Origin of the sequence: Pseudomonas sp. MF7453 (genome assembly GCF_016405455.1) — a bacterium.
Taxonomy (GTDB): domain Bacteria; phylum Pseudomonadota; class Gammaproteobacteria; order Pseudomonadales; family Pseudomonadaceae; genus Aquipseudomonas; species Aquipseudomonas paralactis.
This window is the reverse complement of the sequence record NZ_JAEKCN010000004.1, coordinates 288358-346028: the sequence shown is the minus strand read 5'-3', so window position 1 is coordinate 346028 and position 57671 is coordinate 288358. Positions and strand designations below refer to the sequence as shown.

Here is a 57671-nt window from a genome sequence, read left to right as displayed (position 1 = left end):
CGCTCGTCCGGCACGCCGATCACCGCGCAATTGGCTACGGCCGGGTGGGCCATCACCACATCTTCGATTTCGTTGGGATAGACGTTGAAGCCGGAGACGATAATCAGGTCTTTCTTGCGATCAACAATGCTGACATAGCCGTCGGTGTCGATCACCGCAATGTCACCGGTCTTCAACCAGCCTTCAGCGTCCAGGGTCTCGGCGGTGGCGACCGGTTGCTGCCAATAGCCCTTCATCACCTGCGGGCCCTGGATGCATAACTCACCGCGCTCACCCAACGGCAGTTCGAGCCCTTGATCATCAACCACTTTCATGGCCGTGCCCGGCACCGGGATGCCCACGGTGCCCAGGCGTGACAGCTCGCCGTACGGGTTGGTGCTGGCCACCGGCGAGGTTTCGGTGAGGCCGTAGCCTTCGCCGATAGAGCAACCGGTCAGCGCCTTCCAGCGTTCTGCCGTGGCCTTGACCAGAGCGGTGCCGCCGGAGTTGGTGATTTTCAGATGGGAGAAATCCAGGCTCTTGAAATCCGGGTGATCCAGCAGCGCCACGAACAGCGTATTGAGCCCCAGCAATCCGGTGAAGCGCCACTGTTTGAGCTCTTTGATAAACCCGGCGATGTCCCGTGGATTGGTGATCAATACGTTGTGGTTGCCGGACACCATCATGCACATGCAGTTGGCCGTGAATGCATAGATATGGTACAGCGGCAGCGGCGCGATCATGACCTCCTGCCCTTCCTTGATCAGCGGGTGGCCGTCTTCACCCAGTTGCGACATGCACGCCCGCACCTGCTGCATGTTCGCCACCAGGTTGCCGTGGGTGAGCATCGCGCCCTTGGCCAGGCCGGTGGTGCCGCCGGTGTATTGCAGCACGGCGATATCGTCCAGGGTTACCGGATGGCGCGTCACCCCAAGGCCCGCGCCCATGCGCAACGCACGCTTGAACGACACGGCTCGTGGCAGGTGGTAGGCCGGAACCATCTTCTTCACTTTGTCGACCACCGTGTTGACCAGCCAGCCCTTGGCGGCGGGCATGAAGTCGCCCATCCTGGCTTCGATCAAGTAGTCGATCTCGGTGTCGGTACAAACCTCCTGCACCCGCGAACCGAACAGGTTGAGGTACACCAGCGCACGCACGCCCGCGTCCTTGAACTGGTGGCGCATCTCGCGCGGGGTGTACAGCGGGTTGGTATTGACCACGATCAGTCCGGCACGCAGTGCACCGAATACCGCGACGGGATAATGCAGCACGTTGGGCATCTGCACCGCGATGCGCTCGCCGGGCTTGAGGTCGGTGTGCTGTTGCAGGTAACCGGCGAACGCGGCACTTTGGCGTTCAAGCTCGGCGTAGGTCAGGGTAATGCCCATGTTGCTGAACGCCGGACGGTCGGCAAAGGTCTTGCAGGAGCGTTCGAAAACCTCGATCACCGACTTGTAGGTGGTGAGGTCGATGTCATTGGGAACGCCCGCCGCGCGTTTGTCATTCCAGAAATCAGGTTGCATTATTCTTGTCCTCTTACCTGAGTGTGTCCGGCCGCTTTAAGCGTTTATAAAAAGCGGAGCTTTGGCGACGTTAGCAGCTATAAGCAAACACGCAAATACGCTAAATCGTGTCATTGATTGTATGAATCTTGCGCCTAACGTGTAGGTAGATGCCTCGCCAATACGCAGATGAGCGATACACTGCAACGATCTGAGCAAAGGAAGCCGCCATGAACCACAGCACCTTCTGGCTGACCACGAATGACCACAGCCGCCTGTACGTCAACCAATGGCTGCCAGACAGCGCGCCCAGGGCGGTAGTGATGCTCTCCCACGGCATGGCCGAGCACAGTGGTCGTTATGCTCGCCTGGCCGACGCGTTGTGCGGCGCCGGCTACGGCGTGTATGCGTTGGACCAGCGCGGCCATGGGCGTACGGCCGATGAGGGCACCCTGGGGCTGTACGCTGAAAAGGATGGCTGGAACAAAGTAGTCGGCGACCTGGCCAGCCTCAACCAGCATATTGGCCAGCAGCAACCGGACCTGCCGATTATTTTGCTCGGCCATAGCATGGGCAGCTACATCGCCCAGGGCTATTTGCTGCACCACAGCGCCAGCCTGCATGGCGCGATTCTCAGCGGTTCGAATTTCCAGCCGGTGGTGTTATATAGCGCGGCCCGGCTGATCGCACGTATCGAACGCCTGCGCCAAGGGTTGCGCGGCCGTAGTGCGTTGATCGAGTTCCTCTCATTTGGCTCGTTCAACAAAGCGTTCAAGCCCAACCGCACCGCCTTCGACTGGCTGAGCCGCGACCCGGACGAAGTCGACAAGTACATCAACGACCCGCTCTGCGGTTTTCGTTGCACCAACCAGTTGTGGATCGACCTGCTGGGCGGCTTGCAGCAAATCAGCAAAGCGTCCAATCTCGCGCAGATCGACCCGGGCTTGCCGATCCTGGTGATGGGCGGCGAATGTGATCCGGTGAGCGAAGGCAAGCGTCTCAAGGACCTGGCCCACGCACTGCGTGAGGCCGGCTGCCAGAACGTGCAATTGAACCTCTACCCGCAGGCGCGGCATGAAGTGTTCAACGAAACCAACCGTGATGAAGTCACCGCCGACCTGCTGAGCTGGCTGGAACAGGCGCTGGCGTTGCGCAGGCCAACCCGCTGCGAATAGTTTTTGCTTTAAAATCAGCCGATTAATTATCGATAAGCCACAGGATGCACCTTTAGATGACCCAGGTAACCAACACCCCGTACGAAGCGCTCGAAGTAGGCCAGACCGCCAGCTTCAGCAAAACCGTCGAAGAGCGTGATATCCAGTTGTTCGCCGCCATGTCCGGCGACCACAACCCGGTGCACCTGGATGCCGAATACGCCAAGGCGACCATGTTCAAGGAGCGCATCGCCCACGGCATGTTCAGCGGTGCGCTGATCAGCGCGGCCGTGGCCTGCGAGCTGCCTGGGCCGGGCACTATCTACATCGGCCAGCAGATGACCTTCCAAAAGCCGGTCAAGATTGGCGACACCCTTACGGTGCGCCTGGAAATTCTCGAGAAGCTGCCGAAGTTTCGCGTACGCATCGCGACACGCGTATTCAACCAGCGTGATGAGTTGGTAGTGGACGGCGAGGCAGAGATTCTGGCGCCGCGTAAGCAGCAGGTGGTGACCTTGACCGAGTTGCCGCCGATCAGCATTGGCTGAGGCTGACTGCAATCTCTGCATTTACACAATACAAATGTGGGAAGGGGCTTGCCCCCGATCGCGGTGAGTCAGTCACTCAATAGTGTCAACTGACTTACCGCTATCGGGAGCAAGCCCGCTCCCACAATTGTTACTGTGCAGGTCTTACGACTGAGCGCGAGCCTGGTTACGCAGGGCTTTTACCTGGTCGTGGTTGCGCTGTACGCCGTGGTACTGACGCTCCACCAGATCACGAATGCCCAGCAGGTTGTGCTTGTTGATCTTCTCGATCGCTTCCTTGTAAGCCTTTAACGCGTGGTCTTCACCGCGCTCGGCTTCGTTCAATACTGCTTCTTCATCCTTGCCGGTGACCATCGACTTAACGTCGACCCAGCCACGATGCAGCGCGCCGGCCATACTGCCGGAATCTTCAGGGTCGCCACCCAAAGCACGTACAGCGGTTTTCAGCTCTTCGGCAGCCGTACCGCAATCAACAGCACGCTTGGCAAACAGTGCCTTGAGCTCAGGATGCTTGATATCTTCAGCGCACTCCTTGAAACCCTTTTGGCCGTCGATGCTGGTCTCGATCAGGTCGTTCAGTACGGAGATCGATTCTTTATTGATGTCAGTCATTTTTCAATTCCTTGTACGGGTTAGAAGGTTGACTTGGTTATTGCAGCGCCCGTGCCAGGTTTTAAAAAATTAATTTACATTTTAAATTCAATAAGTTACGAAATATTGAACCATCTGTATGTGCGTTATTTGCATGATCTGTCATTTGGCCTTCATGCAGAATGCCTGTATTTTCGAAGACCTCGCCTCAATCCCACGAAGCTCATGAATCCTGAAAAGCTCGAACTGCTGATCACCCGCCAAATGCCCTTCGGCAAATACAAGGGTCGGATCATCGCCGACCTGCCCGGCCCCTACCTGAACTGGTTCGCTCGTGAAGGTTTCCCTCACGGTGAGCTGGGCGGTTTACTGGCCTTGATGCAGGAAATTGACCACAACGGCCTGTCCGAACTGCTCGAACCGCTGCGCGTTAAACACGGTAAACCTGCCCCTCATCATTGAGAGAATTGCCATGCCAAGGAATGCCGATAACGAATCCCACTGGCACGCCATCGCTCAGCGCTATGACCTGCAACCCGGGCCGATCAACCTGGAAAACGGCTACTTCGGGCGCATGAGCCGTGCGGTGCAGGCGCAGTACCTTGAGCACATCAGCTTTATCAACCGCAGCAACTCGGTGCATGTGCGCCAGCGTTTTGAACAAGGTGAAAACATCGAGATTCGCCGTGGCCTGGCTGCGCTGATTGACGTTGACCCCGAGTCGATCGCCTTCACTCGCAACGCTACCGAAGCCTTGCAGTCACTGATCCGCAACTACAACCGCCTGCAACCGGGCGACCAGGTGCTGATCAGCGATTTGGAATACGACACGGTCAAGGGCGCCATGCGTTGGCTAGCCGATGTTCGCGGCGTGGAGGTGATCGAGGTGTCGCACAGCCACCCGGCCAGTTTCGACAGCCTGGTGCAGACGTATACCGAGACGTTCGCGCAGTATCCGCGCCTTAAAATGATGGCCCTGACCCACGTCACTCACCGCACCGGCCTGGTGATGCCCGTTGCCGCCATCGCCCTGGCTGCGCGGGAACAGGGAATCGACGTGATCCTCGACGGCGCTCACGCCCTCGGACAAATTGAGTTCAACCTCGCCGAACTGGGCATTCAATTTGCGGGGTTCAACCTGCACAAATGGATTGGCGCGCCGCTGACGCTGGGCTTTATGTATATCGCCCCGGAGCGCCTGGCCGCTATCGACCCGGACATGGGCGAGTTTCACTACTCCGCCACTGACGTGCGTGCTCGTACGTCCTACAGCACACCCAACTTCCCAGCGCTGATGACCTTGCCGCTGGTCTTTGAAGAGCATCGAGACCTGGGTGGCGCGGCAGCCAAGGGCGCACGGGTCAATTACCTGCGCGATCTGTGGGTAAGCCAGGTCAGGCCATTGGCGGGGATTGAAGTGCTGACGTCGGATGATCCGCGCTTGTATTGCGGCATTACTGCATTCAAGTTCATCGGGCGCGATCAGCAGTCAATGGTAGACAGGCTGCTCAAGGAGCACGACCTGTTCACCACCACGCGCACGGGGGCGGCATTTGGCACCTGCATTCGGGTGACGCCGGGGCTGGTGACCTCAGCGGCGGACATCAATGCGCTGGTCCACGCGATTACCCAACTAAACACCGTGTAAAACTGTGGGAGCTGGCTTGCCTGCGATAACCATAGGTATCTACACAAACCACGATGCGAAGCGAGCCGCTCTTGATCTGCTTTTGATCTTGATCTTAGGCGCCCCCCCCCAAATCCATGGCGGATTACGGGCACACCGAGCCTAAGCGAGGTGCCGAGTGGTGGGGCAAGAGCCCTTTGGTTACTTTGGGCTGGGCCGGCATTCCGGCTCTTTTCCAAAGTGACCCGCTGTCAGAGCGGAACCCTAAGTGGCCGTTACCGCAGGAATGGATATGTACACGGTCCAACTGTGTTGACTGTCAGGCCGTCTTCGCAGGCAAGCCAGCTCCCACATTGGATCGCGGGGCATCAGTTATATCTGTGTCGGCTGCCAGGCCGTCACGGGAGCAAGCTCCCTCGCCACAGATTTAGCGTCGCGCCGAAGTTGTGTAGATACCTATGCTGCGATAACGGTGTATCAGCCAAAGATGGGCTAACTGATAAATAGCTATCGCAGGCAATCCAGCTCCCACCTTCAAAGCGGCGATGTGCTTGAGGTTTTTTTTACAGGCAAAAAAAAAGCGGCACACCGACCAAGTGCGCCGCAAAAATGCCGTTAAGCACAGCAACAACGATTCGATAAATCAGCTCAGTCCAGCAGCGCCAGCGCCTGCGCGGTGACTTCCTGGATGCGTGCCCAGTCGCCGTTCTTGACCCACTCGGGATCAAGCATCCAGCTGCCGCCCACGCACATCACGTTTTTCAACGCCATGTAACTTTTGATATTGGCCGGGCCAACGCCGCCGGTCGGGCAGAATTTCACTTCGCCAAACGGGCCGCCCAGCGCCTTGATGGCCGCGACGCCGCCGCTCACTTCGGCCGGGAACAACTTGAAGCGGCGATAACCCAGGCCATAGCCTTCCATGATGCCGGAGGCGTTGCTGATGCCCGGCAGCAGCGGGATCGGGCTGTGCACCGAAGCTTCCAGCAGGTCGCGGGTGATGCCAGGGGTGACGATAAATTGCGAGCCCGCCACTTCGGCCGCTTCAAGCATGTGACGATCAAGCACGGTACCGGCACCGGTGCACAGCTCAGGACGCTGCTCGCGCAAAACCTGAATGGCCTTGAGGCCGAACTCGGAACGCAGGGTCACTTCCAACGCGGTCAAACCGCCGGCTGCCAGGGCATCGGCCAGCGGCAGGATGTCCTGCTCGCGAGCGATGGTGATCACCGGCAGGATTCGCGCCTTGGCGCATAGGCTGTCGATCAAGGCAACTTTATCCGCCATGGACACGGTCGGTTGAGGGCTTTTCATAGCGGCTGATCCTTGGCTCATGGGCACCAGTAAATCTCAAGAGTAGGTTGCAAAAACGCGCGAATCGGCATGGCAGCAACATCGTCGCTGGCCAGCGCGGCGCTCAAGGTGGTCAATTTCGAACTGCCGGAAATCGACAGCACGGTGTAGTTGGCCGTGGCCAGCAGCGCACGACTCATGGTCAGGCGCTGGTGCGGTACGGTCGGCGCCAGCATCGGCCAGCAACGGCGGGTACCGTCGGTCTTCAGGGCTTCAGCCAGGTTGGGGCTGTTGGGGAACAGCGAGGCGGTGTGACCGTCATCGCCCATGCCCAGCACCAGCACATCAATGCGAGGCAGTTCGGCCAGCAGGCGATCGGCCTGCTCGGCAGCGTCTTCAAGGTTGGCAGCGGGGCTGTACAGGCTCAAGAACTTCGCCTTGGCCGCCGGGCCTTGCAGCAAGTGTTGCTTCAACAGGCCAGCATTGCTGTCGGCATGTTCGACCGGCACCCAGCGTTCATCGGCCAGGGAGATGGTGACTCTGGACCAGTCCAGGCCCTGCTTGGCCAGGTTCTGGAAGAACGCCACGGGGCTGCGGCCACCGGAGACCACCAGGGTCGCCTCGCCACGGGCGCTGATGGCAGCGCGCAGTTGCTCGGCCACGTCATGGGCCAGGCCATCGGCCAGCAGCGTGGACGTACGGTACTCATGAGCAGTGACGCCCTGAGGCAGTTTCAATTCAGATATCGCCATACCACGACCTCCCATCCCGCGTAATCAGTGCAATCGAGCTCATCGGCCCCCAGGACCCCGCCGCATACGGCTTGGGCGCATCACCGGACTTTTTCCAGCCGGCGATCAACTGGTCGCACCACTTCCACGCGGCTTCGATTTCATCTTTGCGAACAAACAGGTTCTGATTGCCGCGCATCACTTCCAACAACAACCGCTCGTAGGCATCCGGGATGCGTGCGCTGCGATAGGTGTCGGAAAAATTCAGTTGCAGTGGGCCGCTGCGCAGTTGCATGCCCTTGTCCAGGCCCTGCTCCTTGGTCATCACGCGCAAGGAAATACCTTCGTCCGGTTGCAGGCGGATGATCAGTTTGTTGCTGATCTGCAAGCGCTGCTCGGGGGCGAAAATGTAGTGGGACGGTTCCTTGAAGTGGATGACGATCTGCGACAGCTTTTGCGGCATACGTTTGCCGGTACGCAGGTAGAACGGCACCCCGGCCCAACGCCAGTTGCGGATATCGGCACGCAGGGCGACGAAGGTTTCGGTGTCGCTCTGGGTGTTGGAATTGTCTTCCTCCAGATAACCCGGCACCGCTTTGCCAGCGCTGTAGCCGGCGATGTATTGGCCACGTACCACCTGGGTGGTCAGGCCCTCGGGGCTGATCGGCGCCAGGGCCTTGAGCACCTTGACCTTCTCGTCACGGATGCTGTCGGCGGACAGGTCGGCCGGCGGGTCCATGGCGATCAGGCACAGCAGCTGCAGCAGGTGGTTCTGGATCATGTCGCGCAGCTGGCCGGCCTTGTCGAAGTAACCCCAACGGCCTTCGATGCCGACCTGCTCGGCCACGGTGATTTCCACGTGTGAGATGTAGTTCTGGTTCCACTGGGTTTCGAACAAACTGTTGGCGAAACGCAGGGCGATCAGGTTCTGGACGGTCTCTTTGCCCAGGTAGTGGTCGATGCGGTAGGTGCGGTTTTCCGGGAAAAACTGCGCCACGGCATCGTTGACCTTGCGCGAGGATTCCAGGTCCGAACCGATGGGCTTTTCCAGGACCACGCGGGTATTGTCCGCCAGGCCGACCTTGGACAGGTTCTCGCAGATCGCCCCGTACACCGCCGCGGGGGTGGCGAAGTAGGCGATCAAGCGTTGATCACTGCCGACCTTTTCGGCAAGGGCGACGTAGTCGTCAGCCTTCATGAAGTCGACATGCACGTAGGCCAGGCGCGCCAGGAAGCGCACGGCCACGGCTTCGTCGAGTTCCTTGCCGACGTATTTACGCAATTCTTTTTCGATATGGGCCAGGTGTTGCGGCTCGCTGCCGGCTTCACGGGCCAGGGCCAGGATGCGCGTGTCGTCGTGCAGCAGCCCGGCGCCATCGAGCTGATAGAGGGCAGGAAATAACTTGCGCAGCGCCAGATCACCCAAGGCGCCAAACAGGGCAAAGGTGCAGGGTTCTACGGTTATCGAAGGCATGATGTTTGTTCTTTTATCAAGTTAAGCTACAAATACCTTTTTTCAAGGCATCACTCAAGGAAAAATGTAGTAATAACCACAACATTTTCCGGAAATACGCATTGCGAGTGGTGGTGTTCAGCTACCCTCAGTAGGATAGGCCACCGCGAAAAGCCACTCATCGATTGGTTACCGCCTTTTTATTTGCATCGTCGCCCGAAGGAAAGACTGAATGGACCGCGTGCGAAATCTTCTGGAACAGATCCGGAACCGCCTCGAAGAATTGAACAAGGCCGAGCGCAAAGTCGCTGAAGTCATCCTGCTTAACCCGCAGCAGGCCACACGCTTCTCGATCGCCGCCCTCGCCCAGGCCGCCTCGGTCAGCGAACCGACGGTCAACCGCTTCTGCCGTTCGTTCGGTGTCAGCGGCTACCCTGAACTTAAATTGCAACTGGCGCAAAGCCTGGCCAGTGGCGCCGCGTATGTCAGCCGTGCCGTAGAGGCCGATGATAACCCCGAGGCCTACACCCAGAAGATCTTTGGCAGCGCCATTGCGTCCCTGGACAGCGCCTGCCAGGCCCTGGACCCGGCGTTGATCAGCAAGGCCGTGGACTTGTTGATCCAGGCACGGCAGATCCACTTCTTCGGCCTGGGCGCCTCAGCGCCAGTGGCGATGGATGCGCTGCACAAGTTTTTCCGCTTCAACCTGGCGGTGACCGCTCACGCCGACGTGCTGATGCAACGCATGATCGCTTCGGTGGCGCATACCGGCGAACTGTTCGTGATCATTTCCTATACCGGGCGTACCCGCGAGCTGGTGGAAGTGGCGCGTATCGCCCGGGAAAACGGTGCGTCGGTACTGGGTGTGACCGCCGAGAACTCGCCGCTGGCCAAGGCCAGTACGGTGAGCCTGAATATTCCGCTGCCGGAAGATACCGACATTTACATGCCGATGACTTCGCGGATCATCCAGCTAACGGTGCTGGATGTGCTGGCAACCGGTATGACCCTGCGTCGCGGGGTGGATTTCCAGCCGCATTTGCGCAAGATCAAAGAGAGCCTGAATGACAGCCGGTATCCGGTGGGGGATGAGTTCAACTAGCAGGCAGCCCTGCCAGCAGTACCGGCCTTATCGCAGGCAAGCCAGCTCCCACATTTGGAATGCATTCCCCTGTGGGAGCTGGCTTGCCTGCGATAGCGCCATCAGCCACACCGCTAAGCCCCAGCCCGCGCCTGCAAACTCAGATGCGCCCTCTCCCCCGGCGCCAGGCTCGCCGCCGCCATCGCCGCCTCTACGCACACAAACCCCGACGCTTCGTTAAAGCTCACACCCAATAATGGCCGGCTCCCCGGGTGCCACACCACGGTGTCGGCGCTGTCACCGGTGTCGATGCACAGTTCGCGCTGCCAGGCGTGATCCTTGAGCTGCAGTTCGCCTTCGTGCTGGAACACTCGCTGGCAACCGCCATCAACTCGAAGTTCGCCTTCCTGCTGGCAAACCTGACGATTGAGTTGGTCGTAACCCTGCGCGCCGTCGAGCCCAGACAGCGCTACCTCATCAACGTGACCAATACGCCAGTAAGCGTGCAAAGCATGGCTCAGCTGGCACGGCAGCTCGTCCTGGTGCTCGGTGCTCAGGCGCAGTTCCAGGGTTTCGCCCAGGTGTGCGTGCAAGTCCACCTGCCAGTCGCACAACTGCAATTGCCAGTGCAGGCGAACGCCCTCGTCATCGGTGCTGCTGTCGAGCAACTTCCAGTCGATCAAGCGCGCCCAGCCATGGGACGGCCAGGCGTTTTCGCTGGGGTGACGGCCATACCATGGCCAGCACACCGGTATGCCACCACGGATCGCCCCGACTTGCGGCCATTTGGCGGCACACCACAGCCACGGCTTTTGGCCGGTGGGCTGAAAGTGCAGCAATTGCGCGCCCTGGCGACTGAACACCGCCTGGCACAGCGGATGGTCGATCACCAACACGTCGCGCATCTGAAAACGCTCCCAGGCGAACACCGGCCGCTCGCGCAGGGATTTGAAAAAGCGTTGCAGCGGTTGCTCATGCATGTGCACAGGTCCTGAATATCACAGTGCAAGCCAAAAAAAAGCGGATAGCCATGGCTACCCGCAAATGCGCACAGAGAGAGGAGCTTATCGCAACAGCGTTAGAACGTAGACTGAATTTTCAGGCCGGCGACCAAGGCGTTGTCGACTTCATCCACACCACCTGGGTGGGTGATGTATTGCAGGTTAGGGCGTACGGTCAGCCAATTGGTAACATGGAAACCGTAGTTGATTTCGTAGTTGTACTCAGTGCCTTGCAGCGGCATGTAACCCGCCTGGCTGTAGTCAGTGAAACCAGCGGCCGCGTTACGCAGCTCTGCGGTTTTCTTCACGTCATCGTTGACATGGATACGGGCAAAACCGATGCCGATGTCGTCTTTCGGACGGGCATCAAACGGGCCCTTGTACACAAACATCAGCGACTGGTAGTTGTCGATGAAGTTGGTGTCCTTGTCGTGGAAGGTGACGTTAGCTGCAACGTTCAGACCACGGGAGGCATCACCGTTGTGGGTGGTGAGTTGCTGTTGCACCACGCCCCAGTAGCCGCTTTTGCTGTTGCGAACGCGCAGGGCATCGCCGGTGGCGCCAGCGTCGCCGCCGTTGACGTCTTCACGCACATCATTGGCGTCAGCCGTGCTCTTGTAGTAACCCACACGGTATTCGCCCGGCAGGCCATTGACCTTCGGCGACCACACCAATTCAACTGGCAACACGGTGCCTTTGGTGCCGCTGCCGCTGAGTTTGAAGCCGTTGCCCATTTCGGTTTGCGACGGGTTCTGGTTGTATGCGCCAATTTGCGCATACAGCTCAGGCGTGATGTGGTATTTCACACGCAGAGCCGCCTGGCTGACTGGCCAGTTGTACCAGATGTTGGTAGCCCAGTTACCCACTTGGGAACCGCAGAACGCCAGGTTCTGGAACTCGCACGGGAAGGTGTTGAAGTCTTCGCCTTCGCCGAAGTAACCGGCTTTTACGTCCAGCTTGCCGTCGAGGAACTGGTGCTGGATCCACAATTGGGTCAGACGCACCATGTGGCCACGGCCATACACTTCCTGCGACGAGCTCAAGGTGCCGGCACGCGGGTCACCAATACGATCATTGGAGATGTTCTCGCCATTACGATTGGTCAACTGGATCTTGGCCTGGGTGTTATCCCAGCCCCAGAGTTTTTGCAGGTCCAGTGCCACACCAAGACCAAACTGGTCAGAGTAGCGACCGGTCTTGTCGTCGTTGTAGCCACCGTGAGCGTTGTAGCCCATCTCCCCAACGTAGTCGGCCTTGATGTCGATACCTTGCTCGATCAGCTTGGTACGCTCACCGCCCCAATCGCCGGTCATCCATTTGGAATCGGCACTGAAGGCTTCATCCGCCATCGCATTGGCGGACAAAACCAGGGCTGCTACTGCTGACAGTTGGCAGATCAGCCGGGTGTTGTTGTGTTGCTTTTTCATCCCTACATCCTCGTCTTTATTGTTATTAAACTGTTTTTATCTAACGCGGGTTACATTTTTTAATTAAAACAACCAGTTATCTTCTTTTTCCTGTGGGAGCCGGGCTTGCCCGCGATGCAGCCGCCTCGGTCCTGCAGTTACAACGCGGTGACGCCATCGCGGGCAAGCCCGGCTCCCACAGATGCCCCCAGTGAGCCAGCAGTCCCCAATCGCTCACCGGTCTTGGCGTCAAACAGCAGCACCTTGGCCGGGTCGAATTGCAGCGTCAGCGTCTCGCCCACCTGCGGCGCGACGTCCGGCGCCAAACGGCAGCAGACCTTGGTGTCGTTGAGCTGCACAAACACCAGGGTGTCCGGGCCGGTGGGCTCGGTCACCTGCACTTCGGCGCGAATGGTCGACGAGCCATTGCCCTCGCCCGCCGCCAGCACGATCTGCTCCGGGCGCAGGCCGAGGATCACATCGCGGTCTTCCAACCCGGCGTCATTCATGCTCAGCGGCAATTCGCAACGCGCCTGGCCGCTGTCGAGCAGCGCGACCAAACCGCCGTTCTGGCGTTTTAGGCGCATGGGAACGAAGTTCATCGGTGGTGAACCGATAAAGCTTGCCACAAACAGGTTGGCCGGGTCGTTATAGATTTCCTTCGGCGTGCCGAATTGTTGGATGATGCCGTCCTTCATCACCGCCACTTTATCGCCCAGGGTCATCGCTTCGATCTGGTCGTGGGTGACGTAGACGGTGGTGGTTTTCAGACGCTGGTGCATCAGCTTCATTTCGGTACGCATCTCGACACGCAACTTGGCGTCGAGGTTGGACAGCGGTTCGTCGAACAGGTAGATCTTCGGCCGACGCGCCAGCGCTCGGCCCATGGCCACACGCTGTTGCTGGCCGCCGGACAACTGGCCCGGCTTGCGGTTTAGCAGGTGTTCGATCTGCAGCAGCTTGGCCACGCGGGCGACTTCGGCGTCGATGTCGGCTTGCGGCATTTTGCGAATCTTCAGGCCGAACTCGATATTCTCACGCACGCTCATGGTCGGGTACAGCGCGTAGGACTGGAACACCATGGCGATGTCGCGATCCTTGGGGCTCATGCCGCTGACGTCCTGGTCGCCGATCATGATCGCGCCGCCGGTGATGGTCTCAAGGCCGGCGATGCAGTTCATCAGCGTGGACTTGCCGCACCCCGAAGGGCCGACCAGGATCAGGAATTCGCCTTCCTTGATCGACAGTTCAATGTTCTTCAAGGTGTCGGGCAGGCCGGCGCCGTAGGTTTTGTTTACATTGCGAAGTTCAAGCGTAGCCATGATTACCCCTTGACCGCGCCAGCCGTAAGGCCGCGCACGAAATACTTGCCTGCGATCACATAGACCAGCAGGGTCGGCAGCCCGGCGATCATCGCCGCCGCCATATCCACGTTATATTCCTTGGCCCCTGTGCTGGTGTTGACCAGGTTGTTCAGCGCCACCGTGATGGGCTGGGAGTCGCCGCTGGAAAACACCACGCCGAACAGGAAGTCGTTCCAGATCTGCGTGAACTGCCAAATCAGGCAGACCATGATGATCGGCGTCGACATCGGCAGAATGATCTGACGGAAGATGGTGAAGAAACCCGCACCGTCCAGGCGTGCCGCCTTGATCAGCGCATCCGGAATGCTCACGTAGTAGTTACGGAAGAACAGCGTGGTGAACGCCAGGCCGTAGACCACGTGGATAAACACCAGGCCGGTAGTGGTGCTCGCCAGGCCCATCTTGCCGAGGGTGAACGACGCGGGCAGTAGCACGGTCTGGAACGGCAGGAAGCAGCCGAACAGCAACAACCCGAAGAACAGTTGCGAACCACGGAAGCGCCAGAACGACAGCACATAGCCGTTCAAGGCCCCGATGGCAGTAGAAATCAGCACGGCTGGAACAGTGATCTTGATCGAGTTCCAGAAGTAACCGTCCACAGTGGCCCAGGCCTTGACCCAGCCGATACCGGATACCACGGTCGGCCAGCTCAGCAGGTTGCCGCTGCTGATGTCTTCGGGGGTCTTGAAGCTGGTGAGCAGCATCACCACCAGCGGCACCAGGTACAGCAGCACGGCGAGGATCAGCACCGCATAGATCGCGATACGACTCAGGCTGATGGCAGGTTTGGAGGCGAGACTAGTCATTACGTTTGGTCCTCAGCTCGGAGTAGAGGTACGGCACGATGATCGCGAGGATCGCACCGAGCATCAGGATTGCACTGGCCGAGCCCATGCCCATCTGGCCACGGCTGAAGGTGAACGAGTACATGAACATCGCCGGCAGGTCGGACGAGTAGCCCGGGCCGCCTGCGGTCATCGCCGCTACCAGGTCGAAGCTCTTGATCGCGATGTGCGCCAGGATCATCACCGCACTGAAGAACACCGGACGCAGACTGGGCAACACCACGCTCCAGTAAATGCGCGGCAGGCTGGCACCGTCGATCTGCGCAGCGCGAATGATCGACTGATCAACCCCACGCAGGCCGGCCAGGAACATCGCCATGATAAAGCCCGAGGCTTGCCACACAGCGGCGATCACCAGGCAGTAAACCACGCGGTCGGGGTCGATCAGCCAGTCGAGACGGAAGCCTTCCCAGCCCCAGTCCCGCAAAAGTTTGTCCAGGCCCATGCCCGGGTTGAGCAGCCATTTCCAGGCGGTACCGGTGACAATCATCGAGAGCGCCATCGGGTACAGGTAAATGGTGCGGATAAAGCCTTCGCGACGGATTTTCTGGTCGAGGAAAATCGCCAGCGTCACGCCGATCACCAGGGTGATACCGATGAACATCCCGCCAAACAGCGCCAGGTTCTTGCTCGCCACCCACCAACGGTCGTTGTCGAACAAACGCTCATACTGAGCCAGGCCCGCCCACTTGTAGCTGGGCAGAAACGTGGAGGTGGTGAACGACAGCACGAACGTCCAAAGGATGTAGCCGTAAAAGCCCACCAGCACGATGAACATGCTCGGCGCCAGCACCAGTTTGGGCAGCCAGCGTTGCAGCACATCGAACGGCGAGGCCTTGCTGAACACAGCAACAGAACTCATGGGAAAATCCAGTACAGGGAAAAAGGACTAGCATCTGAACCGAACCCTGTAGGAGCGAGCTTGCTCGCGAAGGACTTCAACGATAACGCGTGCATACAGGATGAACGCGGTGACCTTGAGTTTTTCGCGAGCAAGCTCGCTCCTACAGATGGCTGTGTTACTTGGCCGACTTGATCGCCGCGCCAAGCTTCTTGGCGGTATCGGCCGGGTCAGCTTTCGGGTCGTTGATGTAGTTGGTCACCACGTCGAAGAACGCACCTTGCACCGCCAGGGTGGTGGCCATGTTGTGCGCCATGCTTGGCTGCAGGCCGCCGGTCTTGGCGTCGGTCAGGAAGTCCTTGGCGGCGGTCTGGGCACAGGAGTCGAAGCCATAGGACTCCATCTTGGTCAGCATGTCGTTACGCACAGGGATCGAGCCCTTGTTGATGCTGAACACTTTCTGGAAGTTTTCACCCAGCACGACTTTGGCGATGTCCTGCTGACCTGCGGCAGTGCCTTTGTCTTTCTGCTTGAACACCGCCAGGGAGTCGATGTTGTAGGTGAAGGCTTTGTCGGTGCCCGGGAACGCTACGCACTCGTAGTCCTTGCCGGCGACTTTCTTGGCGGCAGTCCATTCGGACTTGGCCCAGTCACCCATGATCTGCATACCGGCCTTGCCGTTGATGACCTTGCCGGCTTCCAGGTTCCAGTCCTGGCCTTTGCCGTCCACGTCCATATAGGTCGCAACTTTCTTCAGCTCAGTGAGGGACTTGACCATTTGCGGACCGGTCAGGGCGTCGTTATCCAGGTCAACCAGGGCTTTCTTGTAGCCGTCAGCCCCCATGACCGAGAGCACTACCGCTTCGAAAACGGTGCTGTCCTGCCAAGGCTGGCCGCCGTGGGCGAGCGCAATGAAGCCGGCAGCCTTGAGCTTGTCGCCGGCTGCGTAGAATTCTTCGAGGGTGGTCGGGTTCTTGGTGATACCGGCTTTCTTGAAGACTTCCGGGTTGATCCACAGCCAGTTCACGCGGTGGATATTCACCGGTACGGCTACGTAGTCACCGTCGTACTTCACGGTGTCGGAGACTTTCTTGTCGAGCAGGGAATCCCACTTTTCTTCTTTGGCGACGTCTTTGAGCACGTCGGTATCAAGCAGGCCAGTGGACGCCCATTCCTGGATGTCGGGGCCTTTGATCTGGGCAACCCCAGGTGGGTTGCCGGCAACCGCGCGGCTTTTCAGCACGGTCATGGCAGTGGCGCCACCGCCACCTGCAACAGCGCCGTCTTTCCAGGTGAAGCCGTCTTTCTCAACTTGGGCCTTCAGCACATCCACAGCTGCTTTTTCACCGCCGGAAGTCCACCAATGCACCACTTCCACCGTACCTTTGGAGTCGGCGGCAAATGCACTGAGGGGAAACATCGAGGCAATGGAAACAGCAACGGCGAGGCGATTAATCGCGTTCATCTGAGTACCTTTTTTGTTGTTATGCATGCAAGTCTAGAGCTTGCGCTGCACGGAGTTTAAACAGGGATTTTCCTGGCGCAGGTAACAAAGGGACGCACAAATGTCACCACTTGGTGACATAGCGCCCGCTGCCCAATGCACTGGCCAGGCTGGGTGCCAAGGGTAACGCAGGCAGCACGACCGCTTGCCAGGCATGGTACAGATCAGGTTTGCCGCCCCAGATTGTGCTGCTGGGTTGGTTGTGCGGGCTGAGTTCGTGGTGCCAGCTGCCATGGAGTCGGTCGATGAAATGGGTTTCGCAAAACTCCCAGATACGTCGATACCAGATCTCGTAATGCAGTTCACCCGTACGTTTGAGCAGTGCCTGAGCTGCGGCGCTGGCTTCTGCGTGGGTCCAGTGCAAGCGCTCGCGTACAACCGGGCGCCGGTTCCAATCCAAAGTGTAGACAATGCCCGGCGCACCATCCACGGCCCAGGCATATTCGCAGGCGCTGGCGAACAGCCCTTTGGCATCGTTAACCAACCAATCCGGCGTCTGCAACCCGGCCTGCAGGCGCGCAGCTTCCAGATGCAGGACCAGCCGCGCCCATTCGAAACCATGGCCGGGGGTGATGCCGTAGGGGCGAAAACCATCGGCGGGGTTATCTTCGTTGTAGCCCAGTAGAGGTTTCCACTGCGCGTCAAAATGCTCGATCACCATGAACTGGTTGCTGGCGGCATGGGTGTGGATCACCCGCTCGACGATGCGCAGCGCACGGTCCAGCCAACGGCTGTCAGCGGTGACATCGGCCAGGGCCAGGAAGGCTTCGGTGGCGTGCATGTTGCTGTTGGCACCGCGATAGGTTTCGACACCACTCCAGTCCTGGGCGAAGGATTCCAGCATGGCGCCCTCCTCCTCGCTCCAGAAGAACTGGTTGATGATATGGATGGCGTCGTTCAACAAGGTTTGCGCGCCCGGCGCGCCCGCCACCACGGCAGAGCTGGCGGCCAAAGCCACGAATGCATGCAGGTACGCTGCCTTGCCGGTGTTGCCATCCTGGGCCTGGGGCGCGGCGAACCAGCCACCGTGCTCACTGTCACGCAACGGCCCGCTGAGGGCCATCACGCCATGCGCCACCAGCTCCGCATAACCGGGCAGCCCCATGGCGTGGGCCATGGCGAAGCTGTGGGTCATACGGGCGGTGTTCATGGTTTCGGCGCGGGCATCGACGGGCAACTGGCCTTTATCGTCCAGGTTGCCGAACCCGTCCGGCAGGCGCGATGCCTTGGCGAACGCCAACAGGCGCTGGCCTTCAGCGGCGAGCCAGGCGTGGTGGGCAGGTGCGTTCAGCCAACTGCTGGCAGGCAGTGGTTGCATGGTCATGGGTGGCCCTTTTTGTTTTTTGTGGGATGACCGGAGTCTAAACAAGGGCGCAGGAGGGGCAAGTAACGAAGGGGAGAAGAAATGTCACCAAGCGGTGACAATCAACACCCTAATGTAGGAGCGAGCTTGCTCGCGAAAAGCTAACAAGCGCCGCCTTTATTCAGGAAACCTGCCTGGTCATTAACGTTTTTCGCGAGCAAGCTCGCTCCTACACAGGGTGATTTGCGTTCATTGACCCAGCGGTGTGGCCGCAGCAGGCGCATTAAGGCGCTGGTTCAGGTTCTGCACCTGGCTCTGCAAGGTGGTGATGTTGCGCGTGGTCTGGATGCGGAACACGTCGAACTCCTTGTTGGTCGGTGCATCGACGTTGGCAGGCTGGTTTTCCTGCGCACTCTTGAGCACCAGCAAATCCTGCTCGATACGGGCGATGGCCGCGCCTGGATTGCCCTGCTTCTTCAAGGCAGCCACGTCGTTGGACAAGTCCTTGATCTCGCCCTGAGCCGCCTTGAGGCTGGCGACCGCATCGGTCAGGGCTTGCACCTGGCCTTGCAGCCTGGCATTGGCGGCCGTGAGTTCGGTGGTGCCGGCGCTCATCTGGGCCAGGCGGCTGTCCAGCTCGGTGGCTTGGCCGGCGACACCCAACTGTTGCTTGCCCTGTTCCTGCAACTGGGCTTCCAACTGCTTGATCTGCAGTTTCAACGCCTCGCTGCCGTTGTTCACGCTGGCTTCACTGGCCACGACCTTGCCGGAAATATCCTGCAGGCGCCCCGCCGCTTCCTCGCTGATACGGGCAAAGCTTTCCTGGGTGGCGACCAACTGCTGGCCCATCAGGGAAATCTGCTGGAAGCTCCACCAGGCAAGGCCAGCGAAGGCAATCAGCAGTGCGCCGACCAACGCCCACAACGGGCCGGTGCTGGCACTCTTGACCTTGACCACCGGCGTGGTTCGCGAGCGCACCGAGGTGGCGGCAGTCGGCACGAAATCATCGTCGTCCCCGAGGTCTGCGCGCAGGCTGGGCACGTTGTCGAAGTCGTCTTTTGCATCGTTACGCATGAATCTACCTTGAATCAATGAGGTGGCTGCCCAGAGGCCGAGCGGCGCAAGTATAAACCGTGCTCCAGACGCATAGGTCGACACGGTGCGGCGAATTCGGTTCCCGATGTGTTGCTGGTTATGAGCTTACTTGAGGCCCGGATCCTGGGCTTTCCACCAACTGCAGAACTCATCGAGTGCGGCCCACAAGCTGACCTTGGGCTCGTAGTCCAGATAATGCCTGGCACGGCTGATGTCTAGGGTGAAATCCTTGTTCATTACCTGCATGCCCAAGCGCGATAGCGAAGGCTCCGGCCGCCCCGGCCACATCGCGCAGAACGCCTCATTCAAGGCCGCCACGCTGTAGGACAAACCGTAGGAGCGATAACGGGTCACTTGGGGCAGCTCCATTTGCCGCATCACATAATTGACCACATCCCATATAGGCACCGGTGCGCCGTTACTGATGTTGTAGGCCTTGCCCAATGCCGAGCCGGGGGCGAGCAGGCTGCTGAGCAGCGCTTCATTGAGGTTGTGCACGCTGGTGAAGTCGACCTTGTTCAGGCCATCGCCGACAATGGCCAGGCGGTTCTTGCGCTGCATCTTCAACAGCCGCGGGAAGATGCTCATGTCGCCGGCACCGGTGACAAAACGCGGGCGCAGCGCCAGTACTTCAAGACCGAACTCCTGGGCCCCGAAGACCTTCTGCTCGGCCAGGTATTTGGTGGCGGCATAGGGATGCTTGAAACGCTTGGGCACCTGCTCTTCGGTGAGCCCTGTGTGGTCGCGGCCATCGAAGTAGATCGACGGCGACGACAGATGCACCAGGCGTGTGACGCGCTGCTTGAGGCAGGCTTCGACCACGTTTTCGGTGACCAGCACATTGCCCTGGTGAAAGTCCTGGTACTTGCCCCACAGCCCGACGGCACCTGCGCAATGCACCACCGCTTCAACGTCGCGGCACAGGTCACGCACCAGGTCGGCATCATTCAAGTCACCCTGGATAAACTCGGCACCGCGCCGGACCAGGTGCTCGACACCCTCGGCGCGTCGCCCGTTGACCCGCACATCCAGGCCCTGCTCAAGGGCAAAACGCGCAAAGCGCCCGCCGATGAAGCCGCTTGCGCCGGTGACCAGAATTTTCATGTAGTACTCCGTGTTCTTTCGTTTTTCATCGCTGTGGCCTTGACGCCCGCCGTCACTTCAACGGCACCAACCAGTGGCCACAAACCTGGGCCAGATGGTCGGTCAACAAGCCCAACAGTTGCCCGCCACTGCGCCAATGATGCCAGTACAGCGGCACATCGATGGGCTTATCTGGCAATAACTCGACCAATACGCCGGTGTCCATCTGGTCGCGCACCTGCAATTCGGGCACCAGGCCCCACCCAAGGCCGGCTTCCGTCAGGCGAATAAAACCTTCGGACGACGGGCATAGATGGTGTTCGAAACCTCCGTTCACCCCGAGGGAGGCCAGATAACGGTGTTGCAGGAAATCATCCGGACCGAACACCAGCGCCGGCGTGCGCGCCAATTGATCGGCCTGCACGCCCTGCGGGAAATGCCGAGCAATAAACGCCGGGCTGGCCAACGCCCGATAACGCATGGCCCCCAACAACAGGCTACGAGCGCCAGCCACCGGGCGCTCGCTGGCGCAAATGCAAGCCGCGACCTCACCGGCGCGCATACGCTTAAGGCCCACGGTCTGGTCTTCGACCACCAGGTCCAGCAGCAAGTGCTGTTCGGCGCAGAAGTCGCTGATGGCTTCGGCCCACCATGTGGCCAGGCTGTCGGCATTCAGCGCGATGCGCAGGCGCTCGGGCATCCCCTCCTCATCCAGCGCCGGCACCTGGCTTTGCAGGTCACGCTCCAGTAAGCGCACCTGTTGCACATGGTTGAGCAGGCGCCGGCCGATGTCGGTCGGGGTCGGGGGCGAAGCCCGTACCAGCACCGGTTGCCCGATACGCGCCTCCAGTAATTTGATGCGCTGGGAGATCGCCGACTGCGACAGCCCCAGCACCTGAGCACCGCGCTCGAAGCCAGCTTGTTCCACCACCGCCGCCAGGGCGGAAAGCAATTTATAGTCGAACATCAGTTTTCCTAATGAGCGATCAGCAATATTGGTTTTTCTTATACAGGCCCGACCCGCACCATAGCCAGCATCGTTTAAGCATCAACAAGGATTCCTCTCTATGTGGCAGAGCTATATGAACGGCTTGCTGGTGGCCCTCGGGCTGATCATGGCAATCGGCACACAGAACGCGTTCGTCCTCGCACAAAGCCTGCGCCGCGAGCATCACTTGCCCGTCGCGGCCTTGTGCGTGATCTGCGATGCGCTGCTGGTGGCCGCCGGGGTGTTCGGCCTGGCCACCGTGCTGGCCCAGAGCCCGATCCTGCTTGCGGTGGCACGCTGGGGCGGCGCGGCGTTCCTGTTGTGGTATGGCGCGTGTGCGCTGCGCAGGGCCTGTTCAAAACAAAGCCTGGATCAGGGTGCCAGCCTCAAGACCCGCTCATTGCGTGCCGTGCTGTTGAGCGCACTGGCGGTGACCCTGCTAAACCCACACGTGTACCTGGACACCGTGCTGTTGATCGGCTCCCTGGGCGCGCAACAAACCGAACCGGGGGCCTACGTGGCCGGTGCGGCCAGCGCTTCGTTCCTGTGGTTCACCACCCTGGCGCTCGGCGCGGCATGGCTGGCACCCTGGCTGGCACGCCCGGCCACCTGGCGCCTGCTGGACTTGCTGGTGGCGGTGATGATGTTCTCGGTGGCCTACCAATTGATCAGCGCCTGAGCAATAGTTGAAAACCCGCTGGAACCTCTATCCCACACAGTTGTTGCGTGGTTATGCCGCACCCCCGGTGCTATGATCAGGCCCCTGCGCCGCAAAGAGTACAAACTCCCCGGCGCATGTTTGGCCGCCCGTGATCGGCCTTGCGCTCACCGCAACTGACCTGATTAGGAGAATCATCATGGCTTTCGAATTGCCGCCGCTGCCCTACGCACACGATGCCCTGCAGCCGCACATCTCCAAGGAAACCTTGGAGTACCACCACGACAAGCACCACAACACCTATGTCGTGAACCTGAACAACCTGGTGCCTGGCACCGAGTTCGAAGGCAAGACCCTGGAAGAAATCGTCAAGTCTTCCTCGGGCGGCATCTTCAACAACGCCGCTCAAGTCTGGAACCACACCTTTTACTGGAACTGCCTGGCGCCAAACGCCGGCGGCCAACCAACCGGCGCGCTGGCTGAAGCCATCAACGCTGCGTTCGGTTCGTTCGACAAGTTCAAGGAAGAGTTCACCAAGACTTCGGTTGGCACCTTCGGTTCCGGTTGGGGCTGGCTGGTGAAAAAGGCTGACGGTTCCCTGGCTCTGGCCAGCACCATCGGTGCAGGCAACCCCCTGACCAGCGGCGACACCCCGCTGCTGACCTGCGACGTGTGGGAACACGCCTACTACATCGACTACCGCAACGTGCGTCCAAAGTATGTGGAAGCGTTCTGGAACCTGGTCAACTGGAAGTTCGTGGCTGAGCAGTTCGAAGGCAAGACCTTCACTGCCTAAGCAGCACCTTCAGTAAAAAGAGCCCGGCGATTGCCGGGCTTTTTTGTGCACGCAAGGCAAACCACCCAGAAACAGCGGAACTCAACAGTAACAATTCACCACACAAACGCCAGGAGGAATAAACCTCCTAATTCAATGTGGAGAATGACGATGGATCCTATTTCGATGGCAACTGGGGTTGCAGGTGCAATCCCAATGGTTGCGGGTATTGTTGATAAAGGGCTGGATCTGGCAAACGGTGCCATGAAGGCAGGAAACAAAGTCCTGGACATGGCAAGCAAAGTCCTGGACATGGCCAGTGAAGGCGCCAAGATCGCTGGGGAAGCGCCAAAGCCCCAGGGTAAAATCGATTTCTCTTAAATCGTCGCCCACTCGAAGGCGGACTTCCTCCGCCTTCTCCGCTACCGGGCTTCGAGCCCGCTGACCTTCCTGCGTTTATCCCGCCCAAACCTCAATTAAGCTGCGACCCCAATGTCCCTTTGACTGCCATCCTCAGATTGCCAATACTCATGGCATATTGACGGCCACCCGCATGAGACAAGGAATGCCCCTTTGAAGCTGGAACTCAAAAACAGCTTGTCGGTGAAGTTGCTACGGGTTGTGCTGCTGTCGGCCTTGATCGTGGGCGTGGCGCTGAGCGTGGCGCAGATCGTTTTTGACGCCTACAAGACCCGTCAGGCTGTGGCTGACGATGCGCAACGCATCCTCGACATGTTTCGCGACCCCTCAACCCAGGCCGTCTACAGCCTGGACCGCGAGATGGGTATGCAGGTGATCGAAGGGTTATTCCAGGACGACGCCGTGCGCATGGCCTCCATCGGTCATCCCAACGAGACCATGCTGGCGGAAAAAAGCCGTGCGTTGCAGCACTCCCCCAGCCGCTGGTTGACCGACCTGATTCTTGGCCAGGAACGCTCCTTTACCACCGCACTGGTCGGCAAAGGCCCCTATAGCGAATACTACGGCGACCTCAGCATCACCCTGGATACCGCCACCTATGGCAGAGGTTTCCTGGTCAGCTCGGTCATCATCTTTATCTCCGGCGTATTGCGCGCGCTGGCCATGGGGCTGGTGCTTTACCTGGTGTATCACTGGATGCTGACCAAACCACTGTCACGGATTATTCAGCACCTGACCTCGATCAATCCGGACCGCCCCAGCGAACACAAGATCCCTCAACTCAAGGGCCACGAACGCAACGAACTGGGGCAGTGGATAAACACCGCCAACCAGTTACTCGAATCCATCGAGCGCAATACCCACCTGCGCCACGAGGCCGAATCCAGCCTGCTGCGCATGGCCCAATATGACTTCCTGACCGGCCTGCCCAACCGCCAGAAGTTGCAGGAACAGTTGGACAAGATCCTCACCGACGCCGGCCGCAGGCAACGACGCGTAGCGGTGTTGTGCGTCGGGCTGGATGACTTCAAGAGCGTTAACGAACAGTTCACCTACCAGGCCGGCGACAAACTGCTGCTGGCCCTGGCCGATCGCATGCGCGCCCACAGTGGGCGCCTCGGCACGCTTGCCCGCCTGGGCGGCGACCAGTTCGCCCTGGTGCAGGCCGATATCGACCAGCCGTACGAAGCCGCCGAACTGGCGCAAAGCATTTTGGATGATCTGGAGGCGGAGTTCGCGTTTGAGCATGACCTGATCAGGCTGCGTGCCACCATCGGTATCACGCTGTTCCCTGAAGATGGCGACAGCACCGAGAAGTTGCTGCAAAAAGCCGAGCAGACCATGACGCTGGCCAAGAGCCGCTCGCGCAACCGCTATCAGTTTTATATCGCCAGCGTGGACAGTGAGATGCGCCGGCGCCGCGAATTGGAAAAGGACCTGCGCGATGCGCTGAGCCGCGACCAGTTCCACCTGGTGTACCAGCCGCAAATCAGCTACCGCGACCATCGCGTGGTCGGCGTGGAGGCCCTGTTGCGCTGGCAACATCCGGAGCACGGCCTGGTCCCGCCGGATTTGTTTATTCCGCTGGCAGAACAGAACGGCACCATTATCCCGATTGGCGAATGGGTGCTGGACCAGGCGTGTCGGCAACTGCGCGAATGGCACGACCTGGGCTTCACCGCACTGCGCATCGCCGTCAACCTGTCTACGGTGCAACTGCACCACACCGAGTTGCCGCGGGTGGTCAACAACCTGATGCAGATCTATCGCCTGCCGCCCCGCAGCCTGGAACTGGAAGTGACCGAGACCGGCCTGATGGAAGACATCAGCACCGCTGCCCAGCACCTGCTGAGCCTGCGTCGCTCCGGGGCGCTGATCGCCATTGATGACTTCGGCACCGGTTATTCATCCCTGAGTTACCTCAAAAGCCTGCCGCTGGACAAGATCAAGATCGACAAGAGCTTCGTCCAGGACCTGCAGGATGACGACGATGACGCGACGATCGTGCGCGCCATCATCCAACTGGGCAAAAGCCTGGGTATGCAGGTGATTGCCGAAGGCGTGGAGACCGCCGAACAAGAGGCGTACATCATCTCCGAAGGCTGTCATGAGGGTCAGGGCTATCACTACAGCAAACCGTTGCAGGCGCGGGAGTTGGCGGCTTACTTGAAGCAGTCCGAGCGTAATAACGCGGTGAGTCTGTGAATTAACCAACCAATACCAAATATTTCCCGCGTATAAGCCTTTACACAAAATGCAAATCTTTCGCATTATGTCGCAGCTTTTGCGCTCCCCGCGCGCCCTATTCACACTCGAAGCAGGATGTTCGCCATGATTCGTATGCCCCTGGCCACCGCCAGTCTGCTGGCCATTGCCATTTCTCTCGCCGGTTGCGGCGAAGGTAAAGACAAGGCCGCCGCGCCTCAAGCACCCGCCGCCGCCAGCACCACCGCACCGGCGGCCGCACCGGCAGGCCAGGTCGACGAAGCAGCCGCCAAGGCGGTTGTTGCGCACTACGCAGACATGGTGTTTGCGGTATACAGCGATGCCGAATCCACTGCGAAAACCCTGCAGACCGCGGTCGACACCTTCCTCGCCAACCCGAACGACGAAACCCTGAAAGCGGCCCGTACCGCCTGGATCGCGGCACGCGTCCCGTACCTGCAAAGTGAAGTGTTCCGCTTCGGCAACTCCATCATCGATGACTGGGAAGGCCAAGTGAACGCCTGGCCCCTGGACGAAGGCTTGATCGACTATGTCGACAAGTCCTACGAGCACGCTCTGGGTAACCCCGGCGCCAACGCCAACATCATTGCCAACAACGAGATCCAGGTCGGCGAAGACAAGATCGACGTCAAGGAAATCACCCCGGAAAAACTGGCCAGCCTCAATGAGCTGGGCGGTTCCGAGGCGAACGTTGCCACCGGCTACCACGCCATCGAATTCCTGCTCTGGGGCCAGGACCTCAACGGCACCGGCCCAGGCGCGGGCAACCGTCCGGCCTCGGACTACCTGACCGGCGACGGTGCTACCGGCGGTCACAATGAGCGCCGCCGCACTTACCTGCGTGCAGTGACTCAACTGCTGGTCAGCGACCTGGAAGAAATGGTGGGTAACTGGAAGCCCAACGTCGAAGACAACTACCGCGCCACCCTGGAGTCGGAACCGGCTACCGACGGTCTGCGTAAAATGCTGTTCGGCATGGGCAGCCTGTCGTTGGGCGAGCTGGCCGGCGAGCGCATGAAGGTCTCCCTGGAAGCCAATTCACCGGAAGACGAACACGATTGCTTCAGCGATAACACCCACAACTCGCAGTTCTACGACGCCAAGGGTATCCGCAACGTCTACCTGGGTGAGTACACTCGCGTTGACGGCACCAAGCTGACCGGCGCCAGCCTGTCGTCCCTGGTGGCCAAGGCCGACCCGGCAGCCGATGCCGCCCTCAAGGCGGACCTGGCGGCAACCGAAGCGAAGATCCAGGTCATGGTCGACCGCGCCAACGACGGCGAGCACTACGACCAACTGATCGCCGCCGGCAACGACAAGGGCAACCAGATCGTGCGCGACGCGATTGCCGCCCTGGTCAAGCAGACCGGTTCGATCGAGGCCGCTGCCGGCAAACTGGGCATCAGCGACCTGAACCCGGACAGCGCTGATCACGAGTTCTGATCCCTGCGGTACTGAAAAAGGCGACCTTGTGGGAGGGGGCTTGCTCCCGATAGCGGTGGATCAGCAGATACATTCTGCTCTGATCATCTGCTATCGGGAGCAAGCCCTCTCCCACATTTTGCTGCGTATAACCTGAAGCACTCTGGTTTACATGCCTCGCACCGCAGGTAGAATGGCGCCTCTGCCCAATCACCCGAGCGAACTTCATGGCGTTGCCGACCCTGCGTATCATCGGTTTCATCATCGGCATCTTCCTGATCACTCTTGCGGTCGCCATGGTCATCCCAATGGCCACCCTGGTGATCTTCGAACGCACCAGCGACCTGCCCTCGTTCCTGTGGGCCAGCCTGATCACCTTTATCGCCGGGTTGGCGCTGGTCATCCCCGGTCGCCCGGAGCACGTACACTTGCGTCCCCGGGACATGTACCTGCTGACAGTGAGCAGTTGGGTGGTGGTGTGCATCTTCGCCGCCCTGCCCTTTTTGCTGACCCAGCACATCAGCTACACCGACTCGTTCTTTGAAAGCATGTCCGGCATCACCGCCACCGGCTCTACCGTGTTGAGCGGCCTGGACAGCATGTCACCGGGCATTCTGATGTGGCGCTCGTTGCTGCACTGGCTCGGGGGTATCGGCTTTATCGGCATGGCGGTGGCGATCCTGCCGCTGCTGCGTATTGGTGGCATGCGCCTGTTCCAGACCGAATCTTCGGACCGCTCGGAAAAGGTCATGCCCCGCTCGCATATGGTGGCGCGGCTGATCGTGGCCGCGTATGTGGGCATCACCATCTTCGGCAGCCTGGCATTCTGGTGGGCAGGGATGGGCGTGTTCGATGCGATCAACCACGCCATGTCGGCGATTTCCACGGGTGGTTTTTCCACCTCGGATGAGTCCCTGGCGCACTGGAAACAACCGGCGGTGCACTGGGTCGCAGTGGTAGTGATGATCCTCGGCAGCTTGCCGTTCGCCCTGTATGTGGCCACGTTGCGCGGCAACCGGCGGGCGTTGATCAAGGACCAGCAAGTGCAAGGTTTGCTCGGCTTGTTGCTCGTGACCTGGCTGGTACTCGGCACCTGGTACTGGTGGACCACCAACCTGCATTGGCTCGATGCCTTGCGCCATGTGGCGCTGAACGTAACGTCAGTGGTGACCACTACCGGCTTTGCGCTGGGGGACTACAGCCTGTGGGGCAACTTTTCACTGATGCTGTTCTTCTACCTGGGCTTTATCGGCGGCTGCTCGGGCTCCACTGCAGGCGGCATCAAGATCTTCCGTTTCCAGGTGGCCTATATCCTGCTCAAGGCCAACTTGAACCAACTGATCCACCCCAGAGCGGTGATCAAGCAGAAGTACAACGGTCATCGCCTGGATGAAGAAATCGTGCGGTCGATTCTGACTTTTTCGTTTTTCTTCGCGATCACCATCTGCGTTATCGCCCTGGCATTGTCACTGCTGGGCGTGGACTGGATGACCGCACTGACCGGTGCCGCCAGCACCGTATCCGGCGTGGGCCCGGGCCTGGGCGAAACCATCGGCCCGGCCGGCAACTTCGCTACCCTGCCGGATGCGGCCAAGTGGATTCTGTCGCTGGGAATGCTGCTGGGTCGACTGGAGATCATTACCGTATTTGTGCTGTGTATTCCGGCATTCTGGCGCCACTGACGCACGACATTTCCTGAAGCCGCACCCGGTATTCACCGGGCGTTGCATTAAACCAGCGGCGAAACGCGCGGAAGAAGTTGCTGGGGTCGGCGAACCCCAGCAGGTAGGCAATTTCCAGCAAGGTCATGTTCGGCTGCGCCAGGTATTGTTCGGCCAGCTCACGGCGGGTGTCATCGAGCAAGGCCTGGAAGCTGGTGCCCTCCTCCTGCAAACGTCTTTGCAAGGTACGCTGGGACAGATGCAGTGTCTGGGCCACCACTTCGCGTTTGGGCTCCCCCTGGGGCAGCAGACGGCACAACACCTGTCGCGCATTATGGGTAACGCGACTTTCGGAGAAACGCGCCAGGTATTCACCGGCAAAACGGTCATGCAATAGCGCCATGGCCTCGTTGGCCGTGGGCAGCGGTGCATCCATATCGGCTTGCTCGAAGATCAGCGCGTCATAGGGCGCATTGAATTGCAGCGGCGCATGGAAGGCCTGCTTGTACGGTGCCAGGTCCGCCGGTTGATCGCCCTGCAGCAGCACCTTGCGCGGTTGCAGGGTCCGCCCGGTAAGCCAGCCGCACAGCGCCAACGCGCTGGCCAGCGAGGCTTCGGCGCTTTGCCGGGTCGGCGGCAAGTGATCGCCATGCACTGTCAGAATCAACGCATAGCCTTCGGGCAAGAGTCGGAAGCTCAAGTCGGCGCTTTCGGCAATGATGCGCTGGTAGCGCACCAATCGCATAAAGCCTTCAGCCAGGGTGTTGCTGGACATCAGCGCATAACCGGCAACATGGAACGAGGCCGGACGCACCACCTTGCCCATGTTCAAGCCAATCGCCGGGTTGCCTGACACCTCCACCGCCCGCTGCCATAGGCGAGTCATGGAGTCCTGGGGAAAACGCGCGTCCGGGTCACTGAGGGCGGCATAGTCCAGGCCCAGTTGCTTGAACAAGGCACGGCAATCCAGGCCGTCCATTTCCAACGCCTTGACTATCCCCATCGCCCAGCTTGCAGAAGTTGTTCGTTCGCTCATGGCGTCTTCTTATTGAAAGCAGGCTCAAACGGCAGCCAGGAAGCCAAGGATACTAAAGTGGCATCTATTGTCACTGGCTCTTGCCACTGATCACTCTAGACTCAAATAAGCTCCCCGCCGAACAGCTGTTGGGCGGCACAACAACCAGAGGGTCCGCCGCCGTGGAAAACACCCGAAAATTCAACAGCTTTGCCGAGTTCTACCCGTACTACCTGAGCGAACACGGCAACAGCACCTGCCGGCGCTTGCACTTTATCGGCACCACCCTGATGATCGGTATCCTCGCATATGCCATCGGCCGGGGGTCACTGCTCCTGTTGCTGGCCTTGCCGATTGCAGGCTACACCTTCGCCTGGATAGGCCATTTCTTTTTTGAAAAGAACCGCCCGGCGACCTTTCAGCACCCGTTCTACAGCTTGCTGGGGGATTTTGTGATGTACCGCGACATGATCCTGGGCAAGGTACCGTTCTAAATAAACGCCTATTGCAAACTTGCTCCCTGTAGGAGCGAGCTCGCTCGCGAAGCTCTCACAGACACCGCTGGCAACCTGACGCACTGCGTTATCGTTGACGCTTTTCGCGAGCAAGCTCGCTCCTACAGTCTTTGAGGATAAAAATGGGCAAGACAGTCCAGATAAAAGTCTTTTTGTCATTTACGGTGCTGTATCCTGCCAAGGCTTTTTGAGAACGCGCAATCACCTGCGATTGAAAACAGACCTTGCGAGGAGCGACGACGATGCACGAGATACCTAATCTCCCCTTCCCAAGCCTGCACCCAACAGAGCAGCCAACACCGCAACAGGCCAGCAACAAGCAGCCTGAGACCAAAGACGCAAAACCAGTCGACAGCAAACGCCGAGACTGACGCCGTACCAGACCGTGTGGAAAGCGCACCTTTGAGCGCTTTCCACACTGCCTGAATCATTCGAGATACTCATCATGACCACGACCCTTCCCGATACGCCGGACGCCGCCGTGCTCGACGCTGCCTTGCAGATGGTCGAAGTCTGGAACCGCCTCAGTGCAGACAAGCAAGCCACACTGCTCAAGCGCTTCGGCACCCAGGAAAACGCCCTGGCAGCCCTGGTGACGACCCAACTGCTGGCGCCTGCCCAAGCCTGATGCTCCTTTGATCTGAGGTTTTACATTTTTGCCGCCCTGCCCGGCCTGTGCGCCGGTATCATTAGCAGCCTATCTTTACCTGCTGCGACAGTGGACCTCTCCCATGCCTGATACCCAACGACCCATGGCCGTGACGCTGCAAGTCGTTTCCATCGTGCTGTTTACCTTTATCGGCTACCTGAATATCGGCATCCCCCTGGCCGTATTGCCGGGCTACGTGCATAGCCAATTGGGCTATGGCGCCGTGATCGCCGGGCTGGTGATCAGCGTGCAATACCTGGCGACCCTGTTGAGCCGCCCCTATGCCGGCAAGATTATCGACAACCTGGGCAGCAAGCGCGCGGTGCTGATCGGCCTGGTGGGCTGCGGTTTAAGTGGCGTATTCATGTTGCTGGCGGCGTGGTTTTCCAGCCTGCCGGCTGTGAGCCTGGGCAGCCTGTTGATCGGTCGACTGGTGCTGGGCAGCGCCGAAAGCCTGGTGGGGTCAGGCGCAATCGGCTGGGGCATCGGCCGTGTCGGCGCGGCGAACACCGCCAAAGTCATCTCCTGGAACGGTATCGCCAGCTACGGCGCGCTGGCGGTCGGCGCACCGCTGGGGGTGCTGTTGGTCAGTCGGTTCGGGTTGTGGAGCATGGGCGTAAGTATCATTCTGCTCGCCGTGCTGGGCGTGCTGCTGGCCTGGAACAAACAAGCCGCGCCAATTGTGCCCGGTGTACGTCTGCCGTTCATGAATGTGCTGGGCCGTGTGTTGCCCCATGGTTGCGCGCTGGCGCTGGGCTCCATCGGCTTTGGCACTATCGCCACCTTTATCACCCTGTACTACACCACCCAGCACTGGGATAACGCGGTGTGGGCCTTAAGCCTGTTCGGCGCCAGTTTTATCGGCGCACGTTTGCTGTTTGGCAATTTGATCAACCGCATTGGCGGCTTTCGCGTCGCGATTGCCTGCCTGTCGGTGGAAGTACTCGGCCTGCTGTTGCTGTGGCTGGCGCCGGATGCTCAACTGGCGCTGGCGGGTGCGGCGTTGAGCGGCTTCGGCTTTTCCCTGGTATTCCCGGCGCTTGGGGTAGAGGCGGTCAACCTGGTCCCGGCCTCCAGCCGTGGCTCGGCGCTGGGCGCTTATTCGCTGTTTATCGACTTGTCTCTGGGCATCACCGGGCCGCTGGCGGGCGCGGTGGCGGCAGGCTTCGGCTTTGCTTCGATCTTTCTGTTCGCCGCCCTGGCAGCTCTCGCCGGCTTGCTGCTGAGTCTGTACCTGTACCGTCAGGCACCCAAGGCGCGGGAAACGCGCGACGCCTAGAAGTCGACCTTGCCGCGCCCTGCCTTAATGCTGCCGCGCTTGGTCTTGGATTCCAGGCGGCGCTTCTTCGAGCCCAGGGTGGGCTTGGTCGGGCGGCGCTTTTTCTCGACCTTGGTGGCGCTCTGGATCAACTCCACCAGGCGCTCCAACGCATCGGCGCGGTTCTGCTCCTGAGTACGGTATTGCTGGGCCTTGAGCACCAGCACACCTTCGCTGGTAATACGACTGTCGCGCAGCGCGAGCAGGCGCTCCTTGTAGAACTGCGGCAATGACGACGCCGGAATGTCAAAACGCAAGTGCACTGCGCTCGACACCTTGTTGACGTTCTGACCACCGGCGCCCTGGGCGCGGATAGCGGTCAGCTCGATCTCGGCGTCGGGCAGGTGCACATTGTTGGAAATTACCAGCATCAATCAAAAACCTTAGGCAACGGACAAGCCCAACTCGGACAACAACATCGACGCCTGGGCTTTGGAAATCACGGCGCCTTTGAACAGTTTGGCATCATTGAGGCGAAAACCGCTCAAATCTGCACCGCGCAAGTCAGCACCCGCAAAATTGGCACCGTTGATGCGGGCATGTGCGAGGCTGCAGTCGACCAGTTCAGCCTTGCGAAAGTCCGTATCCGACAAGTCGCTGTCGGAAAAGTCCAGATTATTGAGCTCGGTTCGGGCAAACGACAGTCCGGATAAAAAGGCACTATTGAGCAGGGTTTCGCTGAAGCTCAGCCCCAGTGACGCACAATGGGTAAAATTGGCGCCCGTCAGCTTGCATTGGGTGAAATTGGCCTGGGACAGTTTGCTGCGCTGCCAGCGGGTGTTGTTCAGGTCGCAACTGTGGAACTGCGCCTCCAGCAGGTTGGCCGCTTCGAAAATTGCGAGGCTGGCGCGGCAGTTTTTCCACTGAGTCCCTTCCAGTCGAGAACCGAGAAACGAGGTCTGGACCAGGGTGCAGCGCTCGAATATCCAGTGATCCAGTGCCATGCGCGACAGCTCGATGCCGCTCAAATCCACTCCGATCAAGCGCAAGGGGCCGCTGTGCTGGTCGATCAAGTCTTCCAGCTCATCGCGCTGCAACGCGCCATCGGCAATGTCGGTGTGTTGCATGGGGCCTCCGGGCACACTGGCAAAAAAGAGGGGGCGATTCTAACCTGCCCCTGCCCACAAAAAACCCGGCACGGCGCCGGGTTTTCTGTATGTGGAAAGGTCCTACTCCAGAACCGGACCCGCTGTGCCAATAGCTGGCCGCGCCGTGCGTTTGTTCTTGATCCAGTAACACACCGCCATGAACGCCACCCACACCGGGATCGCATACACCGACACCTGAATCCCCGGCATCATCAGCATGATCACCAGAATAAACACTACGAACGCCAGGCAAATGTAGTTTCCATACGGATACCACAGCGCCTTGAACAAGGGCACCTGGCCGGTGCGGTTCATGTGCTGGCGGAACTTGAAGTGCGAGAAGCTGATCATTGCCCAGTTGATCACCAGCGTAGCCACCACCAGCGACATCAGCAGTTCAAGCGCGTTATGGGGCATCAGGTAGTTCATCAGCACCGCCACCAGGGTGATCGCCGCCGAGGCCAGAATCGAACGCACTGGCACGCCGCGCTTGTCGATTTTGGCCAGGGCCTTGGGCGCGTCGCCCTGCTCGGCCATGCCCAGCAACATGCGGCTGTTGCAGTAGGTGCCGCTGTTGTACACCGACAGCGCCGCCGTCAGTACCACAAAGTTGAGGATATGCGCGGCGGTGTTGCTGCCCAGCATCGAGAACACCTGCACGAACGGGCTGCCGCTGTAGGCATCGCCGGAGGCGTTGAGGGTCGCCAGCAGGCTGTCCCACGGCGTCAACGACAACAGCACCACCAGGGCACCGATGTAGAAAATCAGGATGCGGTAGATCACCTGATTGATCGCCTTGGGGATCACGGTGCGTGGCTGATCGGCTTCAGCGGCGGTGAAACCGAGCATTTCCAGGCCGCCGAACGAGAACATGATGATCGCCATGGCCATCACCAAGCCGCCCACGCCGTGGGGGAAGAACCCGCCGTGGTCCCACAGGTTGCTCACCGAGGCTTGCGGGCCGCCACTGCCGCTGACCAGCAGGTAGCTGCCCAGGGCAATCATGCCGACGATCGCCACCACCTTGATGATGGCAAACCAGAACTCCGCTTCACCGAAGACCTTGACGTTAGCCAGGTTGATCACATTGATCAGCACGAAGAAGGCCGCCGCAGAGACCCAGGTCGGAATCTCCGGCCACCAGTAGTGCACGTATTTGCCGACAGCGGTCAGCTCCGACATACCCACCAGAATGTAGAGAATCCAGCAGTTCCAGCCCGACAGAAAACCGGCGAAACCGCCCCAGTACTTGTGGGCAAAATGGCTGAAGGAGCCGGCGACCGGCTCCTCGACGATCATCTCGCCAAGCTGGCGCATGATCATGAAGGCGATAAAGCCGCAGATCGCATAGCCCAGGATCATCGACGGGCCGGCGGATTTGAGCACCCCGGCCGAGCCCAGGAACAGGCCGGTGCCGATAGCGCCACCGAGGGCGATCAACTGGATATGCCGATTTTTCAGGCCGCGTTTCAGCTCGCCTGAGGAGGAATGGGTTCCACTCATGAAAAGGGTCTCACGCAAGGTTTGAGAAGGTGAATGCAGGTTGCTGCTTGAATTACCGACTCAAGCAGCGCCGCTCAAACCCCGGCGCAGGCACCAGGAGTACAGCGTTTTTCTAACGGTCATGCGTCACCTGTTTGTTTTTATCTGTGACGAAATCGAACCCGTCCGGCTCGTGGCCAGGCGGAGTGATCAGGGGGATCAAACCCTGAGGTCTTGGCCTTTTGCGTGGGTACGCAAGGAGGGTCACAGTAAAACGCGGCGCATTGTACACCGCTCGACAGCTTCGGCACGCCCCAACAGAGTGCACGCGACAAACTGTCAGCTAATCCTTACAGCCACAAACGGGTCAAGCGCATCGGGGTAGATGCGTAAACTTATCGTTACGTGGCGGAAACACTGCTTTACAGCCAGGTTTTTCGGACAGCCAACGGAAATTTGTCGGAAGGAAAATTCTGGATAATCGGTTCAGCCAATTTGCTGTTTTTTCTGAATAAAAAATAACCCACGAAAAACAGAAGAAAAAATCCAAATGAAACCGTGTCAATAAATTTTTTGCATTTTGAAACACTCTCTTCTAGGTTCTTTCCACTTGCCCGCGAAGCCCGGGGGCAAGCCGTTCTCAATCAACGTCCTCTAGGAGATACACCATGCAAGCACTGGAAAAAGACCTGGAAACCGAACTGCAACTCGACGATTGGTTTGAAGCGCCGACCCATGAGGCCGCCGTTGAAATGATGCAAGCCGATGCCGTTGTGCCTTTCGGCACCGCGATGTGGCCTTTCTAATACCCGGCAGGCATCCGGCAGGTGCTGTGCACGGCACCTGCCCCCTTACCCAAGGCACAGAAGGACACCCGTCATGGACAAGGCCCGCGCCGTCGAACACTTTCTCTACTACCTGGCTCACCACCCGGCCCTCCAGGGCCTGAGTCGCCCCACCGTGCTGCTGGGCCATACCGAGCGCTACGATGCCATCGCCCAGGCCATCACCCACGGCAGCGCCGCACGTTTCAACTTCCAGGTACAACGCCTGGATGTGGCCGCCAGTGACGCCCTGACCCAAGCCATTGAAGCCTGCGATCTGTATCTGTTTCTCTACGATTCCTCCACCCTGCCCAACCCGCGCGCCGAAGGCCCGGACTTTATTCGTGCCCTGCAAGGCGTGATGGCAGAACACTGGAAGAAATCCCTGCTGTTCAAGGATTACGGCGACTACTTCTACGACACCTTCAGCGTCGCACCGCAACGCATTGCCGACCTCAACGCCACGCTGATCCGTCGCATGTCCCAGGCCAACGTGCTGAGCTTTACCGACAAGCACGGTTCGCGCCTGGAAGCGCCGATGAGCAGCATCAAGAAGTGGACCAATATCAACGGCGTCGGCAACCACGACCTGGCGCCCGGCGAAATCGCCACCCACAGCGAAGCCATCAACGGCCAGGTGCGGTTTGTCGGCACCTTCCTCAGCACCATTCCGTTTGCGCGCAAATACGGCGTGCTGCAATCACCGCTGGAACTGTGGATAGAGAACTCGACCATTTGCAGCGTAGCCAGCGACGTGCCGGGGCTGGCGGATGACTTCAACAAGTATTTGAATGCCAACCCGTCCAATCGTCGCGTAGAGGAATTGGGGATTGGTACCAATGAAGGGGTCAAGGACCTGTATGCGCGCAATGCCGGGTTCGAGGAGCGCCATTGCGGCTTGCACCTGGGTTTGGGTGGCGGGCAGAAAGGCAGTCATCACCTGGACTTGATCTTTGCCAGTGGAGTGCTGGCGCTGGATGACAAGCCGGTGTTTGATGGCGCCTTTGCCTTTTAAAAGACCGTCAGACGTGTAGAGATCCCTGTGGGAGCTGGCTTGCCTGCGATAGCGGTGTGTCAGTCACCTTTTTACTAACTGACCCACCGCTATCGCGGGCAAGCCCGGCTCCCACAGTTGATTGTATTTCAAATGTAGATCGCAAAAAAAACGCCAACCCTAGGGTTGGCGTTTTTGTGCAGCGCTTAACGCATCACTGCGGCTTCTTGCGACCAAAACCAGGGCGCTGGCCGGAACCGGCCGGTGCGCCACGGCGCTTGCCCGACGGCTCATCGGCGACCAGTTTCGGGCCAGGGCGCTTGTTCGCCGCTGGCTTGGCTGGACGCTTGGTGCTGGCGTTATCGGCCGGGCGATCCTCACCACGGTTGCTGCGACCACCCGCCGGGGCAGGACGCGGCGTACGTGGCGCACGCTCACCTTCTTGACGCGATGGCGCGGTGGGGCGGCGCTCGCCTTCAATGTGCGGCTGACGCGAGATACGACCGCCGGTGGCCGGTGCATCCAGCGCAGGGCGCAGGGTGCGGGCAACACGTTCGGTACGTGGCACCGGGCGCGACGATTTGCGCTGCATACGCTCAAGCTTGTCTTTGCTCTTGGCGTTCATCTGCGGCATGGCAACCGGCGTCAGGCCCACTTCGGCGCTGAGGATGTCGACTTCGTACTGGCTCATTTCGCGCCAGCGGCCCATCGGCAGGTCGGAGTTCAGAAACACCGGGCCGAAACGCACGCGCTTGAGGCGGCTGACCACCAGGCCCTGGGACTCCCACAGGCGGCGCACTTCACGGTTACGGCCTTCCATCACCACGCAGTGGTACCAGTGGTTGAAACCTTCACCGCCTGGCGCCTGCTTGATGTCGGTGAACTTGGCCGGGCCGTCTTCCAGCACCACACCAGCCTTAAGGCGTTCGATCATCTCGTCATCGACTTCACCGCGTACACGCACGGCGTATTCACGGTCCATCTCGTAGGACGGGTGCATCAGGCGGTTGGCCAGTTCGCCGTCGGTGGTGAACATCAGCAAGCCGGTGGTGTTGATGTCCAGACGGCCGATGTTGATCCAGCGGCCTTCTTTGGGCTTGGGCATCTTGTCGAACACGGTCGGACGGCCTTCCGGGTCGTCACGGGTGCAGATCTCGCCATCGGGCTTGTTGTACATGATCACGCGGCGCACCGATTCGGCGGCCTCTTCACGCTTGATGACCTTGCCATCAATGGTGATTGCATCGTGCAGGTCGACGCGCTGGCCGAGGGTAGCCTCGACGCCGTTGACCTTGATGCGCTTCTGGGTGATCCAGGCTTCCACGTCGCGGCGCGAGCCCACGCCGATACGCGCCAGCACTTTTTGCAGCTTTTCGCCTGCTGGGCCGATTTCCTGGTCTTTCTGGTCTTGGTCATTCATCGTAAGCACCTCCCGGTGGGTCGATTCAGGCGTGGCCTGAGGGGTATTGAAAGCGGGGCCTTGGCCGAATAGGTCGGCAAGGGGTCGCGAATCATACGCGCATGGCGCGTGTTGCGCATCACAGACTAGTCGATAACGCCCAAGTCATTTGCTTTTCCGCCGACCGGTGGCGCCCAGGGCCAGTAATCGAAGCTGGGCTTCGGCCAGAACCGTGCGCTTGTCGGTTTTGTCGAGTTTCTTCCAGGCGCGGATCTCGCGCTTGCTGCGGCCGCAGCCGACGCAGATGTCGTCGCTGAACTTGCAAATGCTGATGCACGGGTCTTTCACGGCACTCATGGTCGATCCTCTGTGGGAGCTGGCTTGCCTGCGATGGCATCACCTCCTTGCATCTGAGAGACCGAGGCGTCTGCATCGCAGGCAAGCCAGCTCCCACATGGGTTCGGTCAGTCTTCGAGTAGGCGGCGTTCGTTTTCGATGGCTTCGGCCAGCGCCCGGGCTTCGTCTTCTTCGTCGCTCAGCGGCGGCTGTTCGAGGGCGGCGACGGCGGCCAGGAGCTTTTCCCGGGCCTGGGCCACGCCAAGCACATCGTCTTCGGCTTCGACCTCAGGCTCGGATTCAACGTTCACCTGGGTTTGCGGCTCAGCCGCGCCATCACGCAGCAAGTCGTCAAAGTCGGTTTTGATGCCCTGCTCCATGTCGTCCAGTTCCAACAACAGCGTATGGAAGCTGGTTTCGTCCTTGGGCTCCTCCGGCTCAGCGCTGGCATCGGCCAGTTCCTGCAGACTCTGCGGCACCGGCGCGTCGTCGAAATCGAGCACCGGCTCGGCCTCCATTTCGCGCAGTTCGGCCAGCGGCGGCAGGTCGTCGAGGTTCTTCAGGTTGAAATGATCGAGGAACACCTTGGTGGTGGCGAACATTGCCGGTTTGCCGGGCACGTCACGGTAACCAACGATGCGAATCCACTCGCGCTCCAGCAGGGTCTTGACGATATGGCTGTTGACCGCCACGCCACGTACGTCCTCGATTTCGCCCCGAGTGATGGGCTGGCGATAGGCGATCAGTGCCATGGTCTCCAGCATTGCCCGCGAATAACGCTGCGGGCGCTCTTCCCACAAGCGGCCCACCCAGGGCGAAAACTTTTCACGGATCTGCAGGCGATAACCCGACGCCACTTCGCGCAACTCAAAGGCACGGCCGTCGCAGGACTTGCGCAGGATCTCCAGCGCCTTCTTGAACACCGGCGGCTCCGGGCGTTCGGCTTCTTCAAAGAGTTCGAACAGGCGCTCCAAAGATTGCGGTTTACCCGAGGCCAGGAGAAAGGCCTCCAGCAAGGGTGCCAGTTCGCGGGGTTCAGTCAGATTCATCGATTCAGCTCGTTATTCGGCTCGCGCCCGCACGTGGATAGCCGCAAAAGGCTCATTCTGTACCAGCTCGACCAAGGATTCCTTGACCAGCTCAAGGATCGCCATAAAGGTCACCACCACTCCCAGTCGCCCTTCCTCGGCAGTGAACAGCTCGACAAACGGCACAAACCCACCGCCCTTGAGGCGCTCCAGCACATCGCTCATGCGCTCGCGGGTGGACAGCGCTTCACGGCTGACCTGGTGGCTCTCAAACATATCGCCACGGCGCAGCACCTCGGCCATGGACATCAGCAACTCTTCCAGGCTCACGTCCGGCAGCAACTTGCGCGCGCGCGCCTCGGGGGCGTCGAGCTTGGGCACCACTACATCACGGCCTACGCGACTCAAGCCGTCGATGCCTTCGGCGGCAGCCTTGAAGCGTTCATACTCCTGCAGGCGGCGGATCAGCTCGGCGCGTGGGTCATCCTCCTCGGCTTCGACCGTCTCCGAACGCGGCAACAACATGCGCGACTTGATCTCGGCGAGCATGGCGGCCATCACCAGGTACTCGGCGGCCAACTCCAGGCGCACCGACTGCATCAGCTCGACATAGCCCATGTATTGACGGGTGATTTCCGCCACCGGGATGTCGAGGATGTTGATGTTCTGCTTGCGGATCAGGTACAGCAGCAAGTCCAGCGGGCCTTCAAAGGCTTCAAGGAACACCTCCAGAGCGTCCGGCGGGATGTACAGGTCCAGGGGCATTTCCATGACCGCCTGGCCATACACCATGGCAAACGGCAGTTCCTGCTGGGCGCCGGCCTGGGGATCAGCGGTTTCCACGGCCGACATTCAGGCCTCGACCATAAATGGCGCCGGATCGCCACAGCCCACACGTACCACCTCTGGCTCGCCGTCGGCCAGGTTGATCACCGTCGAGGCTTTGTTGCCGCCGTAGCCGCCGTCGATGATCAGGTCGACGTGTTTTTCCAGCAAACGGCGCATTTCGTAAGGGTCGTACAAGGGTTCGGTTTCACCGGGCAGGATCAACGACACGCTCATCAGCGGCTCACCCAGCTCGGCCAACAGCGCCAGGGCGATCGGGTGTTCCGGCACGCGCAGACCGATGGTGCGCTTTTTCGGGTGCAGTAACAGGCGCGGTACTTCGCGGGTGGCATTGAGAATGAAGGTATAAGGCCCCGGCGTATGGGCCTTGAGCAGGCGGAACGTGCCGGTGTCGACCTTGGCGAACAGCCCGAGCTGGGACAAGTCGCTGCAAATCAGCGCGAAGTTGTGCTTGTCGTCCAGCTGGCGCAGGCGCCTTACACGTTCGACCGCGCCCTTGTCGCCGATCTGGCAACCGATAGCGTAGGACGAATCAGTCGGATAGATCACCACGCCGCCGGCACGGATGATCTCCACGGCCTGTTTGATCAGGCGCGCCTGAGGGTTTTCCGGATGAATCTGGAAGAATTGACTCACGTGCTCTACCTGTTCAGACGGTGGCAATAATGGGGTCATGCTTGAATCGCCCCCACAACAGCGGCAGATCTTCCGGGACCTGGCGATACTCGCCAATCTCGGACCAGCCGCCTGGGCCATGAAAGTCACTGCCGGCACTGACCAGCAGACCAAATTCGCGGGCAAGGATCGCCAGGCTGCCGACCTGTTCCGCCGGTTGATGCCCGTTGACCACCTCGATCGCGTGGCCACCCGCACCAATATAGTCGCTGATCAGCTTGCGGCGCTTGCTGCGGGTGAAATCGTAATGCCAGGGATGCGCCAGGCTGACCCACGCCCCGGAAGCCCGCAGGGTCTGGACGGTGTCTTCCAGGGTCGGCCAATGCAGCTTCACATCGCCCAACTTGCCGGCCCCCAGCCATTTGCGAAAGGCCTCGGCGCGATCCTTGACATAGCCTTCGCGCACCATCCAGTCGGCAAAATGAGGACGGGCCGGTGCGTTGCCGCTGTCGCCCAGCTCCTGCTGGATGGCGCGGGCGCCGTCGAGGGCGCCAGGCATACCTTTAAGGCTCAGCTTGCGGCTTATTTCTTCGGACCGCAGCCAGCGGCCATCGTGCAATTGGGCAATGGCCGCCACTAACGGCGGGGCATTTTGATCGAAACCGTAGCCCAGTACATGAATGGTGGCGCCGCCCCAAGTGCAGGACAATTCCACGCCGTTGACCAGTTGCATGCCCAAAGAATGCGCCGCTTGGCGGGCTTCATCGAGGCCCTCAAGGGTGTCGTGGTCGGTCAACGCCAGCACTTGCACGCCTTTTTCAAACGCACGCGCAACCAGTACCGCGGGCGCCAGGGCGCCGTCGGAGGCCGTGCTGTGGCAGTGCAAATCAACATTCACGTGGGTATGTAACCTCAAGTCAGCTGGCGCTATCGCAACCAAGGATGTTTGTTATTATGCCGCCACATCCAGCTTCTGGCTCTTACTGTGAAACAATTCATCGACTTCATCCCGCTGTTGCTGTTTTTCATCGTTACCAAACTCGACCCCAGGGTCATCGAAATCGCCGGTCACGAGCTGTCGTTCGGGGGCATCTACAGTGCCACCGCCGTACTGATCATCAGCTCCATCGTGGTCTACGGCGCCATCTTCATCTCCCAGCGCAAGCTGGAAAAAAGCCAATGGCTGACCCTCATCGCCTGCCTGGTCTTCGGCGGCCTGACTCTGGCCTTCCACAGCGAAACCTTCCTTAAATGGAAAGCGCCGGTGGTCAACTGGCTGTTCGCCCTGGTCTTTATCGGCAGCCACTTCATTGGTGACCGCCTGCTGATCAAGCGGATCATGGGCCATGCGCTGACCTTGCCGGAGCCGGTGTGGGTGCGCCTGAACGTGGCCTGGATCGTGTTTTTCCTGTTCTGCGGTGCCGCCAACCTGTTCGTGGCCTTCACCTTCCAGGACTACTGGGTCGACTTCAAGGTGTTCGGCAGCCTGGGCATGACCGTATTGTTCCTGATCGGCCAGGGCATCTACCTGTCGCGCCACCTGCATGACACCGCGTCTACCACGCCGAAAACCGAGGACTGACATGCTCTACGCCATCATTGCCACCGATATTGCCAACTCGCTGGAAAAACGCTTGAGCGTACGCCCGGCCCACGTCGAGCGCCTTAAACAGCTGCAGGCCGAAGGCCGCATCGTACTGGCCGGCCCGCACCCGGCGGTCGACAGCAATGACCCGGGCGACGCCGGCTTCACCGGCAGCCTGATTGTCGCCGAGTTCGCCTCCCTGGCCGACGCCGAGGCCTGGGCCAAGGCTGACCCTTACGTCGCGGCAGGCGTCTACGCTGATGTGGTGATCAAGCCGTTCAAGCAAGTCCTGCCTTGAACCCGGCTGCGTCGAACCTAATCGTTTCGGCGCACTCCTAATGGCTCACGGCGTCACCGGTGGGGTCGTCGCCGTCGACAATGGCTAAATCGAGTGAGTCATGAGCGAGCTGTTACTGATAGATGATGACCAGGAGCTCTGTGAGCTGCTGACCAGCTGGTTGAGCCAGGAAGGCTTCCAGGTGCGCGCCTGCCACGACGGCCTGAGCGCCCGCAAAGCCTTGACCGAAGCCGCCCCGGCGGCGGTGGTGCTCGATGTGATGCTGCCCGACGGCAGCGGCCTGGAGTTGCTCAAACAACTGCGCAACGACCACCCGGAGTTGCCGGTGCTGATGCTCTCGGCGCGGGGCGAGCCTCTGGATCGCATCCTCGGCCTGGAACTGGGCGCCGACGACTACCTCGCCAAGCCTTGCGACCCACGCGAGCTGACCGCCCGCCTGCGTGCCGTATTGCGCCGCAGCCATCCTACCGCCGTGTCGACTCAGCTTGAGCTGGGCGACCTGTGCTTCAGCCCGGTGCGCGGGGTGGTCAGCATTGATGAGCAGGAATTCACCCTGACCGTTTCCGAAAGCCGCCTGCTTGAAGCCTTGCTGCGTCAGCCCGGCGAGCCCCTGGATAAACAGGAACTGGCGCAGATCGCCCTGGGCCGCAAGCTGACCCTATATGACCGCAGCCTGGACATGCACGTCAGCAACCTGCGCAAGAAGATCGGCCCACACCCGGATGGGCGGCCACGCATCGTGGCGCTGCGTAGTCGTGGCTACTACTACAGCCTCTAAATGTGGGAGCTGGCTTGCCAGCTCCCACCATTGATTTCATCACCTTCAAGGGTTTTGTCAGTTCCTGTCAAAACCGTCTTTACCGAAGCTTTACTCTCCCCTGACCGCCGCTGACCTTGCGCTGCGTAACCTACTCACATCCGGACTCACCGGAATAGAGACAGGAGAATCACCATGCGCAAGACCCTTATCGCTTTGATGCTCGCCGCTGCACTGCCTACCGTCGCCATGGCCATGCCCGAAGGCCCGGGCCCGATGGGCGGCCACGAAGGCCACATGATGGGTGGCCCAGGCCACGGTGAACACGGTCCGCGTGGTAAAGGTGGCCCGTTCAGCCAGTTGGACTTGAGCAAGGAACAGCGTGAGCAGATCCGCAAGCTGATGGGTGAGCAATGGCACGCTCGCAAAGACCTGACCCAAAAGTACCTGGACAAACTGCCGGCCGCTGACCAGAAAGCCATGCAGGACGAGATCGCCGCCGGCAAGCAGAAAACCCAGGCGGGTATCCGTGCCGTGCTCAAGCCCGACCAGCAGAAGCAATACGACGAGATCGTCAAAAAGCAGGCCGAGCGCCGCGCCGAGTGGAAGCAATTCCAGGAATGGAAAGCCCAGCAAGCGCAAAAAGCGCAATAATACGAGCGTAATGCCTACGGCCCAGTGGTTCGCACCACTGGGCTTTTCCTGTTTGGGGGTTTCCTGTGCGTTCATTGTTCTGGCGTATCCTGGCGAGTTTCTGGCTGGCCATCGCCCTGGTTGGCGGGTTGTCGATTTTGCTTGGGCATATGCTCAACCAGGACGCCTGGATTCTGAGCCGCCACCCTGGCCTCAACAACCTGGCCCAAGAGTGGACGCAGCTCTACGAAACCCAGGGTGAAGACGCTGCCCAGGACTTGTTGCAGCAGCGCAAACGCCAATACCACATCGACGTGCAAGTGCTTAACGAAAGCGGCGACCCAGTGGTACGCGGCACCTTCCCGCGCCGCGCCGCGGCCTTTGAAGCCCGGCAGAACGACAGCCAGGACGGCCACCTGCCGTGGCGACGCCTGACCGCCGAGTACACCAGCGACAAAACCGGCGACACTTACCTGTTGATCTACCGCATTCCCCACCCGGAGCTGGAAGCCTGGCACCGCAGCAGCCTGCTGTGGCCGCTCAGTGCCCTGGCGATTACCCTGGTGGTGCTGACCCTGTTCAGCCTGCTGGTGACCTTGTCCATTACTCGCCCGCTCAGTCGTTTGCGCGGCGCGGTGCATGACCTGGGGCAAACCACCTATCAACAAAACAGCCTGGCGCAACTGGCCAACCGGCGCGACGAATTCGGTGTCTTGGCTAACGACTTCAACCGCATGGGCGCGCGCCTGCAAAGCCTGATCGGGAGCCAGCGCCAATTGCTGCGTGACGTGTCCCATGAACTGCGCTCGCCGCTGGCGCGCTTGCGCATCGCCCTGGCCCTGGCCGAGCGCGCCAGCCCCGAAGAGCGGGAAAAACTCTGGCCGCGCCTGACCCGCGAATGCGATCGCCTGGAAGCCTTGATCAGCGAAATCCTCGTACTGGCGCGAGTCGACGCCGACAATGCCAGCGCCGAAGATATCGACCTCAACCCGTTGCTCAAGGCTCTGCAAAAGGACGCCCAACTCGGCGCGCCGGAGCAAGTGGTGCACCTCACCACCGACGCCGACCTGCGCCTCAAGGGCTGGCCAACCATGATCGAGCGCGCCGTGGATAACCTGCTGCGCAATGCCCAACGCTTTAACCCCACCGGCCAACCGATTCAATTGCAGGCCCAGCATCAAAACGGGCGCATTCTGATCAGCGTACGTGACCACGGCCCCGGCGTTGAACCCGAGCACCTGGGCCAACTGGGCGAACCGTTCTACCGGGCCCCGGGCCAGACCGCACAAGGCCATGGCCTGGGCCTGGCCATTGCCCGTCGCGCCGCCGAGCGCCATGGCGGCACCCTGATCCTGGCCAACCATCCCGATGGCGGCTTTATCGCCAGCATCGAATTGCCCTTGATCCCTGGGGTTGCCACACCGGTGGGATGATCTTCTATAGTGGCCCTTCTCTTACGGAGGGCCTTTGATGACTGACCTGCTGACTCCCATCCAAGCCGCACTCGATTTACCCCCTACCGCGCTGTCCCAAACCAGCGTCGGCGCCCTGCCCTCGGCCTTCGCCGTAACCGACCTGGCCGTCGCCAGCATCGGCGCCGCCGGCCAGGCTGTGGCCCAGTTGATCCAGCAACAGACCGGGCGCCTGCCCAGTGTCAGCGTGGATCGGCGTCTGGCCTCCTTTTGGTTCGCTTCGTCGATTCGCCCGGTGGGTTGGCAAGTGCCGCCGCTGTGGGACCCGGTGGCCGGTGACTACGCCAGTGCCGATGGCTGGATTCGCTTGCATACCAACGCCCCCCATCACCGCGCAGCAGCCGAGCGGGTATTGGGGCCTGCCGCTGATCGCGCAGCAATGGCGAGTAGAGTCGCGACCTGGAAAGCTGCCGAACTGGAACAGGCGGTGGTCGATGCGGGCGGTTGTGCAGCGCAAACGCGTAGCTGGCAAGCCTGGCAGCAGCATCCCCAAGGCTTGGCGGTAAACGCCGAGGCGTTGATCCAGCGTCAGGTCTTCGAACCCGGCACCGACAAACCCTGGCTCGGCTCAGCCGCTCGCCCACTGGCCGGCATCAAAGTGCTGGATTTGACCCGGGTGCTGGCCGGCCCTGTGGCCAGTCGTTTCCTCGCCGGCTTGGGTGCCGACGTACTGCGTATTGACTCGCCCACCTGGAACGAACCCGGCGTGATCCCGGAAATGACCCTGGGCAAACGCTGCGCCCGCCTTGATTTAAAGAGCCGCGAAGGCCGACAGGTATTCGAAGCGTTGCTCAAGGACGCCGACATCCTGTTCCACGGCTACCGCGCCGATGCCCTGGAACAACTGGGTTATACCCTTGGCGAACGGCAGCACATCGCCCCCGGCCTGATCGACGTCAGCCTCAACGCCTACGGCTGGAGCGGCCCATGGCGTAATCGTCGTGGCTTTGACAGCCTGGTGCAGATGAGCAGCGGGATTGCCGAGGCCGGCATGGCCTGGAAACAGACGGATAAACCGCTGCCGCTGCCGGTGCAGGCGCTGGATCACGCCACCGGCTACTTGATGGCCGCCAGTGCGATCCGGGCGTTGGCCGAGCGCCTGAACTCCGGACGCGGCGGGTCGGCGCGTTTGTCGTTGGCACACACGGCGAAGTTGCTGGTGGAAGCCGGGCAAGTGCCACAGCAAGCGGCATTGCGTGAGGAAGACATCAATGACCAAGGCCTGGTCGTGGAGCAGACAGCCTGGGGCCAGGCCCATCGGCTACTGGCGCCACTGAGCATCAGTGGCACGCCGTTGCAGTGGGATTTGCCGGCGGTGGAGTTAGGGTCACACCGACCTCAGTGGTGACCTGGGCACCGCTATCGCAGGCAAGCCAGCTCCCACAGGATCAAACAACACGGTCCACTGTGGGAGCCGGGCTTGCCCGCGATGGGGCCATCACCGTCGCTATCAATCCCCGCGGTTTAACGACGTCCACAAATGCTGCGCCGCATACGCCCTCAACGGCCGCCACGCCTCGGCCCGCGCCAGTAACTGCCGCGCCGACACCGGCCCACCTTCCAAGGCTGCCAAAGCATTGATCAGCCCGATATCCCCCGGCGCGAACGCATCCGCCTCGCGCAACTGGCGCATGGCGATGTACTGCGCGGTCCACTCTCCAATCCCCGGCAATGCCACCAACCGTGCAACGCCGTCCTGGAGGCTGGCCTTGGGTTCGAAAAGCTGAGGATCATCCAACAGCGCCTGAGCCACACCAGACAAAGTACGGCCCCGCGCCTTGGGCATGCCCAGGGTAGCCAGGTCCGCCGCAGCCAACACTTCAGGTGCCGGGAACAGGTGGGTGATACCGGCGTGCGGGCTTGGAAGCGTCTGGCCATACTGCGCCACCAGCTTGCCCGCCAGGCGAATCGCCGCCACCACGGTGATCTGCTGGCCCAGCACCGCACGAATCGCCAGTTCCAACCCGTCCCAGGTGCCTGGCAAACGCAGGCCAGGGCGGGCCGCAACCAGTTGCGCCATCAGGGGGTCCTGCGCCAATTGCGCGTTGATCACCTCAGGCACGGCGTCCAGATCAAACATCCTGCGCAAGCGCCGCTCGATCTCAGGCATAGCGGCAGGCTCGGGAAAGTCGACCGTCACCTCCAGCCAATCCCCCGCGCCCGGTTCGACGCTGACCCAGCCATGTCGGCCCGCCACACTGATACTGCGCCGATACACGCCGGCGACCACGGTTTCCAACCCGGTAATCGCCCGCGCCGATAGGAAGCCCAGCATCGCCGCCCAGTCGTAGGGCGGTTGATACGCCAATCTCACAGTGACAATACCCCGCTATACAGCCCATACGCGGCTAACCCGGCGCCCGCGATCACGCCGCTGAAAATGCCTTTTTCCACGGTGGTAAACAAGGGTTGGCCCTGCTCGCGCTTGGCCAGGGCAAACAGGATCACACCCGGGGCGTACAGCAACGCCGACAGCAGCAAGTACTTCAAGCCCCCCGCATACAGCAGCCAGATCGCATAACCGAGGGCAACCAGCCCCACCAGCAGATCTTTCATGCGCCGGCGCTGCCAGCCTGCATAGGTTTCGCCGCGCGCGCTCAACAGCACCGCATAGGCCGCCGACCACAGATAAGGCACCAGGATCATCGAGGACGCCAGGTAGATCAGGGTGGTGTAGGTGCTGGCTGAAAACAGCGTGATCACCAAAAATGCCTGGATCATCACGTTGGTCAGCCATAAGGCATTGACCGGCACCTGATTGGCGTTTTCCTTCTTCAGGAACGCCGGCATGGTCTTGTCATGGGCCGTGGCATAGAGGATTTCCGCGCACAGCAGCGCCCAGGACAGCAACGCGCCGAGCAGCGAAACCGCCAGGCCGATACTGATCAATACCGCGCCCCAAGGCCCGACGATATGCTCCAACACACCGGCCAGGGACGGGTTCTGCAATTGCGCCAGCTCCGGCTGGCTCATGATGCCCAGGGACAGCACATTCACCAGCACCAGCAAGGCCAGCACGCCCACGAAACCAATTACCGTGGCGCGCCCCACGTCCGAGCGTTTCTGCGCCCGCGCCGAATACACACTGGCGCCTTCGATCCCGATAAACACAAACACCGTGACCAGCATCATGTGGCGCACCTGCTCGACCACGCTGCCCATCTGTGGGTTACCCAGGCCCCAGATATCGCGAGTGAAAATATCCGCCTTGAACGCAACGGCGGCGATCACGATAAACATCAGCAACGGCACGATCTTCGCCACCGTCGTCACTTGGTTGATAAACGCTGCCTCTTTGATCCCGCGCATCACCAGAAAATGCACGGCCCACAGCAACAGCGACGCGCAGCCGATGGCGAGCGGTGTATTGCCCTGGCCGAACGCCGGAAAAAAGTAGCCGAGGGTGCTGAACAGCAAGACGAAATAACCGACGTTGCCCATCCACGCACTGATCCAGTAACCCCAAGCGGACGAAAAACCCATGTAGTCGCCGAAACCCGCCTTGGCGTAGGCATACACCCCGGAATCCAGCTCGGGCTTACGGTTCGCCAACGTCTGGAACACAAAGGCCAGGGTCAACATGCCGATGGCGGTGATCGCCCAGCCGATCAATATGGCCCCCACTTCGGCACGGGCAGCCATGTTCTGCGGCAATGAAAAGATGCCGCCGCCAATCATCGAGCCCACCACCAGGGCGATCAGGGCACTGAGCCGAAGTTTCTGGGCGGGTTGGGTCATGCAGGTTCCTCGAAATAAACGGTCGGGCGACAACTGCGCACACAAGTAATTCAGATTAATGACGTTGTCATAACATAAGGATATGTAAAGACACGAAGTTTAGGCTTATTTAGAATTTAAATACGTCAATTATGAAGTGATCGTCAAACAACGTACAAAAAATTTGCACATCCGCAAATAAGAACTAGCGTCAACACCCATGCCCTCGACCAAATGATTAACCACAAAGCAAAGAGCGCTCTAGCAAGCGCCTTTGCGGGACGTGTTCGCCCGTAAAACCTCACCCTAAGTCGTTAATTCACAATGGAATGTGCCAATGAAGTGATCTGAGTCAGCTGTTTGATTAGCGCACGGAATTATTCTGTGGTCTCTCTTCTCCTGCATTGGAGTCATGCAATGTCTGAAACTCCCGGAAAACTTCGATTAGGCGCCCTGGTCGCACTTGTCGTCGGTTCGATGATTGGCGGCGGCATCTTTTCATTGCCGCAAAACATGGCCGCCAGCGCCGATGTCGGTGCGGTGTTGATTGGCTGGGTGATTACCGCCATCGGCATGTTGACCCTCGCCTTCGTGTTCCAGACCCTCGCCAACCGCAAGCCCGACCTCGACGGCGGGGTATACGCCTACGCCAAGGCCGGTTTCGGCGACTACATGGGTTTTTCATCTGCCTGGGGTTACTGGATCAGCGCCTGGCTGGGCAACGTCGGCTACTTCGTGTTGCTGTTCAGCACCTTGGGCTACTTCTTCCCGGTGTTTGGCGAGGGCAACACGCCGACGGCGGTGATCGCGGCGTCAGTGCTGTTGTGGGCCGTGCATTTTCTGGTGCTGCGCGGGATCAAGGAAGCCGCGTTCATCAACCTGGTAACCACTGTCGCCAAGGTGGTGCCGCTGTTGCTGTTCGTGCTCATCGCACTGTTCGCGTTCAAGCTGGACATCTTCACCGCTGACATCTGGGGCGTGAAAAACCCCGACCTGGGCAGCGTGATGAACCAGGTGCGCAACATGATGCTGGTCACCGTGTGGGTGTTTATCGGCATCGAAGGCGCGAGCATCTTCTCGTCCCGTGCCGAAAAACGCAGCGACGTGGGCAAAGCCACCGTGATCGGCTTTATCACCGTGCTGCTGTTCCTGATGCTGGTGAACGTGCTGTCCCTGGGGATCATGACCCAACCGGAACTGGCCAAGTTGCAGAACCCGTCGATGGCCGCCGTGCTGGAGCATGTGGTGGGTCACTGGGGGGCGGTGCTGATCAGCGTCGGCTTGATTATCTCGTTGCTCGGCGCGCTGCTGTCGTGGGTGCTGCTGTGTGCGGAGATCATGTTCGCCGCCGCCAAGGACCACACCATGCCGGAGTTCCTGCGCAAGGAAAACGCCAACCATGTGCCGGTCAACGCGCTGTGGCTGACCAACGCAATGGTGCAGATATTCCTGGTGATCACGCTGTTTTCCGCCAGCACCTACCTGTCGCTGATCTACCTCGCCACCTCAATGATCCTGGTGCCTTACCTGTGGTCGGCGGCCTACGCCCTGCTGCTGGCGGTGCGCGGCGAGACCTACGAGAACGCCCTCAAGGAGCGCAAGAAAGACCTGTTCATCGGCGCCATCGCCCTGCTCTACGCGATCTGGCTGCTCTACGCCGGCGGCACCAAGTACCTGCTGCTCTCCGCCCTGCTCTACGCCCCCGGCGCGATCCTGTTCGCCAAGGCCAAGCGTGAACTGGGTAAACCGATTTTCACCAACGTCGAGAAGCTGATTTTCGCCGCAGTGGTCATTGGCGCCCTGGTGGCGGCCTATGGGCTCTACGACGGCTTCCTGACTCTGTAATTGTGTGTTCACTGGAGGATCTGTAATGACCACGGAAAAAGTTAAGTACGGCGTACATTCCGAAGCCGGCAAACTGCGCAAAGTCATGGTGTGCTCCCCAGGTTTGGCCCACCAGCGGCTGACCCCCAACAACTGCGACGAGCTGCTGTTCGATGACGTGCTGTGGGTGGCCCAGGCCAAGCGCGACCATTTCGACTTCGTGACCAAGATGCGCGAGCGGGATATTGATGTGCTGGAAATGCACAACCTGCTCACCGACATCGTCGCCATCCCTGAAGCGTTGGACTGGATTCTGCAACGCAAGATCACCGCCAACACCGTGGGCCTGGGCCTGGTCGATGAAGTCGGTTCGTGGCTGCGCAGCCTGGAGCCGCGCAAGATCAGCGAGTTTTTGATCGGTGGCGTATCGGCCGATGACCTGCCGAGCAGCTTTGGTGGCAAGACCATCGAAATGTTCCGCGACTTCCTCGGCCACGCCAGCTTCATTCTGCCGCCGCTGCCCAACACCCAATTCACCCGCGACACCACCTGCTGGATCTACGGCGGCGTGACGCTCAACCCGATGTACTGGCCGGCGCGACGCCAGGAAACCCTGCTGACCAGCGCCATTTATAAATTCCACCCGGAGTTCACCAACGCGGACTTCCAGATCTGGTACGGCGATCCCGACCAGGAACACGGCGCCGCGACGCTGGAAGGCGGCGACGTGATGCCGATTGGCAATGGCGTGGTGTTGATCGGCATGGGTGAGCGCTCGTCCCACCAGGCCATCGGCCAACTGGCGCGCAACCTGTTCAAGAACAAGGCCGTGGAAAAAGTCATTGTGGCCGGCCTGCCCAAATCCCGCGCCGCAATGCACCTGGATACCGTGTTCAGCTTCTGCGACCGCGACCTGGTCACCGTCTTCCCCGAAGTGGTCAACCAGATCGTGCCGTTCACCCTGCGCCCTGACGAAAGCAAGCCACACGGCATCGACATCCAACGGGAGAAAACCAACTTCCTGGAAACCGTCGCCGCAGCGCTCAATCTCAAGGCGCTACGTGTCGTCGAGACCGGCGGCAACAGCTTCGCTGCCGAACGCGAGCAATGGGATGACGGCAACAACGTGGTGGCTGTGGAACCCGGCGTGGTGATCGGCTACGACCGCAACACCTATACCAATACCCTGCTGCGCAAGGCCGGTGTGGAAGTGATCACCATCAGCGCCGGTGAGCTCGGCCGAGGCCGTGGCGGCGGCCATTGCATGACCTGCCCGATCATCCGCGACCCTATCGACTATTAAGGAGATTCCATCATGGCTTTCAATATGCGCAACCGCAGCCTGCTGTCGCTGATGCACCACACCACTCGCGAGCTGAATTACCTGCTGGACCTGTCCCGCGACCTCAAACGCGCCAAATACACCGGCACCGAGCGTCCGCACCTGCAAGGCAAGAACATCGCACTGATCTTCGAAAAAACCTCGACCCGCACTCGCTGCGCCTTCGAAGTCGCGGCCCATGACCAGGGTGCCCACGTCACTTACATCGACCCGGTGTCGTCGCAGATCGGCCACAAAGAAAGCATGAAAGACACCGCCCGCGTACTGGGCCGGATGTTCGATGCCATCGAGTACCGTGGTTTTGAGCAGGAAATCGTCGAAGAGCTGGCCAAGTTTGCCGGTGTGCCGGTGTTCAACGGCCTCACCGCCGAATTCCACCCGACCCAAATGATCGCCGACACCCTGACCATGCGCGAACACAGCGACAAGCCGCTGCATGACATCAGCTACGCCTACCTCGGGGACGCCCGCTACAACATGGGCAACTCGCTGCTGATGATCGGCGCCAAGCTGGGCATGGACGTGCGCATCGGCGCGCCGAAAGCGCTGTGGCCCCATGAAGACTTCATCAAGCAGTGCCAGGCATTTGCCGAGGAAAGCGGTGCACGCATCACCATCACCGAAGACCCGAAAGAGGCAGTCAAAGGCGTGGACTTCATCCACACCGATATCTGGGTGTCCATGGGCGAGCCGGTGGAAGCGTGGGACGAGCGTATCGAGCAACTGCTGCCGTACCAGGTCAACGCCAAGATGATGAAAGCCTCGGGCAACCCTCGGGTGAAATTCATGCATTGCCTGCCAGCGTTCCACAACAGTGAAACCAAGGTCGGCAAGGACATCGCTGCGCGCTATCCGCACCTGGCCAACGGTGTGGAAGTGACCGAGGAAGTCTTCGAGTCGCCGGCCAACATCGCCTTTGAGCAGGCGGAAAACCGCATGCATACCATCAAGGCGATTCTGGTGTCGGCGTTGGCAGACATTTAATTTCCACGGTGTGAACACCGTCAGTGTGGGAGCTGGCTTGCCTGCGATAGCGGTGGGTCTGGCAACAGCAGGTCGCCTGCCAGGCCCTCATCGCAGGCAAGCCAGCTCCCACATTGACCGAAGTGTTCATGCGTTCCCTGAAAGGACATTCTGTATGCGCATCGTCGTAGCCCTGGGCGGCAACGCCCTCCTGCGTCGTGGTGAACCCATGACCGCAGACAACCAACGCGCCAATATCCGCATCGCCACCGAACAGATCGCCAAAATCCACGCCGGCAACGAACTGGTGATCGCCCACGGCAACGGCCCGCAGGTCGGCCTGCTGTCGTTGCAGGCGGCGGCCTACACCAGCGTCTCGCCCTACCCGCTGGATGTGTTGGGTGCCGAAACCGAAGGCATGATCGGCTATATCATCGAACAGGAACTGGGCAACCTGCTGGATTTTGAAGTGCCATTCGCCACCCTGCTCACCCAGGTCGAAGTCGACGCCAAGGACCCGGCCTTCCAGAACCCCACCAAGCCTATCGGCCCGGTATATGCCAAAGCCGAAGCCGAGAAACTCGCCGCCGAAAAAGGTTGGGCCATCGCGCCCGACGGCGACAAATACCGCCGTGTAGTCGCCAGCCCGCGCCCCAAACGCATCTTTGAAATCCGCCCGATCAAATGGCTGCTGGAGAAAAAAGCCATCGTGATCTGCGCCGGCGGTGGCGGCATCCCGACGATGTATGGCGAAGACGGCAAGCTGCGCGGCATTGAAGCGGTGATCGACAAAGACTTGTGCTCCTCCTTGCTGGCCACGCAACTGGAGGCCGATTTGCTGGTGATCGCCACCGACGTCAACGCCGCCTTTATCGACTTCGGCAAGCCCACCCAAAAGGCCATCGGCCAGGCCCACCCCGACGATATGGAAAAACTCGGCTTCGCCGCCGGCTCCATGGGGCCCAAGGTCCAGGCCGCCTGCGAGTTCGCCCGCCAGACTGGCAAAACCGCCGTGATCGGTTCACTCTCGGACATCGAAGCCATCGTCCAGGGCAGCGCCGGCACCCGCATCAGCACGGCAAAACCTGGCATCACCTACCTGTGAAGTTGAGGAGAAACGCCTATGGCTATCTTTGAACCCGGTCACCTGCATATCGAGCGACACGCGCTGAACAAGGACGATGTCAGCTATGACCTGTGCCTGGACTACGAAGTCTTCACGCATGAGCGCGAAGGCAAAGGCATGCAGTTCACCCTGCACGGCAGCATCCAGGGCAAGGCCATGAAGGAAACCTTTTTCCTGCCCAAGGACCAGGCCTACAACTTCGCCAGCAATGTGACCAAGATTGTCGAAAAACATGGCATTCCCAAAACCCATAGCAGCGTCGGCTCGCAGCACAAGCACTACGATCTGATGTTCGAGGATGTGCGCAAGCAGTTGGATATGAAATCCGGCGACCCGGTCAAACCCGAACACCTGGAATAACCTGCCCCCCAATCGAATGTGGGAGCTGGCTTGCCTGCTCCCACATTTTGATCTCCACCGGCTCCAAGGCATACTGGCCACCCTCAGCACTCCAGAATCAAGATCCGCCCCATGCGTATCCACGTCAGCTTCATCGACCGCGTCGGCATCACCCAGGAAGTCCTGGCCTTGCTCGGTGGGCGCAATCTCAACCTGGATGCGGTGGAGATGGTGCCGCCCAACGTCTATATCGACGCCCCCACCCTGAGCGCCGAGGTGCTTGAAGAATTGCGCGACGCGTTGTTCAGCGTGCACGGCGTGCAAGCGGTAAAGGTGGTCGACATCCTTCCGGGCCAGCGCCGCCACTTGCAACTCGACGCCCTGCTGGCGGCCATGACCGACCCGGTGCTGGCCCTGGACAGCGCGGGCAAGATCCTGCTGGCCAACCCGGCATTGATCGCGCTGTACGGGCGCGAACCGGCCGGCGAAAGCATCGCCGAACTGTTCAACGACCCGGCGCTGCTGGAGACCTTGCTGGAGCATGGCTTTCGCTTGCCGTTGCGCGAGATCAGCGTCAATGGTCAGACCCTGCTGCTGGACGCCACGCCGATCACCGACGCCGGCGCCCTGCTCACCCTCTACCAACCCAATCGCATCGGCGAACAGCTTTCGGCGCTGCACCATGACCATGCCGAAGGTTTTGATGCGCTGCTGGGTGAATCCCCGGCGATCCGCACCCTCAAGGCGCGGGCGCAACGGGTGGCGGCCTTGGATGCACCGCTGCTGATTCAGGGCGAAACCGGTACCGGCAAGGAGCTGGTGGCCCGCGCCTGCCACGCCATCAGCACGCGCCACAGTGCGCCGTTTTTGGCGTTGAACTGCGCGGCACTCCCGGAAAACCTCGCCGAAAGCGAGTTGTTCGGTTACGCCCCGGGCGCCTTCACCGGCGCCCAGCGCGGTGGCAAGCCAGGGCTGATGGAACTGGCCAACCAGGGCACGGTGTTTCTCGATGAGATCGGTGAAATGTCGCCGTACCTGCAAGCCAAGTTGCTGCGTTTTCTCAATGATGGCAGCTTTCGCCGGGTGGGCGGTGACCGCGAGGTGAAGGTCAATGTGCGCATCCTCAGCGCCACCCACCGCGACCTGGAAAAAATGGTCAGCGAGGGCACCTTTCGCGAAGACCTGTTCTACCGCCTCAACGTGCTTAACGTTGAAGTGCCGCCGCTGCGCGAACGCGGCCAGGACATCCTGCTGCTGGCCCGCTATTTCATGCAGCAAGCCTGCGCGCAGATCCAGCGCCCGGTCTGCCGCCTGGCGCCCGGCACCTACCCAGCGCTGCTGGGCAACCGCTGGCCGGGCAATGTGCGCCAGCTGCAAAACGTGATCTTCCGCGCCGCCGCCATCTGCGAAGGCAGCCTGGTAGACATCGGCGACCTGGACATCGCCGGTACGTCGGTGGCGCGCCAAAGCGATGGCGAAGTCGACAGCCTGGAACAGGCAGTGGAAGACTTTGAGCGCGATCTGCTGGAAAAGCTTTACACCAGCTACCCCTCAACCCGCCAGCTCGCCAGCCGTCTGCAAACCTCCCATACCGCGATTGCCCATCGCCTGCGCAAATACGGCATTCCCAACAAACCCTGACGGAATAAACGCGGTTCAACTGTGGGAGCTGGCTCCCACAGAGACCGCATTACAGATTTGGTCTGAGAACGACATCCAGTGTACTGAAAGCGCTACAGCGTAACGATATCGCTACAACCCTGTTTTTTGCGCGCCATGCAAGGCTTTGATCCGCATAGGCTTTTTTTCACGCACCGGACTGTAGCGAAATCGCTACAGCGTACTCAGCCAACCTTCTCTCTAAATTTATTAACCTGTTGATCTATAACGACTTAATAACCTTGGCCGCAATATTGCTAAGCAACTCCTCATTATTCCAATCCCGTCCACCAGACGATTCTGGCCCTGAGGAGTTTCCATGAGCGAGTTGCGTTTCACTGAAGATCACGAATGGCTGCGCGCCGAAGCCGATGGCAGCGTCACCGTGGGTATCACCGCTTTTGCGCAGAACGCGCTGGGTGACGTGGTTTTCGTGCAACTGCCGGAGTTGCAGGCTTACGACAAAGGCGCCGAAGCCTCCACCGTGGAATCGGTCAAAGCCGCCAGTGGCGTCTACATGCCGCTGGACGGTGAAGTGCTGGAAGTGAACGACAAACTCGATGGCAGCCCGGAACTGGTCAACGAAGACCCAATGGGCGAAGGCTGGTTCTTCCGCTTTAAACCCGCCGACGCCGATGCAGTGGCTAAGCTGTTGGATCAGGATGCGTACGACCGCCTGATCAAAGCCAACGCTGAAGCTTGAGGAGCGCGCCATGACCGCTAATCTGACCACCGCCAACGAATTCATCGCCCGCCACATCGGCCCGCGCCAGCAAGATGAGCAGCAGATGCTCGCCAGCCTGGGGTTTGATTCCCTCGAAGCCCTGAGCGCCAGCGTAATTCCGGAAAGCATCAAGGGCACCAGCGTGCTCGGCCTGGAAGACGGCTTGAGTGAAGCCGAGGCCCTGGCCAAGATCAAGGCCATTGCCGGCCAGAACCAACTGTTCAAAACCTACATCGGCCAGGGCTACTACAACTGCCATACGCCGTCGCCGATCCTGCGCAACCTGCTGGAAAACCCGGCCTGGTACACGGCTTACACGCCGTATCAACCCGAGATTTCCCAGGGCCGCCTGGAAGCGCTGCTCAATTTCCAGACCCTGATCAGCGACCTTACCGGCCTGCCGATCGCCAACGCCTCCCTGCTCGACGAAGCCACCGCCGCCGCCGAAGCCATGACCTTCTGCAAGCGCCTGAGCAAGAACAAGAGCAGCAACGCATTCTTCGCTTCGGTGCACAGCCACCCGCAAACCCTCGACGTATTGCGCACCCGTGCCGAACCCTTGGGCATCGATG

General features: G+C 60.2%; 57 protein-coding genes (2 of these 57 only partly in view). 30 read left to right on the top strand and 27 right to left on the bottom strand.

Annotated elements, in window-relative coordinates:
• Positions 1–1502: the 5' portion of a long-chain-fatty-acid--CoA ligase FadD2 gene (gene fadD2 / locus JFT63_RS09355; protein ID WP_198843829.1), read on the bottom strand. The gene continues 187 nt to the left of window position 1, outside the view; only the first 1502 of its 1689 coding nucleotides appear in the window; the start codon lies at positions 1500–1502; its stop codon lies off the left edge, out of view.
• A 209-nt stretch (positions 1503–1711) separates the two neighbouring features.
• On the opposite strand from fadD2, the gene JFT63_RS09350 reads away from it, so the two are divergent.
• Positions 1712–2656 (top strand): alpha/beta hydrolase, encoded by a 945-nt coding sequence (locus tag JFT63_RS09350; protein WP_198843828.1) that lies wholly within the window; start codon positions 1712–1714, stop codon positions 2654–2656.
• Between the two features lie 56 nt (positions 2657–2712).
• Positions 2713–3183 carry a MaoC family dehydratase gene (locus JFT63_RS09345; protein ID WP_003193747.1) on the top strand — a complete coding sequence of 157 codons (471 nt, stop codon included), beginning with the start codon at positions 2713–2715 and terminating at the stop codon, positions 3181–3183.
• Positions 3184–3327: 144 nt separating this feature from the next.
• Here JFT63_RS09345 and JFT63_RS09340 read toward each other — a convergent pair whose 3' ends face one another.
• On the bottom strand, positions 3328–3795 hold the full coding sequence (locus tag JFT63_RS09340; protein WP_057704238.1) for a ferritin-like domain-containing protein: 468 nt from the start codon (positions 3793–3795) through the stop codon (positions 3328–3330).
• 204 nt (positions 3796–3999) lie between these two features.
• On the opposite strand from JFT63_RS09340, the gene JFT63_RS09335 reads away from it, so the two are divergent.
• The gene (locus JFT63_RS09335; RefSeq protein ID WP_198843827.1) at positions 4000–4236 is read left to right on the top strand and encodes a DUF3820 family protein; all 237 of its coding nucleotides are present in this window, start codon (positions 4000–4002) and stop codon (positions 4234–4236) included.
• A 10-nt stretch (positions 4237–4246) separates the two neighbouring features.
• Positions 4247–5422, top strand: coding sequence for an aminotransferase class V-fold PLP-dependent enzyme (locus JFT63_RS09330; protein WP_198843826.1), 1176 nt, complete (start codon positions 4247–4249; stop codon positions 5420–5422).
• 627 nt (positions 5423–6049) lie between these two features.
• Here the strand turns inward: JFT63_RS09330 and JFT63_RS09325 are convergent.
• Genes JFT63_RS09325 through zwf form a run of 3 tightly spaced genes read right to left on the bottom strand, consistent with a single transcriptional unit; the run spans position 6050 to position 8899 of the window.
• A complete protein-coding gene (locus JFT63_RS09325) occupies positions 6050–6715 on the bottom strand; it encodes a bifunctional 4-hydroxy-2-oxoglutarate aldolase/2-dehydro-3-deoxy-phosphogluconate aldolase (RefSeq protein ID WP_026067364.1) in 666 nt (221 codons plus the stop codon).
• 17 nt (positions 6716–6732) lie between these two features.
• Positions 6733–7446: a 6-phosphogluconolactonase gene (gene pgl / locus JFT63_RS09320; protein WP_198843825.1), complete on the bottom strand. Its 714-nt coding sequence runs from the start codon at positions 7444–7446 to the stop codon at positions 6733–6735.
• Positions 7433–8899 (bottom strand): glucose-6-phosphate dehydrogenase, encoded by a 1467-nt coding sequence (gene zwf / locus JFT63_RS09315; RefSeq protein ID WP_198843824.1) that lies wholly within the window; start codon positions 8897–8899, stop codon positions 7433–7435. Before zwf ends, pgl begins: the two co-directional genes overlap by 14 nt.
• Positions 8900–9119: 220 nt before the next feature.
• Here zwf and JFT63_RS09310 point away from each other — a divergent pair, with 220 nt between their 5' ends.
• Positions 9120–9980: a MurR/RpiR family transcriptional regulator gene (locus tag JFT63_RS09310; protein WP_169856377.1), complete on the top strand. Its 861-nt coding sequence runs from the start codon at positions 9120–9122 to the stop codon at positions 9978–9980.
• Between the two features lie 113 nt (positions 9981–10093).
• On the opposite strand, the gene JFT63_RS09305 is transcribed toward JFT63_RS09310, so the two are convergent.
• From JFT63_RS09305 to JFT63_RS09260, 10 genes are all read right to left on the bottom strand, one after another.
• Complete coding sequence (locus JFT63_RS09305; protein WP_198843823.1) at positions 10094–10939, bottom strand: D-hexose-6-phosphate mutarotase; 846 nt, start codon at positions 10937–10939, stop codon at positions 10094–10096.
• Positions 10940–11037: 98 nt separating this feature from the next.
• Complete coding sequence (locus JFT63_RS09300; RefSeq protein WP_057704244.1) at positions 11038–12387, bottom strand: carbohydrate porin; 1350 nt, start codon at positions 12385–12387, stop codon at positions 11038–11040.
• A 137-nt stretch (positions 12388–12524) separates the two neighbouring features.
• Complete coding sequence (locus tag JFT63_RS09295; RefSeq protein WP_198843822.1) at positions 12525–13688, bottom strand: ABC transporter ATP-binding protein; 1164 nt, start codon at positions 13686–13688, stop codon at positions 12525–12527.
• A gap of 2 nt (positions 13689–13690) precedes the next feature.
• Positions 13691–14536, bottom strand: coding sequence for a carbohydrate ABC transporter permease (locus JFT63_RS09290; RefSeq protein WP_005790778.1), 846 nt, complete (start codon positions 14534–14536; stop codon positions 13691–13693).
• Complete coding sequence (locus JFT63_RS09285; RefSeq protein WP_005790780.1) at positions 14529–15437, bottom strand: carbohydrate ABC transporter permease; 909 nt, start codon at positions 15435–15437, stop codon at positions 14529–14531. Before JFT63_RS09285 ends, JFT63_RS09290 begins: the two co-directional genes overlap by 8 nt.
• 157 nt (positions 15438–15594) lie before the next feature.
• Positions 15595–16881, bottom strand: coding sequence for an ABC transporter substrate-binding protein (locus JFT63_RS09280; protein WP_186560479.1), 1287 nt, complete (start codon positions 16879–16881; stop codon positions 15595–15597).
• Between the two features lie 103 nt (positions 16882–16984).
• The gene (locus JFT63_RS09275) at positions 16985–18244 is read right to left on the bottom strand and encodes a D-mannose isomerase (protein ID WP_198843821.1); all 1260 of its coding nucleotides are present in this window, start codon (positions 18242–18244) and stop codon (positions 16985–16987) included.
• A gap of 228 nt (positions 18245–18472) precedes the next feature.
• Entirely contained in the window at positions 18473–19297 is an 825-nt protein-coding gene (locus JFT63_RS09270; RefSeq protein WP_057704248.1) for a hypothetical protein, read from the bottom strand.
• A gap of 126 nt (positions 19298–19423) precedes the next feature.
• Positions 19424–20422 (bottom strand): NAD-dependent epimerase/dehydratase family protein, encoded by a 999-nt coding sequence (locus tag JFT63_RS09265; protein WP_057704249.1) that lies wholly within the window; start codon positions 20420–20422, stop codon positions 19424–19426.
• Between the two features lie 52 nt (positions 20423–20474).
• Entirely contained in the window at positions 20475–21368 is an 894-nt protein-coding gene (locus tag JFT63_RS09260; protein ID WP_057704250.1) for a LysR family transcriptional regulator ArgP, read from the bottom strand.
• Positions 21369–21468: 100 nt separating this feature from the next.
• Between JFT63_RS09260 and JFT63_RS09255 the strand changes: the two genes are divergently transcribed.
• From JFT63_RS09255 to JFT63_RS09230, 6 genes are all read left to right on the top strand, one after another.
• Positions 21469–22068: a LysE/ArgO family amino acid transporter gene (locus JFT63_RS09255; RefSeq protein ID WP_057704251.1), complete on the top strand. Its 600-nt coding sequence runs from the start codon at positions 21469–21471 to the stop codon at positions 22066–22068.
• 178 nt (positions 22069–22246) lie between these two features.
• Positions 22247–22843 (top strand): superoxide dismutase, encoded by a 597-nt coding sequence (locus tag JFT63_RS09250; RefSeq protein ID WP_003212997.1) that lies wholly within the window; start codon positions 22247–22249, stop codon positions 22841–22843.
• Positions 22844–22993: 150 nt separating this feature from the next.
• Complete coding sequence (locus JFT63_RS09245; protein ID WP_157243947.1) at positions 22994–23203, top strand: hypothetical protein; 210 nt, start codon at positions 22994–22996, stop codon at positions 23201–23203.
• 192 nt (positions 23204–23395) lie between these two features.
• The gene (locus JFT63_RS09240; RefSeq protein WP_198843820.1) at positions 23396–25447 is read left to right on the top strand and encodes a putative bifunctional diguanylate cyclase/phosphodiesterase; all 2052 of its coding nucleotides are present in this window, start codon (positions 23396–23398) and stop codon (positions 25445–25447) included.
• A gap of 126 nt (positions 25448–25573) precedes the next feature.
• Positions 25574–26911: an imelysin family protein gene (locus JFT63_RS09235; RefSeq protein WP_198707286.1), complete on the top strand. Its 1338-nt coding sequence runs from the start codon at positions 25574–25576 to the stop codon at positions 26909–26911.
• A gap of 206 nt (positions 26912–27117) precedes the next feature.
• Entirely contained in the window at positions 27118–28572 is a 1455-nt protein-coding gene (locus tag JFT63_RS09230; RefSeq protein WP_057704255.1) for a TrkH family potassium uptake protein, read from the top strand.
• On the opposite strand, the gene JFT63_RS09225 is transcribed toward JFT63_RS09230, so the two are convergent.
• Positions 28529–29587, bottom strand: a complete 1059-nt coding sequence (locus JFT63_RS09225; protein ID WP_057704256.1) for an AraC family transcriptional regulator — start codon at positions 29585–29587, stop codon at positions 28529–28531. The two genes, JFT63_RS09230 and JFT63_RS09225, sit on opposite strands and share 44 nt — an antisense overlap.
• A gap of 161 nt (positions 29588–29748) precedes the next feature.
• On the opposite strand from JFT63_RS09225, the gene JFT63_RS09220 reads away from it, so the two are divergent.
• The 3 genes from JFT63_RS09220 (at position 29749) to JFT63_RS09210 (ending at position 32009) form a co-directional block, all read left to right on the top strand.
• Positions 29749–30060, top strand: a complete 312-nt coding sequence (locus tag JFT63_RS09220; RefSeq protein ID WP_198843819.1) for an Mpo1-like protein — start codon at positions 29749–29751, stop codon at positions 30058–30060.
• Between the two features lie 466 nt (positions 30061–30526).
• Entirely contained in the window at positions 30527–30709 is a 183-nt protein-coding gene (locus JFT63_RS09215; RefSeq protein WP_057704257.1) for a hypothetical protein, read from the top strand.
• A 103-nt stretch (positions 30710–30812) separates the two neighbouring features.
• On the top strand, positions 30813–32009 hold the full coding sequence (locus JFT63_RS09210) for an MFS transporter (RefSeq protein WP_198843818.1): 1197 nt from the start codon (positions 30813–30815) through the stop codon (positions 32007–32009).
• Here JFT63_RS09210 and arfB read toward each other — a convergent pair.
• The 3 genes from arfB to JFT63_RS09195 form a co-directional block, all read right to left on the bottom strand.
• Positions 32006–32419 (bottom strand): alternative ribosome rescue aminoacyl-tRNA hydrolase ArfB, encoded by a 414-nt coding sequence (gene arfB, locus JFT63_RS09205; RefSeq protein WP_057704259.1) that lies wholly within the window; start codon positions 32417–32419, stop codon positions 32006–32008. The two genes, JFT63_RS09210 and arfB, sit on opposite strands and share 4 nt — an antisense overlap.
• A 12-nt stretch (positions 32420–32431) precedes the next feature.
• A complete protein-coding gene (locus tag JFT63_RS09200; RefSeq protein WP_198843817.1) occupies positions 32432–33115 on the bottom strand; it encodes a pentapeptide repeat-containing protein in 684 nt (227 codons plus the stop codon).
• Positions 33116–33217: 102 nt separating this feature from the next.
• A complete protein-coding gene (locus JFT63_RS09195; RefSeq protein ID WP_057704261.1) occupies positions 33218–34639 on the bottom strand; it encodes an amino acid permease in 1422 nt (473 codons plus the stop codon).
• Between the two features lie 647 nt (positions 34640–35286).
• On the opposite strand from JFT63_RS09195, the gene JFT63_RS09190 reads away from it, so the two are divergent.
• Complete coding sequence (locus JFT63_RS09190; protein WP_003237751.1) at positions 35287–35424, top strand: hypothetical protein; 138 nt, start codon at positions 35287–35289, stop codon at positions 35422–35424.
• 73 nt (positions 35425–35497) lie between these two features.
• Positions 35498–36457 (top strand): hypothetical protein, encoded by a 960-nt coding sequence (locus JFT63_RS09185; RefSeq protein ID WP_057704262.1) that lies wholly within the window; start codon positions 35498–35500, stop codon positions 36455–36457.
• A gap of 193 nt (positions 36458–36650) precedes the next feature.
• Here the strand turns inward: JFT63_RS09185 and rluB are convergent, their stop codons facing one another.
• The 6 genes from rluB to JFT63_RS09155 form a co-directional block, all read right to left on the bottom strand.
• Positions 36651–37856 carry a 23S rRNA pseudouridine(2605) synthase RluB gene (gene rluB, locus JFT63_RS09180; protein WP_038451308.1) on the bottom strand — a complete coding sequence of 402 codons (1206 nt, stop codon included), beginning with the start codon at positions 37854–37856 and terminating at the stop codon, positions 36651–36653.
• Between the two features lie 144 nt (positions 37857–38000).
• On the bottom strand, positions 38001–38192 hold the full coding sequence (locus JFT63_RS09175; protein ID WP_057704263.1) for a DUF1289 domain-containing protein: 192 nt from the start codon (positions 38190–38192) through the stop codon (positions 38001–38003).
• Positions 38193–38299: 107 nt separating this feature from the next.
• Positions 38300–39220 carry an SMC-Scp complex subunit ScpB gene (scpB, locus tag JFT63_RS09170; protein ID WP_057704264.1) on the bottom strand — a complete coding sequence of 307 codons (921 nt, stop codon included), beginning with the start codon at positions 39218–39220 and terminating at the stop codon, positions 38300–38302.
• Positions 39221–39232: 12 nt separating this feature from the next.
• Positions 39233–39931 carry a segregation and condensation protein A gene (locus JFT63_RS09165; RefSeq protein WP_164365898.1) on the bottom strand — a complete coding sequence of 233 codons (699 nt, stop codon included), beginning with the start codon at positions 39929–39931 and terminating at the stop codon, positions 39233–39235.
• A 120-nt stretch (positions 39932–40051) separates the two neighbouring features.
• Positions 40052–40681 (bottom strand): L-threonylcarbamoyladenylate synthase, encoded by a 630-nt coding sequence (locus JFT63_RS09160; RefSeq protein WP_003193796.1) that lies wholly within the window; start codon positions 40679–40681, stop codon positions 40052–40054.
• Between the two features lie 13 nt (positions 40682–40694).
• Complete coding sequence (locus JFT63_RS09155) at positions 40695–41558, bottom strand: PHP domain-containing protein (protein WP_057704265.1); 864 nt, start codon at positions 41556–41558, stop codon at positions 40695–40697.
• A gap of 87 nt (positions 41559–41645) precedes the next feature.
• On the opposite strand from JFT63_RS09155, the gene JFT63_RS09150 reads away from it, so the two are divergent.
• The 6 genes from JFT63_RS09150 (at position 41646) to JFT63_RS09125 (ending at position 46753) form a co-directional block, all read left to right on the top strand.
• Positions 41646–42242: a septation protein A gene (locus JFT63_RS09150; protein WP_014719685.1), complete on the top strand. Its 597-nt coding sequence runs from the start codon at positions 41646–41648 to the stop codon at positions 42240–42242.
• A 1-nt stretch (position 42243) separates the two neighbouring features.
• A complete protein-coding gene (locus JFT63_RS09145) occupies positions 42244–42543 on the top strand; it encodes a YciI family protein (RefSeq protein WP_014719686.1) in 300 nt (99 codons plus the stop codon).
• Between the two features lie 100 nt (positions 42544–42643).
• Positions 42644–43321 (top strand): response regulator transcription factor, encoded by a 678-nt coding sequence (locus JFT63_RS09140; protein WP_057704268.1) that lies wholly within the window; start codon positions 42644–42646, stop codon positions 43319–43321.
• 174 nt (positions 43322–43495) lie between these two features.
• Positions 43496–43954: an LTXXQ domain protein gene (locus tag JFT63_RS09135; RefSeq protein WP_057704269.1), complete on the top strand. Its 459-nt coding sequence runs from the start codon at positions 43496–43498 to the stop codon at positions 43952–43954.
• Between the two features lie 65 nt (positions 43955–44019).
• Positions 44020–45366 (top strand): sensor histidine kinase, encoded by a 1347-nt coding sequence (locus JFT63_RS09130; RefSeq protein ID WP_057704270.1) that lies wholly within the window; start codon positions 44020–44022, stop codon positions 45364–45366.
• 37 nt (positions 45367–45403) lie between these two features.
• A complete protein-coding gene (locus JFT63_RS09125) occupies positions 45404–46753 on the top strand; it encodes a CoA transferase (RefSeq protein ID WP_198843816.1) in 1350 nt (449 codons plus the stop codon).
• Between the two features lie 102 nt (positions 46754–46855).
• On the opposite strand, the gene JFT63_RS09120 is transcribed toward JFT63_RS09125, so the two are convergent.
• Both JFT63_RS09120 and arcD (JFT63_RS09115) read right to left on the bottom strand, forming a co-directional pair.
• Positions 46856–47719 carry a DNA-3-methyladenine glycosylase family protein gene (locus JFT63_RS09120; RefSeq protein WP_057704272.1) on the bottom strand — a complete coding sequence of 288 codons (864 nt, stop codon included), beginning with the start codon at positions 47717–47719 and terminating at the stop codon, positions 46856–46858.
• Positions 47716–49143, bottom strand: a complete 1428-nt coding sequence (arcD, locus tag JFT63_RS09115; protein WP_198843815.1) for an arginine-ornithine antiporter — start codon at positions 49141–49143, stop codon at positions 47716–47718. The genes JFT63_RS09120 and arcD (JFT63_RS09115) overlap by 4 nt, the downstream gene beginning before the upstream one ends.
• A 396-nt stretch (positions 49144–49539) precedes the next feature.
• Here arcD (JFT63_RS09115) and arcD (JFT63_RS09110) point away from each other — a divergent pair, with 396 nt between their 5' ends.
• The 8 genes from arcD (JFT63_RS09110) to gcvP all read left to right on the top strand — a co-directional run.
• A complete protein-coding gene (arcD, locus tag JFT63_RS09110) occupies positions 49540–50967 on the top strand; it encodes an arginine-ornithine antiporter (RefSeq protein WP_198843814.1) in 1428 nt (475 codons plus the stop codon).
• 25 nt (positions 50968–50992) lie between these two features.
• Entirely contained in the window at positions 50993–52249 is a 1257-nt protein-coding gene (gene arcA, locus JFT63_RS09105; protein ID WP_057704275.1) for an arginine deiminase, read from the top strand.
• Between the two features lie 12 nt (positions 52250–52261).
• Positions 52262–53272, top strand: a complete 1011-nt coding sequence (locus tag JFT63_RS09100) for an ornithine carbamoyltransferase (RefSeq protein WP_005790837.1) — start codon at positions 52262–52264, stop codon at positions 53270–53272.
• 154 nt (positions 53273–53426) lie between these two features.
• On the top strand, positions 53427–54356 hold the full coding sequence (gene arcC, locus JFT63_RS09095; RefSeq protein ID WP_019819394.1) for a carbamate kinase: 930 nt from the start codon (positions 53427–53429) through the stop codon (positions 54354–54356).
• 18 nt (positions 54357–54374) lie between these two features.
• Positions 54375–54737 (top strand): DUF5064 family protein, encoded by a 363-nt coding sequence (locus JFT63_RS09090; RefSeq protein ID WP_057704277.1) that lies wholly within the window; start codon positions 54375–54377, stop codon positions 54735–54737.
• A gap of 111 nt (positions 54738–54848) precedes the next feature.
• Positions 54849–56357 carry a sigma-54-dependent transcriptional regulator gene (locus JFT63_RS09085; protein ID WP_057704278.1) on the top strand — a complete coding sequence of 503 codons (1509 nt, stop codon included), beginning with the start codon at positions 54849–54851 and terminating at the stop codon, positions 56355–56357.
• Positions 56358–56694: 337 nt separating this feature from the next.
• On the top strand, positions 56695–57078 hold the full coding sequence (gene gcvH, locus JFT63_RS09080) for a glycine cleavage system protein GcvH (protein ID WP_005790845.1): 384 nt from the start codon (positions 56695–56697) through the stop codon (positions 57076–57078).
• Between the two features lie 10 nt (positions 57079–57088).
• A protein-coding gene (gcvP, locus tag JFT63_RS09075) for an aminomethyl-transferring glycine dehydrogenase (protein ID WP_198843813.1) crosses the window boundary here: on the top strand, positions 57089–57671 show its 5' end (the start). Its footprint extends 2255 nt past the window's final position; the window shows 583 of its 2838 coding nt (coding positions 1–583); its start codon is at positions 57089–57091; its stop codon lies off the right edge, out of view.

Coding starts and splice junctions, on each gene's coding strand:
- JFT63_RS09350 (WP_198843828.1), top strand. CDS start 1,712: ATGAACCACAGCACCTTCTGGCTGACCACGAATGACCACAGCCGCCTG.
- JFT63_RS09345 (WP_003193747.1), top strand. CDS start 2,713: ATGACCCAGGTAACCAACACCCCGTACGAAGCGCTCGAAGTAGGCCAG.
- JFT63_RS09340 (WP_057704238.1), bottom strand. CDS start 3,795: ATGACTGACATCAATAAAGAATCGATCTCCGTACTGAACGACCTGATC.
- JFT63_RS09335 (WP_198843827.1), top strand. CDS start 4,000: ATGAATCCTGAAAAGCTCGAACTGCTGATCACCCGCCAAATGCCCTTC.
- JFT63_RS09330 (WP_198843826.1), top strand. CDS start 4,247: ATGCCAAGGAATGCCGATAACGAATCCCACTGGCACGCCATCGCTCAG.
- JFT63_RS09325 (WP_026067364.1), bottom strand. CDS start 6,715: ATGAAAAGCCCTCAACCGACCGTGTCCATGGCGGATAAAGTTGCCTTG.
- pgl (WP_198843825.1), bottom strand. CDS start 7,446: ATGGCGATATCTGAATTGAAACTGCCTCAGGGCGTCACTGCTCATGAG.
- zwf (WP_198843824.1), bottom strand. CDS start 8,899: ATGCCTTCGATAACCGTAGAACCCTGCACCTTTGCCCTGTTTGGCGCC.
- JFT63_RS09305 (WP_198843823.1), bottom strand. CDS start 10,939: ATGCATGAGCAACCGCTGCAACGCTTTTTCAAATCCCTGCGCGAGCGG.
- JFT63_RS09300 (WP_057704244.1), bottom strand. CDS start 12,387: ATGAAAAAGCAACACAACAACACCCGGCTGATCTGCCAACTGTCAGCA.
- JFT63_RS09295 (WP_198843822.1), bottom strand. CDS start 13,688: ATGGCTACGCTTGAACTTCGCAATGTAAACAAAACCTACGGCGCCGGC.
- JFT63_RS09290 (WP_005790778.1), bottom strand. CDS start 14,536: ATGACTAGTCTCGCCTCCAAACCTGCCATCAGCCTGAGTCGTATCGCG.
- JFT63_RS09285 (WP_005790780.1), bottom strand. CDS start 15,437: ATGAGTTCTGTTGCTGTGTTCAGCAAGGCCTCGCCGTTCGATGTGCTG.
- JFT63_RS09280 (WP_186560479.1), bottom strand. CDS start 16,881: ATGAACGCGATTAATCGCCTCGCCGTTGCTGTTTCCATTGCCTCGATG.
- JFT63_RS09275 (WP_198843821.1), bottom strand. CDS start 18,244: ATGACCATGCAACCACTGCCTGCCAGCAGTTGGCTGAACGCACCTGCC.
- JFT63_RS09270 (WP_057704248.1), bottom strand. CDS start 19,297: ATGCGTAACGATGCAAAAGACGACTTCGACAACGTGCCCAGCCTGCGC.
- JFT63_RS09265 (WP_057704249.1), bottom strand. CDS start 20,422: ATGAAAATTCTGGTCACCGGCGCAAGCGGCTTCATCGGCGGGCGCTTT.
- JFT63_RS09260 (WP_057704250.1), bottom strand. CDS start 21,368: ATGTTCGACTATAAATTGCTTTCCGCCCTGGCGGCGGTGGTGGAACAA.
- JFT63_RS09255 (WP_057704251.1), top strand. CDS start 21,469: ATGTGGCAGAGCTATATGAACGGCTTGCTGGTGGCCCTCGGGCTGATC.
- JFT63_RS09250 (WP_003212997.1), top strand. CDS start 22,247: ATGGCTTTCGAATTGCCGCCGCTGCCCTACGCACACGATGCCCTGCAG.
- JFT63_RS09245 (WP_157243947.1), top strand. CDS start 22,994: ATGGATCCTATTTCGATGGCAACTGGGGTTGCAGGTGCAATCCCAATG.
- JFT63_RS09235 (WP_198707286.1), top strand. CDS start 25,574: ATGATTCGTATGCCCCTGGCCACCGCCAGTCTGCTGGCCATTGCCATT.
- JFT63_RS09230 (WP_057704255.1), top strand. CDS start 27,118: ATGGCGTTGCCGACCCTGCGTATCATCGGTTTCATCATCGGCATCTTC.
- JFT63_RS09225 (WP_057704256.1), bottom strand. CDS start 29,587: ATGAGCGAACGAACAACTTCTGCAAGCTGGGCGATGGGGATAGTCAAG.
- JFT63_RS09215 (WP_057704257.1), top strand. CDS start 30,527: ATGACCACGACCCTTCCCGATACGCCGGACGCCGCCGTGCTCGACGCT.
- JFT63_RS09210 (WP_198843818.1), top strand. CDS start 30,813: ATGCCTGATACCCAACGACCCATGGCCGTGACGCTGCAAGTCGTTTCC.
- arfB (WP_057704259.1), bottom strand. CDS start 32,419: ATGCTGGTAATTTCCAACAATGTGCACCTGCCCGACGCCGAGATCGAG.
- JFT63_RS09200 (WP_198843817.1), bottom strand. CDS start 33,115: ATGCAACACACCGACATTGCCGATGGCGCGTTGCAGCGCGATGAGCTG.
- JFT63_RS09195 (WP_057704261.1), bottom strand. CDS start 34,639: ATGAGTGGAACCCATTCCTCCTCAGGCGAGCTGAAACGCGGCCTGAAA.
- JFT63_RS09190 (WP_003237751.1), top strand. CDS start 35,287: ATGCAAGCACTGGAAAAAGACCTGGAAACCGAACTGCAACTCGACGAT.
- JFT63_RS09185 (WP_057704262.1), top strand. CDS start 35,498: ATGGACAAGGCCCGCGCCGTCGAACACTTTCTCTACTACCTGGCTCAC.
- rluB (WP_038451308.1), bottom strand. CDS start 37,856: ATGAATGACCAAGACCAGAAAGACCAGGAAATCGGCCCAGCAGGCGAA.
- JFT63_RS09175 (WP_057704263.1), bottom strand. CDS start 38,192: ATGAGTGCCGTGAAAGACCCGTGCATCAGCATTTGCAAGTTCAGCGAC.
- scpB (WP_057704264.1), bottom strand. CDS start 39,220: ATGAATCTGACTGAACCCCGCGAACTGGCACCCTTGCTGGAGGCCTTT.
- JFT63_RS09145 (WP_014719686.1), top strand. CDS start 42,244: ATGCTCTACGCCATCATTGCCACCGATATTGCCAACTCGCTGGAAAAA.
- JFT63_RS09140 (WP_057704268.1), top strand. CDS start 42,644: ATGAGCGAGCTGTTACTGATAGATGATGACCAGGAGCTCTGTGAGCTG.
- JFT63_RS09135 (WP_057704269.1), top strand. CDS start 43,496: ATGCGCAAGACCCTTATCGCTTTGATGCTCGCCGCTGCACTGCCTACC.
- JFT63_RS09125 (WP_198843816.1), top strand. CDS start 45,404: ATGACTGACCTGCTGACTCCCATCCAAGCCGCACTCGATTTACCCCCT.
- arcD (WP_198843815.1), bottom strand. CDS start 49,143: ATGACCCAACCCGCCCAGAAACTTCGGCTCAGTGCCCTGATCGCCCTG.
- arcD (WP_198843814.1), top strand. CDS start 49,540: ATGTCTGAAACTCCCGGAAAACTTCGATTAGGCGCCCTGGTCGCACTT.
- arcA (WP_057704275.1), top strand. CDS start 50,993: ATGACCACGGAAAAAGTTAAGTACGGCGTACATTCCGAAGCCGGCAAA.
- JFT63_RS09100 (WP_005790837.1), top strand. CDS start 52,262: ATGGCTTTCAATATGCGCAACCGCAGCCTGCTGTCGCTGATGCACCAC.
- arcC (WP_019819394.1), top strand. CDS start 53,427: ATGCGCATCGTCGTAGCCCTGGGCGGCAACGCCCTCCTGCGTCGTGGT.
- JFT63_RS09090 (WP_057704277.1), top strand. CDS start 54,375: ATGGCTATCTTTGAACCCGGTCACCTGCATATCGAGCGACACGCGCTG.
- JFT63_RS09085 (WP_057704278.1), top strand. CDS start 54,849: ATGCGTATCCACGTCAGCTTCATCGACCGCGTCGGCATCACCCAGGAA.
- gcvH (WP_005790845.1), top strand. CDS start 56,695: ATGAGCGAGTTGCGTTTCACTGAAGATCACGAATGGCTGCGCGCCGAA.